A 57,671-nucleotide genomic window follows, 5' to 3' on the forward strand; every position below is an offset into this window, starting at 1 on the left:
TGAACAGCAGGAACACGCCGCCGAACAGAAGGATCAGGTCGCGGCCGGAGATTTCGATGCCGAGAACGGTGAAAAGCGGCGCCGTCAGCGTCACGATCCAGGCGACGGAGGCGAGCAGGGCGAGGCGCATGACAAGCGCGAGGCTGAGGCCGATCAGGCGGGCTCTTTCGCGCTGATGTTCCGGCAGTTTGTCTGCCAGGATCGCGATGAAGACGAGATTGTCGATGCCGAGAACGATTTCGAGCACGATCAGGGTGGCGAGCCCGGCCCAGGCGGCCGGATCGGACATCCATTCAAATATCATGGTGATATGCGGCCAACCGTCGCCGGAGGCCATTCCTTCTGTGATTGAAAGGGAAAACAAAAAATGCCGCCCCAGGACGGGGACGGCAGCAGACGAAGCTCAAGTGCGATGGCGTGAACAGGCGTCCCTCGCTTGTCGCGGGGCGCGGTCATCTCTCGACCATGAAGGAAGAACGTCCGGTTCGAGATCGACGTCGAAAGCAACCGACGCGTCGAGCCGGACACACGCAATCGGGTGTCCATGGGCGCAGACTATAGTAATTGCGTTGTGAAATGCATCCTCTCCGGGTAAATTTTGGGGGAGGAAATATTCTGGCTGCCCGGACGCAGCCAGGAGTTGTGATTGATGCTCGATACGTCTCAGGCGCCGAAGCCGCCGTCGATCGTATGCATCGCACCAGTGATGAAGCCTGCTTCCGGGCCGGCGAGATAGGCCGCGAGACCAGCGATTTCCTCGGGCTTGCCGTGACGCTTCAGGGCCATGAAACCGTGCATGGTTTCCTTCATCGGGCCATCCTTCGGGTTCATGTCCGTATCGGTCGGACCGGGCTGGATGACGTTGACCGTGATGTTGCGGTCGCCGAAATCGCGGGCAAGGCCACGCGCCATGCCCTGCACGGCCGATTTCGTCAGCGCATAGGCGGCACCGCCGGCAAAGGGCATGCGGTCGCCATTGACCGAACCAACGATGATGATGCGTCCGCCTTCCGGCATGTTGCGGGCTGCCTCGATCGAGGCGTGGTAAGGCGCGCGGACGTTGATGTCGATCATCCGATCAATCGCGTTAGGCTCGATTTCAAGCGGATTTCCGAGGGCAAGCGTGCCGGCATTGGCGACGAGAACGTCGAGTGGCCCAGCCGCCTTGACGGTGGCGATCGTCTCTGTCCGGTCCGCAGCGTCGGACTTGACTGCCTTTGCGCCGGTCTCGGCGGCAAGCGCTTCGGCCGCATCCTTCGATCCGGCATAAGTGAACGTCACCATAGCGCCATCTGCGGCGAAGCGACGGACCAGCGAGGCGCCGATGCCGCGACTGCCGCCCAGAATCAACACGTTCTTTCCATGAAAGTCTGTCATTATCTTGGTTCCCGTATCTCGCGGTTGAGATTCAATGTAGTGATGATTACATAAATAACCGAGCCAAGGTCGTCAAGGGATTTTGTAATGAATGATACAAAAATAGTTGGGAAGCGCGGGCGCCCGCGCGCATTCGACCGTGACGAGGCGCTCGCAAAGGCGCAGACGCTGTTTCACGCAAGAGGATATGATGCGTTGAGCGTCGCCGATCTGACCGAGGCGATCGGCATCAATCCACCCAGTTTCTACGCCGCTTTCGGCAGCAAGGTACAGCTCTATGACGAGGCGCTCGGCCGCTATGTCGAAAATGACGGATTGGACCTGGTCTCGATATTGGCGCCCGGCACGCCGCTTGCCGTCGGCGTGGCAAACCTGCTGCGCTATGCGGCGGAGGCCTATACGAGCGGTGGACCTTGCGGCTGCATGGTGATCGAGGGCGCGCGCGGGATCGCAGACTCCGAAGCAAACAGCAGGGCTCGTGCCCGGCTCGATGAAAGCCGTGCCTCCATTCATAAGAGGATCGCGCTGTTGGACCCGGCGAATGCCGATCTCGCCACCGACTATGCGATGACATCGATGGCCGGCCTTTCTGCCAGTGCCCGCAATGGAATGCCGGCCGCCCGGCTGCAGCTGATGGCCTCAATTGCGGCCGACGGTTTTTCTGCCCGCCTCGAGCGAGGGATTTGATGCGGCGGAAGCTTTGGAAAAAGGAAATGGCAATGCAGACATGGACCACATTCGATCTTTCAGGCGTCGAGCCGGAAGAGGGGGCTCCCGCAGAAGACAGGCTGATCTCGGGCAATCCCACCTTTCGCAGCTGGAATGTGGAAGAGGCGGAAGGCGGCATCTATGCCGGCATATGGGAGGCGACGCCTGGCAAATGGCGGATCGTCTATGACGAGTGGGAATATTTCCACGTCCTGAGCGGCCGTTCGATCGTGACCGAGGATGGCGGCGATGCAAGGGAGCTTGTTGCCGGTGACCGCATGATTCTGCGACCCGGCTTCCGGGGCACATGGGAAGTCTTAGAGACGACGCGCAAGGACTATGTCATCCGCCTGCCCATAGGATGAAGCAGGCGGCGTAAAATCGGATGTTTCTAGCCAGAGACATTGCGGAAAGCCCGGCGAATTCCGGTGACGAGATGAAATCGAGCTTGCGTTGAAACTCCGACGCCCGCTCCTTGCCGAAGGTCTCGTCAAAACGGGCCTGCGCCACCCGCCAGCGGGCGGTATGCTCGGCCTACGCGGGGAGATCGATCTCCTGATCACTGCCATCGAGCGCGACGATTTCACTGGAGAGGTCGCTCAAGGTGACCGTCTCGCCCTTGCTGCGGCAGCTGGCCCAGGTCTCAAAACGTGTTTTTTCCTGAGTTCTGTCAGGCGAATCGATGGTCAAGGACATGAGCCCATGGTGAGCCGACCCTCTCGGGTTGCTGCATCGGAAAAGAGGGTACGAGGCCCTGGCTGCCACCGGCTGTTGCGAACGCAACGACGACCCCTCATTCATTCTGCATTGACGACTGGGCTACGCCTACATCTCGGGCAGTCCATCTGCATCTGCGGGCCGGTCGCGTTGTAAACCGATGGGAAGTCAAAAGGTTCGACGAACTTCATCTTCGCTTCTATACGTTCTTGTAATAGCGATTTCCGATCGGTGAGCGAAGGTCCAGGTAGGCTCGGTAGTGTTGGCTTCACCTAAAAGAGCGCGAGGGTGAGAGGCTGAACCACAGAGCCTAATTTGTGGCTAGTCTTTGCGTCGGAAGGGACGGCGGTCGGTTTACAATGCCGGTGCCGCTGATGCCGTATTAGCGAGAGGGAATTCCTCTTTCGTGGGAATGTTCGCACTCGGCAGATAGAGAGGGAGGGGGCAGGGGAAATGTGGGGATCATTGCGACACGGACAATCCGGATCGGGTGAAAGTCGAAAATTCTTAATCGGCCTAGGCCGAGGTGCTGCCGGTGCATTGCTCTTCGGCGTTCCAATGCTGATGACAATGGAGCTATGGGAACTCGGATTTTATATGGAGCGATACCGCCTACTGCTTCTTCTGCTTGTCAATATCCCGCTCCTTGTTTTCCTTGCTGACCGCGTCGGGTTCGAGCGGACTACCACACTGACCGAAGCTTGCCGGGATGCGAATATCGCCTTCGGCTTGGCGATCCTTATGAGCGCGGGCATCCTTTCCCTGTTCGGTAATATTAAGTTTGGGATGCCCGTCTCCGAAATTGCAGGAAAAATTGCGATACAAGCGGTTCCAGCAAGTATTGGAGCGCTTCTCGGTCGATCTCAGCTTGGGGGCTCTTCTGACGATCAAGGTGATGATGGAAAGAGCCGTTCTGATGACGGCAAGCAATCTGCGCAGAGCGAGAACGGTGACGCGGTTCCGGATAGGCTCTCGACGAGCTACAGCCAAGAGTTGCTACTTATGGCCGTAGGCGCGCTGTTTTTAAACCTCAACGTCGCGCCGACCGAAGAAATCGTGCTGATTTCCTTTAAAATGACCGCCTGGCATACGCTCATCGCGATCATGATCACCATTGGGATCATGCACGCGTTCGTTTACGTTGTCGCGTTCAAAGGCACCCATGAACTGCCAGCTGGCACGCCGTGGTGGCATGCGTTCTTCCGCTTCACCTTGCCCGGCTACCTCGTCGCACTAGCGGTAAGCCTTTTTGTGCTATGGACCTTCGGTAGGGTGGACGCTGTCGCTCCGACACAAGCGTTAATGTTCGTGATTGTCTTGTCCTTTCCTGGAGCGATCGGTGCAGCGGCCGCTCGCCTTATTCTCTAAGGGTTCCCATGACTGACATCTCCCGTCGACCACATTCCGAGAAAGAGGTTCCGCATTGGGTGGAATGGGCTGTGGGCATCGTTTCCGCTATACTAATCGCCCTAATTATCGGATGGGTTGGGTTTGACGCCCTCACGGAAAAGGATCAGTCGCCGGCATTCAAAACAGTCATCACCAGGCAAGAACCAATCGAAGGCGGGTTTCGGGTCGAGTTCGATATTGAAAATTCATCCAACCGCACTGCGGCGGCGGTCGTGGTTCGTGGAGAGGTACGTGACGGAGATCGCGTGATCGAAGCCGCAGAAGCCACCATCGATTATGTTCCGCGCCAATCCAAGGCTTCAGGGGCGATCATCTTCTTTTCTAATCCTGATCAGAGACAGGTTCGCATTCGCAGCGTCGCGTATAGCGATCCGTAACCTGCACGGTGGCTAGTCGGACGCGGCGTTAGTTTTCGGAAAGGTGGAGCCAGATCTCTCTAGTCAGCGTCGTCCCGGAAGACGCGGGCGAATTCCGGTGACGAGATCAACGCAAGTGTGCGGCGAAGCTCTGCCGCCTTCTCCTTGCCGAAAGCCTTGTCGAACCGGGCCTGCGCCACCTGCCAGCGAGCGGTAAGCTCAGCCTGCTTGACGAAACCCTTGTCCGTGAGCCTGACCCGCTTGACCCGCCGGTCGTTCTCGTCCGGCACGATCTCAATCCAGCCGTCGCGCTGCAGCGGCTTAAGTGTGTGCCCAAGCGCCGAGAGATCCATCACCATCAACTCTGCGAGATTCTTCAACGTCGGCTCGACCGAAAAGCGGATCTGCGACAGGAGTGAAAACTGGGTACCTTTGAGCCCGGTATCGCCCATCGCGTCATCATAGAGCTGGCCAAGCTGCCGCGCGGCGCGGCGCATTGCGCTGCTGTTGCAGTAAGCCCAGATGCTGGTCTTATCGTCCTTTGTCATTGTTTTCATCTCCGAGCCGCTGACTGCGCGCGCAACAAATAATCCTGGCCGGGGCTCTTGTATCGGAAAATCGTGTCCAGCATATTTAGTGGCATATGCCAGTAAATTCTAGCCGCGACGGAGGTGGCGCCTGGCATCTGACACATCGATCCAATGCAAGGAGAGCTACGATGACGACGAATGAAGAACTTGGTACGGCCCTGGTGACAGGCGCATCCTCGGGTATCGGAGCAACCTATGCCGAGCGATTGGCCGCCCGCGGCTATGATCTTGTTCTCGTTGCGCGCGATGCCGCACGCCTGACGGCCCTGGCCGAGAAACTTGCCGCCGCCTACGGGATCAAGGCAAGCATCCTCACCGCCGACCTCTCGCTGAAGGAGGATACGGCCAAGGTGGAGGAACGCCTGCGCGGTGACGCGACGATCACTCTCCTCGTCAACAATGCAGGCATTGGGCCGGCCGGTCCATTGCTCACCGCCGATCCGGACTATCTGGAGCGGATGGTCGAAATCAATGTCGGCGCGGCCAATCGCCTGGCGGTTGCCGCGGCGCAGGCCTTTGCGGCCAGGGGACGGGGAGCGATCGTCAACATCGCCTCCGCCGTTGCGATGGCGGCTCAGTATTTTCATGGCACCTATGCGGGCAGCAAGGCATTTGTGCTGGCCCTGACGGAATCGCTCGCAACCGAACTCAAGGATAGCGGCGTGAGGATGCAGGCGGTGCTTCCCGGCTATACCCGCACCGAGATCTTCGATCGTGTCGGCGGTTCGATGGACAAGCTTGATCCGAACTCCGTTATGGAAGTCGGCGATCTTGTCGACGCAGCGCTGGTGGGGTTCGATCGCGGAGAGCTTGTGACAATGCCATCGCTGGCCGACGTCACGCTCTATCAGAACTTTGATCTGGCGCGGAATGCGCTGCGTCCGAACCTGTCGCTCAGCAAGCCTGCTCCGCGATACGGGGTCTGATGATTGCCCCTCATCAACGCAGGGTGATTTGCGCCTTATCGCAGGGCTGCGGCCAGCAACGGTGCCGCAAGCACGTTGACGAGGCCGACAAGAACCATCACTAGGCCGGCGACCGAACCTTCCTCGGCGCCGATCTGGTTGGCCTTGGCGACGCCCGCGCCATGGGCGCCCATGCCGAACAATGCGCCGCGGGCGAGCGAGGATTTGAGCGGCAGGACGCGCAGGAGGTTTTCACCCATGACCGCGCCGAGCACGCCCGTCACGACGACGAAGAGGGCCGTCAGGTCCGGCACGCCGCCGATATGTTCCGAAATCGCCATGGCAAAGGGAGAGCTGACCGAACGGGGCAGCAGGCTGAGGCGAAGCGTGCCGTCGATGGAGAGCAGGCTCGCCAACGCCCAGGCGGTGACGATCGCCGTACCGCTGCCAACGACCATGCCGAACGCCAGCACCGGCCAGTAGCGCAGGATCATCGCCCGCTGCTCGTAGATCGGGATGGCGAAGGCGACGGTGACGGGGCCGAGGACCGCCATCAGCCAGCGGGTAGCGCCGATATATTCGCTATAGGTGGTGTGCAGAGAGAGTGCGATGACAGCGAGCAAGACCGGTGTCAGCACCAGCGGCGATGTCCAGAGCGACGGCCAGCGCCTGTAGAGGCGCTTGGAGAGGAAGTAGATTGCGATCGTTGCGGCTGACCAGAAGACGGTGATCAGAACCGTCTCAAGCGAGGGCACGGCGGGTCTCCAGCCGGAGCATGACCCGGTAGCCGAAATCGACGGCAAGCGCCGTCACGCACATCACCATGAAGGTTCCGGCCAGGATGACGGCAAGCACCTTGAGCCCGGTCGGGCCGAGAAATTCACCATGGTCAAGGACCGCGAGCACGGCAGGAACGAAGAACAGAAGCATGTCGGCAAGAAGCACATAGGCGCCGCGACGCATGGTCTGCAGGCGGATCGTGCCGGTCATGAGCAGGCAGAGCAGGCCGAAAAGACCAAGCACGCTGCCGGGGATCGGCAGGCCGGTACTGCGGGAGACGGCCTCGCCAGCGAGCCACAGCAGCACGATCAGCGCCACCTGGGCGAGGCGGCTGCGATGCAGGCTCTTGTGCAGGAGAATGGAGGCCTTGCGCTTGGTCACGGACGGATCGATCCTTAGCTCGACGATCCTCCCTGTCACGAACTATACGATACTCTTACGCCCAAGCAATTGATCTTGCTGCATGAGAGCCATGTGTTTTCAATGTAACACAGCGCTGAACGAGCATCCCGGCGAGGGCCCGAACGGCCTCACCAGCCAAGGTCCAGACGCTCCAGCCCGTGGAAATGATAGACGTCCTTGACCCGCGGCGTCTCCATCATTCGCAGGCCCGGAAGGCGGCGAAAGAGCATCGGCAGCACGATATTGAGTTCCAGCCGAGCAAGCGGCGCGCCGATGCAGAAATGGATGCCGGCGCCGAAGGAAAGGTTTGCTCCCTCCTGCCGGTCGGGCCTGAATGTCAGCGGATCGGAAAACTTTTTCGGATCTAGGTTAGCGGCGGCAAGAATGAGGCTCACCTTGTCGCCCCGTTCTAGCGCGACGCCGTCAATCTCCACATCTTCCAGCGCCCAGCGCTGGAAGATGTGGACCGGCGCGCAGATGCGCAGCGTCTCTTCCAAGGTTCGTTCGGTCGCCGCCTCGTCGCAGAAAAGATTGGCCGGATCGACACCGCTTTCCAGGATCACCCGCACCGAATTACCTATCTGGTGGACGGTCGCCTCATGGCCGGCATTGAGCAGCACGATCGTGGTGGAAACCAACTCGTCATCGGTGAGATATTGGCCCTTATGCTCCGTATGGATCATGTGGGTCAGAAGATCTTCGGTCGGGTTCTGCCGACGCTCGGCGATCAGCGTCTTCACGTAGTCGGCGAACTCCTTCGCCGCACGCTCGGCGGCGTATTCGTCTTCCTTTGAACGTTTGAACATGTACATGCCGACATAGACGTGAGACCACTTCAAAAGCTGCGGCCCCATCTCGTCGGGAATGCCGATCATCCGCGCGATCATCGTCACCGGGATGATATCGGCGAAGGCCGACAGAAGCTCGACCTTGCCTTCCTTCTCGAAACCGTCGATCAGCCGCTCGGCCAGATCCGCGATCTCCGGCCGCATCCGTTCGATGTGGCGGGACACGAAGGCGCGGTTGACGAGGGTCCTCAACCGCGTGTGTTCCGGCGGCTCTATCTCCAGGAGCGAATGGCGCTCGGCACGATCGAAATTCACAAGATGCGCTTCCGGCTCCGGCAGGGCGAGTTCGTCGCGGCTCGCCACATGCAGGATCTGGCGCCCAAACCGTCGGTCTCGCAAAAGGGCGTTCACATGGTCATAGCCGGTAAAGAACCACTGCCGCTGCTCTTCCCAGTAGAAGGTGGGACAATGCTGATGCAGGGCCGCATAGACCCGGTTCGGATCCCCATAGAACGCCGGATTGCGTCCGTCGAGCGATACGCGGCGGGTTTCGGGATCGATGCGAAGGAAGTTCGGAAGCGCTGTCATGGACCGATGCGTAGCGCGATTTCCAGGCGCTGCGCAATCGGCTTCGACAACTGTCTCACTCTCCCACGGCGATACCTTCACGGCGCGGATCGGCACTGCCCACAAGCCCGCTTTCGGTGATCTCGATCGCATGCAGACCGGAATTCATTTCGCCCGGCTTCACCGCATAGCCGAGTGCCTTCAGTGGCTCGGCGAATTTTTCCGCGGTCGTTCCCTTCTCGATGTCATAGGTGCCGAAGCGGTTGATCAGATGCGGCTGGGCGACGACCTGTTCGACCGGCATGCCCCAGTCGATATAGGCGATCAGAGCCTGAGCCACATAGCCGATGATCTGGCTGCCGCCCGGCGAGCCGATGGCGAGAAGCGGCTTGCCGTCCTTCATAACGATCGTCGGCGCCATGGAAGAGCGTGGCCTTTTGCCCGGCTCGACGCGGTTGGCGATCGGCAGGCCCTTGTCATGGGTCTTGAAGGAGAAATCGGTCAGCTCGTTGTTGAGCAGAAAGCCGTTCGCCATCAGCTGCGACCCAAAGCCGTTTTCGATCGTCGTCGTCATTGAGACGACATTGCCTTCTCTGTCGACAATCACGAAATGGCTGGTCGAAGGCAGTTCGATCGCTGCATCGCGGCCGAGCAGCATCGCATGATCCCATTCCGGCTCGCCGGCCGTCGCGGCATCCTTGGCAAGCGCCTTGCCGCCATCGAGCAGCTTTGCGCGCTCACCGAGATAGGATTTGTCGAGTAGCCCCTTGATCGGCAGTGGCTGGAAGTCGGTGTCGGCGACGTAGCGCTCACGGTCTGCAAAAGCGAGACGCTGCGCATCGCCGATGATCCGCCAGCTTTCGACCTTGTCGGGGCCGAGGCTCTTGAGGTCGAAATTCTCCGTTACGCCAAGCATCTGGCCGATCGCGATGCCGCCGGAGGAGGGAGGTCCCATGCCGCAGACGTCAAGCGCCCGGTAGGAGAAGCAGACGGGCTCGCGCTGCTCAATATTGTAGGTCGCAAGATCGACCATCGAAAGCACGCCGGGATTATCGCGCGCGCCGCGCACGGTCCTGACGATATTTTCCCCGATCGGGCCGCGATAGAAGGCGTCCGAGCCGCCCGTGGCGATTGCCGTCAGCGTCTCGGCATAATCCGGGTTCTTGAGCACCGTTCCCGCCTTCAAGGGTGCGCCGGACTGGTCGTAGAAATAGGCCCGCGGTCCCTCATGCTTTTTCAGGCTGTCGCCCGCCGCTGCGATCAGGGAGGCGAGGCGGGGTGAAACCTCGAAACCGTCCGTCGCCAGTTTTTTCGCGGGACGAAACAGGTCGGCCCACTCCGCCTTGCCAAAGCGCCGGTGGACTTCCTCCATCAGGCGGACCGTCCCCGGTGTGCCGACCGAGCGGCCGCCGACCACGGCATCCATGAATTTCAGCGGCTGGCCCTGCGCGTCGAGGAAAAGCTTCGGCGTCGCCGCCATCGGCGCCTTTTCGCGCCCGTCGAATGTGGTCAGTCGCTTGGAAGCCGCATCATAGTAGACGAGGAACGCGCCGCCGCCGAGACCGGAGCTTTGCGGTTCGACGAGGCCGAGAACGGTCTGGATCGCGACCATGGCATCTATCGCATTACCGCCCTTGGCGATCACGTCACGCCCGGCCTCGGCTGCCAGCGGATTAGCCGCCGCCACCATGAAATCCTTGGCCTCGACGCGCTTTGCCGTCGTCGTACCGGTTGCCCGTTCGGGCGCGTTCGTGTCGGATGCCTGCTGCGACCAGCTCGCGGGGGCAACGCTCGCCGCTAAGCCGGTGCCGATGATCGCCGAGGCGATGATCCTGCCGAATGTCTTGGTCCGCATGGTCTTCCCTCCAATTTCCTCGAGAGAATTTGGGCCCTGGACGCCGACAGGCAATGGCGATGCTACAAATTGAACCGATGTGTCACCGCTGGCCTATCGCCGCGATGCGCCGAAGGGCCGCGACCTGCTGGGTCATGCCGACGTCATAGGCGGGCTCGCCGGGATGGGCATTGTCGACGGCCGGAATGACATAGACATCGCGTTCGGTGCCGATAGCCGTCCGGTCGCGGCCGCTCGTCTTGGCTTTGTAAAGCGCGCGGTCGGCTGCACTCAGCAGAGCATCCAGATCAGCGGCCTTTGCATCGGCAACGGCGATGCCGATGCTGACCGTGACTGCAATGCGGTGCTCTCCAACCAAGATTGGCTGGCGTTTCAGCGTGGTGCGCACGGCCTCCGCGACGCTCGCCGCTTCGATCGTATCGCCCACATGCATGATCGAGGCGAATTCCTCGCCCCCCATGCGGCCGAAGGACCCGCGCCCGCGCTGGGCTGCCGTGCCGATCCGACCGAACGCGACCAGAACCTCGTCACCGGCCTGGTGACCGTAGATATCGTTGATCTGCTTGAACCCGTCGAGATCGAGATGGATCAGGGCGAGCATGCCGCCCGTATGCGAGGTGGAACGCTTGAGCCGGTGAAACTCCTCGATCAGGCCGCGCCGGTTTAGGATGCCGGTCAGAGGGTCGGTGACCGCGAGAAGCTTGAGCTTTGCCTCGGAGCGTTCGTTGATGAGCTTGGCGCCGCTCATGACGGCGGCGACGAAGCAGAGCGCGGCGGTGAACAGCAGCCAGATCGACTTGGTATCGGCCGAAAACGAGCTCGGCTCGCTGACCAGAACGAGTGTTGCGACAAGCACGCTCGAGAGAACCTGGACGCCAATGCAGCCGGCGAAGAGGCGTCGCGTCGAAGAGCGATGGTTTTCACCCCAGAGGATTGCGCCGATCAGAATCAGATAACCGACGGAAGCTGCGCCGTGATAGAGCGCGACACGGTAGGAAAAGGTTTCGCGCACCGGATCGAGGAACATGCCCGCCACCCATATCAGCGCGGGAATGGCGGCAAACGGGTCTAGGCGCCTGTTGTCGAACTGCATCATCCCCACGATCCACAGCCCGATGCCGGCGAGTGCGACGGTATTGGCGATCTCGATCGAGAGGAATTCCGGCAGGCTACCGCGCAGTGCGACCATGCCGACGCCGATGCCGTGAAAGACGAAACCGAAACCCCAGCTCAAATAAAATGGCTGACGCTCGTAAAACCAACGGGACCAGAGGAGCACGCCAAGCGTCGTCGCTTCGGCGGCCCAGATCATGAAACCGGTTACAATATCCACCACAATACTCCCCGCCGAACCCCCGGCTTGACTTGGGTATAGCGATAAAAGCTTAAAGTGTTTTCAACGCTTCACAGTCAGTGAAGGGCGCGATCTGGCGCTATCGCGGCGGGACAAGGGGTTATGTGGATTGCTCTCCCCTTATTCTTTACCGCTGCTTTACCCTAAGCCGGAAATTGGCCGTGGGAACCGCCCGAATGAGATTGAGCCCGCCTCAATTATTCGCAAAGCCGCAGGCTAGGTCTTTGGGTAAGGCTTACGAGTTAAGGATATCGGGTGCTGCGTCTTGAAGTACCGGGCATTGACACTCTATGTAGGGACTGACCCATTCCAATGATTCCGGAGCGCCACGCTGCCTTCGGCAAGGCATTTGACAAAGGACGGACATGACAAATCCAGTTGATACCGCAATGGCCCTGGTGCCGATGGTCGTCGAACAGACCAATCGCGGTGAGCGTTCCTACGACATCTACTCGCGTCTTCTGAAGGAACGCATCATCTTCCTCACCGGTCCGGTGGAAGATCACATGGCGTCGCTCGTCTGCGCACAGCTTCTGTTCCTCGAAGCCGAGAACCCGAAGAAGGAAATCGCCCTCTACATCAATTCGCCGGGTGGCGTCGTCACCGCTGGCATGGCGATCTACGACACGATGCAGTTCATCAAGCCGGCCGTTTCGACGCTCTGCGTCGGTCAGGCAGCCTCGATGGGCTCGCTGCTTCTGGCCGCCGGCGCGAAGGGCATGCGGTTTGCAACGCCGAACGCGCGCATCATGGTTCACCAGCCGTCCGGCGGCTTCCAGGGCCAGGCCTCGGATATCGAGCGTCACGCCCGCGACATCATCAAGATGAAGCGTCGCCTGAACGAGGTTTACGTCAAGCATACCGGCCGCACGCTGGACGAAGTCGAGAAGACCCTCGACCGTGACCATTTCATGACGTCGGACGAAGCCCAGGAATGGGGTGTGATCGACAGGATCCTGACGTCGCGCCTTGAAATGGAAGGCGGCGCGGAAGCGTAGGTGTGCCAAGGGCTTTCGTCGACTGTAACCCCTATGTGAGTGAAAAGGGGTTTCAAGTCGGCAGGAAAGCGCTATTAGTAACTATTAATGCTGTGTTGAACTTTTGTGACATAGCATTCGTCTCTGAGGGGTTTCGTTGCCGCCGGTCCCTATATGGGTCGGTAGAGTACCCCTGAAGCAGGGCAGGCACGTGAGCCGGTCGGTGTCGCGTGCCGGCAGCGGTAGAGTGGACTGCGCCCGTTTCTTTGGACGTGAGCGCAGAGTGCTGGAAGGAAAGTGATATGAGCAAAGTCAGCAGCGGCAACGGCGGCGACTCCAAGAATACGTTGTACTGCTCGTTCTGCGGAAAGAGCCAGCACGAGGTCCGCAAGCTTATCGCGGGCCCGACGGTGTTCATCTGCGATGAATGCGTCGAATTGTGCATGGACATCATTCGCGAAGAGAACAAGACCTCGATGGTCAAGTCCCGCGACGGCGTTCCCACGCCCCAGGACATCATCAAGGTCCTCGACGAATATGTCATCGGCCAGAAACAGGCCAAGCGCATTCTTTCGGTCGCCGTACACAACCATTACAAGCGTCTCGCACATGCCTCCAAGGGCGGCGAAGTCGAGCTTGCGAAGTCGAACATCATGCTGGTCGGCCCGACCGGCTGCGGCAAGACCTATCTTGCCCAGACGCTCGCCCGCATCATCGACGTTCCCTTCACAATGGCTGATGCGACGACGCTTACCGAAGCCGGCTATGTCGGTGAGGATGTCGAGAACATCATCCTGAAGCTCCTGCAGGCCGCCGACTACAATGTCGAACGCGCCCAGCGCGGCATCGTCTATATCGACGAAGTCGACAAGATATCGCGCAAGTCCGACAATCCGTCGATCACGCGCGACGTCTCGGGCGAGGGCGTGCAGCAGGCGCTGCTCAAGATCATGGAAGGCACTGTTGCCTCGGTACCGCCGCAGGGCGGCCGCAAGCATCCGCAGCAGGAATTCCTGCAGGTCGACACGACGAACATCCTGTTCATCTGCGGCGGTGCCTTCGCCGGTCTCGACAAGATCATCTCCGCTCGCGGCGAGAAGACCTCGATCGGCTTCGGCGCCAGCGTCGCAGCTCCGGACGACCGTCGCGTCGGCGAAGTGCTGCGCGAGCTGGAGCCGGAAGACCTGGTCAAGTTCGGCCTGATCCCGGAATTCATCGGTCGTCTGCCGGTTCTGGCGACGCTCGAAGACCTGGATGAGGATGCCCTGATCCAGATCCTGTCGGAGCCCAAGAACGCGCTCGTCAAGCAGTATCAGCGCCTGTTCGAGATGGAAGACGTGGAACTGACCTTCCACGAGGACGCCCTGCGCGAAATCGCCAAGCGTGCGATCATCCGCAAGACCGGCGCCCGCGGCCTTCGCTCGATCATGGAGAAGATCCTGCTCGACACGATGTTCGAACTTCCCGAGATGGAAGGCGTCCGCGAGGTCGTGATCTCCGACGATGTGGTCAAGGGCAATGCACGCCCGCTCTACATCTACGCCGATCGCCAGGACGAGAAGGCCAACGTTTCGGCCTGAGCCCGGCGCGGTCAAGTATAGAGACAAGTTCAGGAGGCCCCACATTGGGGCCTCTTTTTGTTGGTAACTAGCGTTTCAAGCGGCGTTTAAGCAGAATTTCCATCGCAGGCAGTTGCACGATATTCGGCTTGCATTAGACAAGAACGACGAAAATCTTCGATGTTTGGGCTGCTTCGCGTTGGGTGCTCCTGTCGGGCAAACAACTTGCTGTACGTAGTCCCCCTAGTGGGCGTGTTGTATTTGCGTGGGCGCTTTGTAATATCCCTGCCATACTTTCAGTGACAGGGCCTCGTGCAAGGCTTGAAAACGATAAGTGAAAACTCCACCTTGGGCGGGAGTGAAGTGCCTGGGTAATTGCTCAGGCCATCCCGGAAACGGGACGATGGAAAGGAAACAAGATGACAAATTCAACGTCTGCGGCATCCGGCGCTGAGACCTATCCGGTCCTGCCCTTGCGCGACATTGTGGTCTTCCCGCATATGATCGTTCCCCTGTTCGTCGGACGTGAGAAATCCATCCGCGCGCTCGAGGAAGTGATGGGTTCCGACAAGCAGATCATGCTCGTCACACAGATCAATGCGAGCGACGATGATCCGGAGCCGGACGCCATCTACAAGATCGGCACTGTCGCCAACGTCCTGCAGCTCCTGAAGCTGCCTGACGGCACCGTGAAGGTGCTTGTCGAAGGCCGCGCACGCGCCAAGATCGACACCTATACCGACCGCGAGGAATTCTACGAGGCGAAAGCCGGAGTTCTCGATGAGCCGGAAGAGGATGCCGTCGAGGTCGAGGCCCTGTCGCGTTCCGTGGTTTCCGAGTTTGAGAACTATGTGAAGCTCAACAAGAAGATCTCGCCGGAAGTCGTCGGCGCCGCCAGCCAGATCGAGGATTACTCGAAGCTCGCTGATACGGTTGCTTCGCACCTGTCGATCAAGATCACCGAAAAGCAGGAAATGCTGGAAACGGTTTCCGTCAAGCTGCGTCTGGAAAAGGCGCTCGGCTTCATGGAAGGCGAGATCTCTGTCCTGCAGGTCGAAAAGCGCATCCGCTCGCGCGTCAAGCGCCAGATGGAAAAGACCCAGCGCGAATACTACCTGAATGAGCAGATGAAGGCGATCCAGAAGGAGCTCGGCGACGGCGAGGAAGGCCGCGACGAGATGGCCGAACTGGAAGAGCGCATCTCCAAGATCAAGCTCTCCAAGGAGGCCCGCGAAAAGGCGGATGCCGAATTGAAGAAGCTGCGCCAGATGAGCCCGATGTCGGCGGAAGCTACCGTGGTGCGCAACTATCTCGACTGGCTGCTCGGGATTCCGTGGGGCAAGAAGTCCAAGATCAAGGCCGATCTCAACAACGCCGAAAAGATCCTCGAGCAGGATCACTTCGGTCTGGACAAGGTCAAGGAGCGCATCGTCGAGTATCTGGCGGTTCAGGCGCGTGCCACCAAGATCAAGGGCCCGATCCTTTGCCTCGTTGGACCTCCGGGCGTCGGCAAGACCTCGCTCGCCCAGTCGATCGCCAAGGCGACCGGCCGCGAATACGTCCGTATGGCCTTGGGTGGCGTTCGTGATGAAGCCGAAATCCGCGGTCACCGCCGCACTTATATCGGTTCGATGCCAGGCAAGATCATTCAGTCGATGAAGAAGGCGAAGAAGTCCAATCCGCTCTTCCTGCTCGACGAGATCGACAAGATGGGCTCGGATTTTCGTGGTGATCCGTCTTCGGCCCTGCTTGAAGTGCTCGACCCGGCGCAGAACTCGACCTTCATGGACCACTACCTGGAAGTTGAATATGATCTGTCCGACGTGATGTTCATCACCACGGCGAACACGCTCAACATTCCGGGTCCTCTGATGGACCGCATGGAGATCATTCGTATCGCCGGTTACACGGAAGATGAGAAGCGCGAGATCGCCAAGCGTCACCTTCTGCCGAAGGCCATCAAGGAACATGCCCTACAGCCGAACGAATTCTCGGTCACGGACGATGCCCTGATGGCTATCAGCCAGCAGTATACCCGTGAAGCCGGTGTTCGTTCATTCGAGCGCGAGTTGATGAAACTCGCCCGCAAGGCGGTGACCGAGATCATCAAGGGCAAGACGAAGTCGGTTGCCGTCACGGCTGCCAACATTTCGGATTACCTCGGTGTTCCGCGCTTCCGCCACGGTGAAGCCGAGGGCGAGGACCAGGTCGGTGTCGTCACTGGTCTGGCCTGGACCGAAGTTGGCGGCGAACTGTTGACCATTGAAGGTGTCATGATGCCGGGCAAAGGTCGCATGACCGTGACCGGTAACCTGAAGGACGTGATGAAGGAATCGATCTCGGCAGCGGCATCCTATGTCCGTTCGCGCGCTGTCGATTTCGGCATCGAGCCGCCGCGTTTCGACAAGTCGGACATCCACGTCCACGTGCCGGAAGGTGCTACCCCGAAGGACGGTCCGTCCGCCGGTGTCGCCATGGCAACAGCGATCGTCTCGATCATGACAGGCATCCCGGTTTCCAAGGATGTCGCCATGACCGGTGAAATCACGCTGCGTGGTCGCGTCCTGCCGATCGGTGGCCTGAAAGAAAAGCTGCTCGCAGCCCTGCGCGGTGGCATCAAGAAGGTGCTAATCCCGGAAGAAAACGCCAAGGATCTGGCGGAGATTCCGGACAACGTGAAGAACAACATGGAGATCGTCCCCGTGTCGCGCATGGGCGAGGTGATCAAGCATGCTCTGGTGCGTCGTCCGGAACCGATCGAATGGGACGGAACCGTTGAAACGCCGGTCATTGCGACCGTCGAAGGTGCCGAAGACGGGGCGACGACCATCGCTCACTGAGCGTCGCAGCTTCGTCAAAATGAAACGAAATGTGGAGAAAGCCGGCTCAAAGCCGGCTTTTTTTGTGAAAATTGCACGAAGGCCCTTGTTTTTAGGGCTTTTCCAGAGCTTTTGGGTTGCCAAGGTCCGACGCAAAACTATTGTCGGCACCGACCAATTGAGTCGTTCCAAAACCGTTGAAAGGGTGGAAACATGAACAAGACCGAACTGGTATCCGCAGTGGCCGAAAACGCCGGCCTCTCCAAGGCTGATGCCGCCTCTGCAGTCGATGCCGTTTTCGAGACTGTCCAGGCTGAGCTGAAGAAGGGTGGCGACATCCGTCTCGCCGGCTTCGGCAGCTTCTCGGTTTCGCGTCGCGAAGCTTCCAAGGGCCGTAACCCGTCCACGGGCGCGGAAGTCGATATCCCGGCTCGCAACGTGCCGAAGTTCTCGGCCGGCAAGGGCCTGAAGGACGCCGTTAACGGCAAGTAATATTTACCCGGCGGCTCGTCCGCCATGGTTCGAAAGGCCCGGCTCACGCCGGGCCTTTTGCGTTGCCCCTTATGTTGTGGAATGCAACCATGGATAACCGGAATTGTCATGCGGTTGTCATGACACTGGACCAAAAGCCCATCTGTGGTTTCACGGAGGGCTTCCCAATGACATTCTCTATACGCATCGCGCTCACGGCGACGCTTTTGGCTTCGGTCGCCGTTCCGGCCGGCGCCGAACAGGTTTTCAACCGTATCGCTTCATTCCCGGTCGCCAGCAATCTGCCGGCCGATGGCAAGGATAAGCCGACATCGTCGGAAATCATCACGGCGACCAAGGACGGCAATACGCTGATCTATTCCGACGCCCCGGGCGGCACGATCGGATTCATCGACATCACAGACGCCAAGGCCCCGAAGGCCGGCGGTTCGCTTGCCATCGACGGCGAGCCGAATTCGGTTGCAGCGGCAGGTACGAGGGTCCTCGTCACCATTGATGACACCAAGGACCTCACGAAGCCCGCCGGCCGGATCGGCGTGGTCGATATCGCCTCGAAGAAGATGGAAATGACCTGCGATCTCGCCGGTCAGCCTGACTCGGTCGTCGTGGCGCCGGACGGCAGCTTTGCCGCCATCGCCATCGAGAACCAGCGCGACGAAGACCTTAACGACGGCGCCCTGCCGCAGCTTCCCGCCGGCGAACTGCTGATCATGGCGCTCCATGATGGTGTGCCCGCCTGTGAAAGCATCAAGCGCGTCGACGTCACCGGCCTCGCTACCGTCGCGCCTGAAGATCCGGAACCGGAATTCGTCAACATCAACGCCAATGGCGAAATCGCCCTGACGCTGCAGGAAAACAATCACGTCATCATCATCGACTCAAAGAACGCCAAGGTCACCGGCCACTTCACGGCCGGCACGGTCGATCTGGAAGGCGTCGATGCCAAGACCGATAGCTCGATGAATTTCACCGGCAAGCTGACTGCCGTCCCGCGTGAGCCCGACGCCGTCAAGTGGCTCGGGACCGACCGCCTCGTCATCGCCAACGAAGGCGATTACAAGGGCGGTTCGCGCGGCTTCACCATCTTCGATCGCTCCGGCAAGGTTCTCTATGATGCCGGCATGACGCTCGAACACGAGATAGCCCGCCATGGCCATTTCCCGGAGAAGCGCGCCAAGAACAAGGGCATCGAGCCCGAAGGCATGGAAGCCGCGATCTTTAACGGCCAGCAGTATTTCTTCGTGCTCTCCGAACGGGGTTCGATGATCGCGGTCTACAAGGACACCGGCGCCGAGCCTGAACTCGTGCAGCTTCTGCCGTCTGGTGTTTCGCCGGAAGGCGCCGTCGCCATTCCCGGCCGCAACCTGCTCGCCTCCGCCAACGAAGCCGATCTCGGCGAAGACGGCGGTCCCCGCTCGCATGTGATGCTCTACGAACTGGCGGAAGGCGAAAAGGCCTATCCGACGCTCGTTTCCAAGGATGTCGACGGAAAGGTGATCGGTTGGGGCGCGCTGTCGGGCCTCGTCGGTGACGCCGAGAAGGATGGCATTGTCTATGCCGTCAGCGATAGCGTCTACGCCATGCAGCCGTCGATCTTCACCATCGATGCGGCGAAGAAGCCGGCCGAGATCACCAGTGTCCTTCGCGTCACGCGCAACGGCCAGCCGGCCCAGAAGCTCGACATCGAAGGCATCGCGCTCGACGGAAAGGGCGGCTTCTGGCTGGTCTCGGAAGGTGACAGTGCCAAGCTCGTCGGCCACGGCCTCTACAACGTCAATGCCAAGGGCGAGATCAAGACCGAGGTCGGCCTTCCCGCCGAGCTTCTCGCCGGTGAGAGCCGCTACGGCCTAGAAGGCGTGACCGCCGTCGGTTCGGGCGACGAGCTGACGCTGTGGATGGCGATCCAGCGCGAGTGGAAGGACGACCCGAAGGGCCAGGTAAAGCTCCTGTCCTACAAGCCGAAGTCGAAGGAATGGGCAGCCGTCCGCTATCCGCTCGAAAAGGCTGACAAGGGCTGGGTCGGCCTGTCCGAGATCACCGCCAACGGTGATTACCTCTACATCGTCGAGCGCGACAATCTGATTGGCGACGCCGCCAAGCTGAAAAAGCTGTATCGCGTCGCCCTTAAGGATCTGAAGCCTGCCACACTCGGGGGCGAACTGCCTGTCGTCACCAAGGAAGAGGTCCATGACTTTCTCCCCGAGCTGAAGAATGCCACCAACGGCTATGTTCTCGACAAGCTGGAAGGCTTTGCCTTCGACAAGTCCGGAAAGGCCTTCATGGTGACCGACAACGACGGCGTGGACGATAGCTCCGGCGAGACGCTGTTCCTGCCTGTCGAGATGAAGGCCACCAACTGATCGCGGTGTCTTAAGCACGCGCATCAACAGGAAAAGGCCAGGCATTTCCATGCCTGGCCTTTTTTATTGCTCGGTCCTGTCCTAAGTCTTGCGTTCCCGATGTGTTCGCATGAGACGATTCGATGACCGCCTTCCGCTTCATCCATGCCGCAGACTTGCATCTCGGCAGTCCCTTCCAGGGGCTGGCGCTGAAGGATGCGGGCCTTGCTGAGCTGTTCGTCGAAGCAAGCCGCAAGTCCTTTTCCATGCTGATTGACGAGGCCGTGGCGAGAAAGGTCGATTTCTTTATCGTCGCTGGCGACGTTTATGACGGCGACTGGAAAGACAACAAGATCGGGCTGTTCTTCAATCGCGAGATCGCGCGGCTGGAACGCGCCGGCATCCCGGTTTTCCTCTTGAAGGGTAATCATGATGCGGAGAGCGTCATCACCAGGACGATCACACTGCCGAAGAATGTCAGCGAATTTCCAACCAACAAGCCGGGCACGTTCAAGTTGGATCACCTGAAGGTGGCACTGCATGGCCAAGGCTTTGCCGACCGGTCGGCGACCGAAAACCTTTCACTTGCCTATCCGAAGCCGGAGGCCGGCTGGTTCAACATCGGCGTGCTGCACACGTCGCTGACCGGCCGCGAACCGCATGCCACCTACGCACCGTGCTCGCTCGAGGACTTGCGCTCGCGCAGCTATGATTATTGGGCGCTAGGCCATGTCCATGATTTTGAGATCGTCTCGCGAGACCCGCTCGTCGTCTTCCCTGGCAACATTCAGGGCCGCTCGATCCGAGAACAGGGGGCAAAGGGCGCCGTGCTGGTAACGGTGGAGGATGGTCGTGTCAGCCATGAACGCTTGATTACCGACAGTGCCCGCTTTGCCGAGGTGTCGATCGATCTTGCAGCAGAAGAGGGCGTGCCCGCCATTCTCCGTCGGATCGAAGACGCTCTCGATACGATCGTCGAGAACATGGAGGAGCGTCCCTTGGCGCTTCGCGTCCGGCTTGGCGGAAAAAGCCGCTACCGCCGCGAGATCCTCGCGCGGGCAGGGGACTTTCGCGACGAGGTCCAAGCGGCCTGCCATCGCACGCACGCCGATATCTGGCTGGAAAAGCTCGACCTGCGGATGGTGCCGGACCAGGAAACGGTCGCCGATGGTGCTGCGGTGCTCGGCCTCGAAGGCTTGATCTCGATGGATGGCTTCTCTTCCGAAGTCGTCGATGAGGCAAGCACAAGGGTGGCTGAAATCGCAGCGCGCCTGCCGGGCGGGCTCGGCGCCGACGACCTTCCGCTGGGCGCCGATCTCGACACGCTTCTGGCCGAAGCCCGCGACCTTCTTCTGGCTAGAGCCGCGAGGGCCGGCTGAGCATGCGTTTCGAACGACTGGACATTCTTCGCTACGGCGCGCTCACCGACCGCCGCCTGACCTTCCGCCCGGATGCCAGGTTGCATATTGTCTACGGCCCGAACGAGGCCGGCAAATCCTCGGCACTGTCGGCCATCTCGGATCTGCTCTTCGGTTTTCCGGATCGATCGGAATACGGCTTCCTGCATGACAGCGCCTCGCTTCGCGTCGGTGCCCGGCTCGTCACCCGCGATGGACGTGAACTCGAGTTTCGTCGCCGCAAGGGACGCAAGAATACGTTGCTTGCGGATAGCGACGCGGAAAGTGCTCTTTTGGATGATGCGCTGGTGCCATTCCTCGGCACGCTCTCGCGCGATGTCTTCGAGCGTGCATTCGGTCTGAATTCTGGTTCCCTGCGCGACGGCGGCGACATGATGCTGAAAAGCGGCGGCGAGATCGGCAGCCTGCTTTTCTCTGCTGCATCGGGACTCACGGGGCTTTCGGGGCTGCGCAAATCCCTAGAGGCTGAGGCAGACGGTATCTATGCCCAACGCAAGTCCAAGGACCGGCTCTTCTATCAGGCGCTTGATGCGCATGACGAGGCGCGCAGGGCCGAGCGCGAGAGTGAGCTGAAGGCAAGCGACTGGAAAGGGCTGCTGAAGGAGCAGGCCGAGGCAGAAGAAGCGGTAAAGGCCATTCGCATCGAGCGAGAGGCGACGAAACGCGAATTGGAAAGCCTGCGGCAACTGATGCAGCTTGAGCCGGTCCTGGCCGAAATCGATCGCGAGCGCGAGCGTCTTGGAGGTTACGATCATCTAGCAGACCTGCCGGCAGGATTTGCCGGCGAGCTTGCCGACGCGATCGAGCATGCCCGCCAGAATGCCGAGATGCTCCGCACGGCTGACGTCGAGATGGGGCGATTGAAGGACGATCTCGCCGCATTGCATGTCGATGGAGCACTGCTTGCCGCAGCGCCACGCATCATCGCCGCCCATGCCCGCACCGGCGTCTACGTCAATGCCCGCGAGGATATCGCCCGCGTGCGCCACGAAGTGGACGGCTTCGACCAGAAACTTCTGCAGGCCGCCAAGCGGTTGGGTTTCTCCGGCCTTGCCGAACTCGAACGCGCCCAGCCGACCGACGCAGATCTCGTTCGACTGCGGGAGATGGTGGAGGAGGGCACGACGCTTGATCGCAGCCTGAAACAGCAGCGCCAGCGGATCGCGGAGGAGCGTGATGCTCTGCGCCGTCTTAACGCAGATGCGGGGCGCGTGAGGGTTGTCGACCCAAGACCCTGGGCCGACCAGCTTGCGGCGTTGCGGCCGGATATCGCGGCTCTTTCCGAGAAAGAAGCGTTGACGGTCCGGGTCACCCGAGCCGAAACCGATCTCGCGGCCGCTGCCGGTCGCCTCGATCCGCCGGTCAGGGACGTGGAACGTCTCCTGGCGACACCGCTGCCGGACATCGTTACACTGAACAAGCATAAGGGACTTATCGAGGCAGCCAGGGCGGAAAACCGCAATCGGCAGCAGGAGTTGTCGGCGCGTGTCGAGGATGCCGGCAAGTTAGCTTCTCAGCTCGAAACGCTGGAAGCAGAGAGTGGCTTCGTCTCGCGGGCCGATGTCGAAGCGGCGCGAGCCGAACGCGACGCCATTTTCGACCGGATCACCACCGACCCGAACGTCGCTGATATTGAGGCTCTGCGAACAGCCACGGCAAAGACAGACAGGCTATCCGACACCGCGCTTGCAGATGCCGAGCGGGTTTCCCGGCACGCCGAACTGACGTTGCGCCGAAATGATCTCGATCGATCGATCGTCATGTTGGAGAAGCAGGCGAAAGAAGCCGATATCGCGGCAGCCGATGCGCTGACGGAATTCGAGGATCTGTTCGAAGACGTGCCCGTTGCCCCGGCCGCGCCTGACAAGATGATCGAATGGCGCAGGGCGGTCGACGGGCTTGGCGCCCGGCAAGCTGCTCTGGATGAGGTGCGCGATGCTGCCGAAGCTCTTAGGTTGAAAGATGAGGCGCTGAGACCGGCGCTCGCCGCATTGGCTGAAGGTCTTGGCGTCATGGCCGCCGGCATGCCGCCCGCTGCGCTGGCAAGAGATATCGAGCGCCGGATCGAGGAGGCTAGCAGGCTTTGGACCGAGGGGCGCTCGCTGGAACGACTGGGGGCGGCGGCGCAAGAAACGCTCGGGCGGCTCGAGGAGACCGAAGCGGATCTGGTGGGCAGGATCAAGCTTTGGCGAATGAATTTCGCCTCGTCAGCAAGTGCGGTCGGATTGCCGGAGCATGCCACGACGGAGATGGCGCTCGCCAGCCTCGACGTCTGGCGCCTGATTCCGGATCTTCTCTCGGAACGGGAGAACCGCAATCGCCGAGTGCGGGGCATGGCGCGTGATATGGAAGAGTTCGAGACGGCCGTGGAGGCGCTCTGCAAGGAGGTTTCCGTCGATCTCGCTGCGCTGCCCGCGGATGTCGCCGTTGGAATGCTGAACACCAGGGCTGCGGACGCGCGCACGTCGGATAGCCAGCGGCAGGTCCTGGTGGCGACCCTGGAACGGGTGGAGCTTTCCCACTCAAGGGCCGCTTCGGATGCCACGAGTATTGGAGAGCTGCTCGCTTCCCTGGCTGATCGTGTCGGCCGCAGTCAGGCGGAACTAGCCACCGTGATGGAAGAACTGACGGCACGGGCGGAGGCGCAGCGTGACCTTCGCCAATCCCGTGCCCGCTTCGCTGATCAGGCAGATGGCTTGCAGGAAGAGCAGGTTCGTCTCGCGCTTGACGGCTTCGATCGCGTCGCAACCAGCGTCAGGATCGAGGAACTCGCCGCAGAAGAGGAGCGGCAGATCGAGAGACTGCGCGCCCTCGGCGTAGCTCAAGCGGATGTCGAGCGTCGCCGCTCGGCACTCGAAACGGGAATCGGCGCCGAAAGGGCAGTCTTCCACAGACGGGCCGCTGAAGAGGATGCGCGTGAACTGGGCCGGCGCTGGGTCGTGCTCAAGCTCGCAAGTGCGCTACTTGCAGGATCGATGGAGAGCTATCGCGAGCGTCAGGCCGATCCGGTGATGAAGCAGGCAGGCCACATCTTTTCACAACTGACCGGCGGCCGGTTTGCCCGGCTCCTGCAAATCTACGACGACAATGACGAATTGCAGCTGGCTGTCGAGCGTCGCACCGGCGAGCAGGTGCCGTTGGGCGGCCTGAGCGAGGGGACAGGCGATCAGCTCTATCTGGCCCTACGCCTGGCATTCCTCGAAGATTATTGTGCACGCAACGAACCGGCGCCTCTGGTGCTCGACGACATCTTCCAGACATTTGACGACGAACGAACGGCCGCTGGCCTGCGCACGCTCGCAGGCGGCGAAGCCATGTCGCAGACAATCCTCTTCACCCACCAGACGAGCCTTGTCGAGACGGCGCGGCGAGAGCTTGGGGAGACTTTCGACTTAGTCCGGTTGGATGGCTTGTCCTGACGTCTTGTCGGGGAATGATAAGCAGCCAAGCCTGGCGCTGACGATAGTCGCGCGCATCAGCATTCCTTCGCTCTTTGGGCGGGGAGACATGCAGGTCGTCGAGGATGAAAGCGGGACGATCAGCAGGTTGAAACGCTTCTCGTCGTCTCTCTCCCGCTCAAAGACGATCCGGTAATTTTCCAGCAGCGAGGAGAAATTTCTTCGCGCTGCAATCCGCTCCTCGATGTAACGGCGGCTATCGGGCGAGAGCGCCAGGCCGAAGCGATCGATCGAATCAAGCGCAAGGCGAAGAAGATTGTCGTCCTGCGATGGGTCGAGCAGGCTGAGCTTGATCCGGAAGCTGCGAAACGAATCAGGGGAAAGTCCCCTTGCCTGGACAAAAAGAACCGCCGGCTCCGGCGTTGAACCCAATTCCTGGGAAAGAATGCACTCCCATTCGTTCCCGGACGCCTGGAATGACGGTGCAGCATCGCCGCCTACACCCAGTTGACGGCATCGGTCATAGGCGGCTTGGCTCGGGGATCGGATAAGCCGCACCAGTTCTTCAGCATGCTTTGCCACGAGCCGGGCTGGGAACGCTGCAGTAGGGCCAAGTCGACGAGTGCGCTTTGGAGCCACGCTGGCAGGTGGTTGAACCATGATCAAATACTCATCGAGCCCAAGCCACTCGACAAGGCGAGAATAATTTCGACCGTGATTGACCGAAAGAACCGTCCCGGCCAGAAGGAAAATTGCCAAGGCCATAAGCGCTCCGAATATTCGAAACGCTCGTCGCCGACGCCGCAGGCGCATCAAGGGCGTCAATGCTTCTGCTTTGTCCACTGGGGACATCTGTACGGTTCCAGCTCCAGATTTGTTGAACCTGCTTTGCCACAGGAAACATGTACCTGTCCAAAACTGATTCGCCGATTGGCGGGGAGTTTTTGTGTGCCTCGGACTGCCGTTAACCACGTTGGTTAGCAGGCATTTAAATCAACCTTTATAGGTTCGCCTATTGATATCGGTTTGCTACAGACTATGGCCATAAAACCGCACCCTCGCTTATTTTGGGTATGGCCAAAGTCATGGTGCTTGTTGTTCGTCGTCCGGTGTGCTTTCAAGGGCGTCGAATTCTAGGTTGAAGAAGCAGAGAAAATTGCTTGTTTAGCCTTGCCTTGGAGTGTCGAGATTTGGTTCGAGTGACTGCGATTGTGATCTGCGCCGCCCTGGCTGGTTGTCAGGCCGTGCCTGGAGAGGGCCCCCTGGCGTCTGCAATCAACAAGGAGGCGGGGCAGTCCCCGGCCGAAGTTGGTCGCCTCAATGCGGCTGTTTTCGATATCATGGATGTCGACGCACGTTCGGCGCGTCTCGTTTCCGACTATGCTTCCACAGCATTCAAGCGTCGATTCGGCATGGGCGGCGGCGGCCCTGGCCGCGCCGTGATCGGTGTCGGCGACGAGCTCAAGGTGACGATTTTCGAAGCCGGTTCCGATGGCTTGTTTTCCACCAGCGAACAGAAGCAGACGCCGATCGGCGTAGTCGTTCAGCCGGATGGAACGGCCGCAATCCCTTACGTCGGAACCGTCCGATTCGCAGGTAAAACGCTTGAAGAGGCGCGACAGGGTATTCTCACCGCTTTGAGGAGCAAGGCTGTCGAACCGGATGTCATCGTCACCAGTATGAGTACGCCGTCCCGCTCGGTAAGCGTCTCTGGTGCTGTTGGGAAGTCTGCAGAAATTCCGCTCAATCTAACCGGTGAGCAGATCACAGATGTCATTGCCAAGGCGGGTGGCCCCCAGGCACAAGCTTACGAAAGCTATGTCACGCTTGTCCGCAACAAGCGTACCGGCACCGCTCTGTTGAAGTCGATCATCGAAAACCCGAGCGAAAACATCTACGTTCAACCGGGCGACCAGATCTTCGTATCGCGCGATCCGCGCACCTTCACCATTCTCGGTTCGGTAAACGCAAACAATCGTATCGAGTTTGGTGCAAATGACCTCAATCTGCTTGAGGCTGTTGCGCTTGGCCGCGGAGGTAATGATAACTCCGCCGATCCCGCTGGCTACTTCTTGTTCCGTTACGAAGATCCGGAAATCGTCCTTGGTTTGATGGGACAGCAACGGTTCGACCAGATGGTGCGCAAGGGCATGCAGCCGGACAAGGAAGGCCGTTATCCGATCGTCTATCGATTTGACATGACGCGCGGCGACAGCCTGCTTGTCGGTCAGACTTTCCCAGTGAAGAGCCGCGACGTGATTTACGCCTCGCGCCATCCGTCGGTCGATATCTCGAAGTTCCTGCGCGTGGTAGGGGCGCCAGTCGGCATCGCGTCCCAGGGTGCCGGCATAGCCAGGAACCTCAATTACTGATCGTTATAATTGATCGGTATATTGCTTTGTCGCGCCGTGATTGTGCCTGTTGAAAACTTCTGACAGGCACCCTGCGGCGCTTTTCTCGTGACAACTGGGTCCAACTATGTTGTTAAAGTTTATTAAGAGTGGCCTAATCCGCCTACGCCATTAATGCTGTAAGCAGCACCGAGTGACGATGACGATAGAAGTAATTGGCAGAGCCTGTGTAGCCCCAGGCGCAAACTCTATTCAGGAACTTCAGCAAGTCCTCAGAAAAGGGCGCTGTACCGTCACGCAAATTCCCTCGGACCGATGGGATCTGGCGCGGTTCTGGCACCCCGTTCAGGGCACGCCTGGCAAGACCTATACTTACGCCGCGGGCGTGATCGACTCCGTCTATGATTTCGACCCGGCTGTCTTCGGTCTTTCACAGCGAGAGGCCATGCAGATGGACCCGCAGCAGCGCGTGCTGCTGCGTCTGGTTTGGAGAGCACTGGAAGATGCCAATCTTCCAGCCAGCGCACTCGCCAACGAAAAGGTTGGCGTCTATATCGGCGCGTCCAGCCTCGAATCGGGCAATCTCTCTGCAGAAGATCCGGCCTCCGGCAGCCCGTATTTCATGACCGGCAATACGCTGTCGATCGTCTCTAACCGTGTCTCCCACGTCTTTGGCCTCAACGGGCCGAGCATGACGATCGATACGGCCTGTTCGTCCTCGCTGGTCGCTCTCGACCAGGCGGCCCGCGCGCTTGAGCGTGGCGATATCGATACGGCAATCGTCGGTGGCGTGAACATCCTGATCTATCCACTCTCCTTCGTCGGCTTTGCGCAGGCGCGCATGCTGTCGCCGGAAGGTCTTTGCCGCGCCTATGACACCAATGGCCATGGCTATGTGCGCGCCGAAGGCGGCGCCGCAATCGTGCTTCGCCGCAGCGATCGGGCAAAGCAGCAAAAAGACCGGAGCTACGCGCGCATTCATGCGACAGGCGTGAACTCCTCTGGTCGCACGAACGGCATCAGCCTGCCGTCGCGTGAGGCGCAGGCCGATCTGCTGCGTTCAATCTATAAAGGCAACAACATCGACGTGAACCGCGTCGCCTTCATCGAAGGACACGGTACCGGCACGCGCGTAGGCGATCCGGCTGAAGTCTGGGCGATCGGCAGTGTCATCGCCCAAAACCGTCGCGCGCCGCTGCCTATCGGCTCGATCAAGTCGAATATCGGTCATACCGAACCGGTCTCAGGCCTCTTTGGCCTGCTGAAGGCGATGATCTCGCTCGAGAACGACTATCTTCCGGCGACCCTGCATATCGAAAAGACCAACGAGGACATCGATTTCGACGCGCTCAATGTGCGGGTGAATACCTCAGCGCTGAAGCTTCTCCCCGCCAAGGGAGCACGGCTTGCCGGCGTTAATTCGTTCGGCTTCGGCGGCACCAATGCGCATGTCGTTATCGGTGATCCCGAGCCTTCAAATGAGGCCGATGCGGCTGCCAAGGGCGACAACGTGCTCTTTCTGGCCAGCGCCCACAGCGCGACGGCGCTCCAGACCCTGCTCGAGGACTACCGGAAGCGGCTGTCGACGGCAGAACCCGCGGCAGCCCGTCGTATCGTTGCTGCGACGACGACCAACAGGGACGCGCTTAAACATCGGTTTGCCGTCGACGCTCGCAGCGAAGAGACAGTCCTGCAAGCCATCGAAGCTCATCTGGAAGGTGAGGCATCCGATGGCGAGCGCGGTGAAGCGCCTTCCCATGTCGGCAAGCTCGCCTTCGTATTTTCCGGCAATGGCGCGCAATGGGCCGGGATGGGCGTCGACGCCTATCGCGAAAACAGCCATTTCCGCCAGTATTTCCAGTCCTTCAGCGCGCTGTTCGAATATCATCTCGGCGAGAAGCTGACGGACCTCATCGTCGCAGACGACATCAACGCGCGGCTCGCCGACGCGACCATCGCCCAGCCGCTGCTGTTTGCGGTCCAAGCGGCGCTGTCCGACTGCCTTGCCGCCCACGGCATACGCCCGGATGTCGTGTTTGGTCATTCCGTCGGTGAAATCGCCGCCGCCTATGCATCAAAGGCGCTGACTGCCGCTGAATCGGTCGCAATCGTTGCCAAGCGCTCGCGTTCGCAGCATCTCTTTGCCGGCCAGGGCAAGATGGCAGCCGTCGTGATGGGCGAAGAAGCCGCCGCCGCCTTTGCCAAAGCCCATGGTCTTCACGGCATCTGCGTTGCTGCGATCAACGCTCCGAACTCGGTTACTATTTCTGGACCGGTCGAAGAAATTCAGGCTTTCCGCGATGCTGCCCGTAAGGTCCAGGTCGTCGCCCACATTCTTGACATCAACTATCCGTTCCACCATCCGATCATCGATAGCGCGCGCGCCGGCTTCCTGGCCGACCTGCCGGCCATCGAGCCGCAGAGTGCTGCCTGTACTTTCGTATCCACCGTGACCGGCGGCATCTACGACGGGCGCGGCCTCGATGCCGATTACTGGTGGCGCAATGTCCGGGAGCCGGTGCTGTTCCGCTCGGCGGCCGAGACGGCGCTCGACCTCGGCTGCAATCTGTTCATAGAGATTTCGCCGCGCACGATCCTGTCCAACTACGTCTCCGAAATCGCTAAAAGCAACGCGCAGCCAGCGACTGTCATCGGCACGCTGCAGCGGGAAGCCTCGATGGAAGGCCGCGATCCGGTCGCGCGCTCCTTTGCCCGTGCGGTTGCCCATGGCGCCGTACCCGCCCCGTCCCGCCACAGCGGCAAGCGCAATGCGCTGGCAGATCTGCCGCCGCTGCCTTTCGAGCCTGTCTCGCTCAAGATGCCGGGAACGACGGACGAGATCGACGTCTTCGGCCGCGACCTGAAGAACCAGTATACGCTGCTCGGCTGGCGCAGCGACCCGAATGGTTCTCACTGGAAGAACCATGTCGACGCTTTGCTTTTCCCTGACCTTGCCGAACATGTGGTCGATGGCCGTGCCATCCTGCCGGGAAGTGGCTTCCTCGATATCGCGGTAACGGCGGCCCAGGCGCATTTCGGTAGCGATGACATCGAAATCTCCAACATGGAGATCGTTCGTCCGCTGGAACTGCGTCCCGATCGGATGCTCGAGCTTTCGACGATCCTGTCGCCGGAGACAGGCAATATCGAGATCCGCTCGCGTGAGCGTCTGAGCAGCGACGACTGGACGATTCATGCTGTCGGCCGTTGTCGGCGTCCGGTGGATGACGAGACCCCTCGTTTCGAGAGCGTGGCGCGCTCGGGAGACAGTTCCGCTCTTTCGTCGGCGGAAGTCTACGAGACGGCCGAGCGCTTCGGCCTGCAATACGGTCCGCGCTTCCAGCTCCTTTCGAAAGCTGTTTCCTTTGGCAACAATATCGTTGACGTGGATCTGAAGCAGGCTGCCGATCCGGCCCATCCCTATGTCCGTTACAATCTCAACCCGTTCTCGGTGGATGCCGTCTTCCATGGGCTTGTCGCGCTCTTTGATCGCCTGTCCGGGAGCGATGCAGGCTCGCCCTACATTCCGGTCCGTTTCGGCTCTGTCCGCGTAACGGGCAAGGGCGAGACGATCGCAAAGGCCACGATCGAGATCGAGCGCTTCAGCAGCTTCTCGATCAAGGTCAATTTCCGCCTGTTCAACAGTGCGGGTGAGCAGATCGCTTCTCTAGCCGATTGTCGCTTCCGCCGCACCTCGCTGCGCCGCCATCACACGCTGGATTCCGTCGCCTTCCACTTCGAGGCCGTTCCAAGCGCGATCATGCCAAGCTCGATCACGGTTGGCCGGTCGGTCGTGGAGATCACGCTGCCGGCTTTGGCCGAAGGCGTATCGGTGACTGCCAAGGACAATGCATCCTTGATGATCGATGCTGCGATTTATCGTGCCTGTCACGAGTTTGCGCTGTCGCTCGCCGATCGAGACGGCAATGTCCTGTCGGCAACATTGCCGGGTGACAAGGAGCTTCGCAGTTTCTTGACCTCCTGCCTCTTCACGCTGGAGGATGCCGGGGTCGCGGCACCGTTCGACGCGGGCTGGAAGGTTCCGCGGGAATTTGCTTTCCCGCAGGTCGACGAGTTGATCCAGGAGATTTACCGGGAAAATTCCGCTCGCGTTGCCGAGGCGGTTCTGGCCAACGACGTTTATCGCGACATGCTGGAGCGGCTGTCTCTCGTCAACCTGCATGGCGACGGTGAAACTGCGGTGCCGCGCAATGTCAGCGAAGCCACGTTGGATCATGTCCTCGTTCACTCGCCGCTTGGGCGCAGCAGGGCAGAAAGCGCCGTCGATCTGGCCGAACGCTTTTGCAAGGCGAACCCTTCCTGGACGCGCTTCATCGTCGAGCTCGGTTCCACCAGCGAGTCGATCAGCACACGCCTTGCCCACATGGCGGCTACCATCGGCGCAAGCCTCGTCATCGTCGAGCCGCGCGAAAACGCGCGACGTATGCTGGAACTGGCTTTCGAGCAGAACGTCCATGTATCCGTGATCGAGCCCAAGCTCCTTGGCAGTCTCTCGCAGGTCGATCTCATCGTCGCAGGCGGGCTGTATAGTCAGACGCTGCTTGCCGGTGACGACGATATGCGTCAGGCCGTCCGTGCTCTTGCCTCCAAGGGAACGGCGATCGTGTTCGCCGATCGCGCCCCCTCCGCATTCAACGACTTTGCCTTCGGACTGTCGGATGACTGGTTCGCGGCAAGCCAGTCCGCGGATTTCCCGGTTGGTCAGCTCGGCACGCCGGCGCAGATCGAGAGCCTGCTTTCGGATCTCGGCTTCGCCTCGCCGTCGATCGAGGAAGTACAGACACAGCAGGGCGCACTCATCCTGGCCTCGGCCCAATCAACGGCATCGACTGAAAAAGCTTTGGCCGGCACGCGCGGCCATATGGTCGTGGTCGCCGAACCGTCCGCAGAGAAGTCGATCGCCCCATCCTTCGCCAATGCGACGCTCGTAACTGCAGACGCGGTGCTGGAACAGGCATTCGAGGCGAACGGGGAAGGGGTCATCTGCGTCGCCTACCTTGCGGATCGCGGTGCCCATGAGAGCGTGTCGGCGCTTCAGGTGGCTCGCTTGTCCCGCTTCAAGCATCTCGCCGAAACGCTGACGCGCCAGTCCGTTGGGCTTTCGAGCCGCCCGAGGATTGTGATCGTCGCGCCCGGCGGCTCGCCACTTGCTGGCCTGAAAAGCGACGAAGGCAATGCAGGCCTCTGGACCTTCGCTCGCGTCCTCCAGAACGAATATGACGCCGTCGATATCCATCTCGTCGACGTAGAAGACACGGCGGCTGCAGCGCTCGTCGATCGCATAGCCACCGTTCGTGGCGGCAACCGCGAATGGCTGGCAACCGCCGAAGGGCTTGCCGAAATTCGTGCGGCTTCCGGTCCTTTCGCCGGAACGGATACGACGACCGTCGATTTCGAGGCCGCCACCATCCGTCAGCTGGTCAGCGGCCGCGTCGACAGCATCATCTGGGAAACCTGCCAGACGGCTGAGCCTGCCGGTGACGAGGTCATTATCGCGGTTGAGGCTGCAGGCCTCAATTTCCGTGACGTTATGTGGTCCATGGGTCTTCTGCCGGAAGAAGCGCTGGAAGACGGTTTTGCTGGCGCGACGATCGGCATGGAAATGTCGGGTCGCGTCGAACGTGTCGGTTCCGCCGTCACCGATCTTGTGCCGGGTGATCGCGTCATGGGCATCGGCCCGGCGGCGTTCTCGACCCATGTCCGCGTCCGCCGCGATGGCGTGACGAAGTTCCCCGACAGGCTGGATTTTGCCGCTGCCGCAACCGTACCGGTAGCCTTCCTCACCGCCTATTACGCGATGGTCCAGCTCGGCCATATTGAGCCGGGCGAGACGATCCTCATCCACGGCGCAGCCGGCGGCGTCGGCCTTGCCGCGCTTCAGATCGCCAAGCTGAAGGGCGCGACCGTGATCGCTACGGCCGGCACCGTCGAGAAGCGCCGCTTCCTCGAAACGGTCGGCGCTGACCACATCTTCGATTCCCGTTCGCTTGATTTCGTCTCTCGCGTCCGTGCGGTGACGAATGGCGAAGGTGTCGATCTGGTACTCAACTCGCTCTTCTCCGAGGCGATGGAGCGAAGCCTGGAACTGGTAAAACCCTTCGGCCGCTTCCTCGAACTGGGCAAGCGCGACTACTATTCCGACCGCAAGATCGGCCTGCGCCCGTTCCGCCGCAATATCAGCTATTTCGGCATCGATGCCGACCAGTTGCTTGTCAACCTGCCGGCCGTGACGAAGAAGATTTTCACGGAGATCGGCGACCTGTTCCAGAAGGGTGACCTTTCGCCTCTGCCTTATCGCGCCTTCGGCTTTGACGAGATCGGCAGCGCCTTCCGCCTGATGCAGAATGCCGGCCAGATCGGCAAGATCGTCATCCAGCCGCCAGTGCGCGGCAAGGATCGCGTTGTCGTGGCAACTGATCGCGCCGTCCGTTTCGACGGCGAGGGCACATTCCTCGTCGCCGGTGGTATCGGCGGCTTCGGCCTCGTTGCCGCAGACTGGCTGGTTTCCAGGGGCGCGCGGCGCATCGCACTCTGCTCGCGTCGCGGTATTGCCGACGAGGCGACGATCCGGGCTCTGGAAAAGTGGGCGCGCCTCGGTGTCGCCGCCACGCTGCATGCCTGCGACATCACCGACGAAAAATCGCTCTCGGGCCTTCTCACCGAACTGCGCGGCGCAGCACCCATCAAGGGCGTCATCCACGCAGCCATGGTGCTCGACGATGCGCTGCTGACCAACCTGACCGATGAACGCAACCGTCCGGTCGTCGACGTCAAGGTTCGCGGTGCCGAACTTCTCGACAAGCTGACCCGCGGCGACGATCTCGAGCTCTTCCTGCTCTTTTCCTCGGCAACGACGATGCTGGGCAATCCGGGGCAGGCCAACTACGTCATTGCCAACGGCTATCTCGAAGGTCTTGCCCGCGCCCGCCGCGCAGCCGGCCTCTCGGCACTTGCCGTCGGCTTCGGCGCGATCGCCGATACCGGCTTCCTGGCGCGCAATGCCGAGATCAACGAACTCCTGTCCAAGCGCATCGGCAAGACGGCGTTGAAGGCGCGCGACGCGCTGGAGCAGGTCGAGAACTACATGGCGGCCGACACGGGCTCCATCGACGCTGCGGCGGTGATGATCGCCGAAGTCGACTGGAGTGCGGTCCGCATGCTGCCGATCGCGACGTCTTCCCTGTTCGAGACGGCGATGCGCGCGGCCGGAAGCCAGCAGGCTGCAGCCGATGGCGACCGGATCGACCTGGAAGAGCTCATCCGCGGCAAGTCGGTCGACGAAGCCCAGGTTCTGTTGCATCAGATCGTTGCTGCGGAAATCGCCACCATCCTGCGTGTTACCGAAGACAGCATCACGCCGGAAAAGATCCTCAAGGATGTCGGCCTCGACAGTCTGATGGCGATGGAGCTCGGCATGAGCTTCCAGCAGAAGACCGGATTTGATATTCCTCTGAGCGGCGTTGGCGAAGACACGACCGTCAGCGATGTTGTCACCCGTCTGCGCGAAAGGGTTTCCAAGCGCAATGATGAAGACGACTCTGGTCCGCAGGACGCCGTCCTGGATCGCCTGGTGAAGAGCCATTCGACACAGCAGAAAGCAGCCGCACAGTGACTGACAAAAACAAGCGAGGAACCACGGCGTCTTCCGGCGGAGACGCCAAGAAGGGGTTTCTCGAACAGATGCGGCAGACGAACGAGACATCCGGGCGCAATCGCGAAGCGCGGTTGAACCGCCAGCCGCAGGCAGCTGTCCGCCAGGCATTGAAGTTCGATCAGCTGCCGGAATATCAGCGCGTACAGACGCAGCGGAAGATCGGCGAGATGATCGGTGTGGGCAATCCCTTCTATCGTTCCCATGATGCCGCGGCCGGCGCCACGACCGTGATGGGTGGCGAGGTCTTCGCCAATTTCGCGTCCTATGACTATCTTGGCACGAACACCGACCCGCTGGTGACGAGCCGCGCGAAGGAAGCGATCGACCGTTACGGCATCTCTGCTTCCGCCAGCCGCGTCGTCGCCGGTGAAAGACCCGTCCACACGGAGTTGGAAGCGGCACTGGCCGAGGTCTATGGCGTCGAGGCTGCCGTCTGCTTCGTCAGCGGCTATCTGACCAATGTCGCGGCGATCAGCTGTCTTGTCGGTTCGCAGGACCTCGTCATACATGACGAGTTCATCCACAACAGCGCGCTTGCCGGTATCAAGCAGTCCGGGGCGACCCGAAGGCTCTTCCGTCATAACGACGTTGAGAACCTCGAAACTGTCCTAAAGACGCTCTCCTCCGATTTCCGCCGCGTGCTGGTGATTGTCGAAGGCGTCTATTCAATGGACGGCGATATCGCCGACCTGCCGAAACTTCTCGAGCTTCGCAACCGCTACGGTTTCTGGCTGATGGTCGACGAGGCTCATGCGCTCGGCGTTCTCGGCAAGACGGGCAGGGGTACCTTCGAACACTATGGTCTCGATCCGAGAGAGGTTGATCTGTGGATGGGCACCCTGTCCAAGACCACGTCCAGCTGCGGCGGTTACATCGCCGGCTCGCAGGCATTGGCGGATATCCTGAAGGCGGAGGCCGGCGGCTTCGTTTACAGCGTCGGTCTGGCGCCGGTGCTGGCGATGGCGGCAAAGGCGGGTCTCGAAATCCTGCGCAGCGAGCCGAAGCGGACCGAACGTTTGCATCGCAACGGTGCACTGTTCCTGGAATTTGCCCAGAAGGCCGGGCTCGATACGGGCTTGAGCGTCGGCTTCTCGGTCGTGCCGGTCTTGGTCGGCGATTCCCTTCGTGCCGTGCAGCTCTCTAACGAACTGCTCGAGGACGGCGTTAATGCACTGCCGATCATCCACCCGGCCGTTCCTGAAGGCATGGCGCGCCTGCGCTTCTTCATCACCTGCAATCACACCGAGGAGCAGATCCGCCATGCGGTGGACGCCACGGCACGCAGGCTGGCGGCCCTTAAGGAACGGAATTTCGGCCTGGCATCGCTCGACATGGAAAAGATGATGCAGCTTTCTCCGCTGCTCCAGACACCCAACAATTAGGGTGAGGGGCGGCGCCATGCATGTCGTCGTGACGGGGGGATCGAGCGGCATCGGCCTTGAGGTCGCAAAGATCTACGCGGCGAAAGGTGTGTCCGTTTCGATCGTCGCCCGCAATCCGGAAAAACTACAATCCGCGCATGAACGGATTGAAAAGGCTGCGGCGACCGGCGCCACAGTTTATTCGGCTGCGGCTGATGTGGCCGATGCGACAGCGCTTTCCGCTGCGATCTCTGCCTGTGAAGCCGCCCAGGGGCCATGCGATACCCTCGTCGTATCGGCGGGTATTGTTGATCCGGCATGGTTCTACGAGCAGAGCGATGAAGCCTTCCGGGCCATGTGGGAGACGAACTTCCATGGTGCGGTCAATGCCGTAAGGACGGTTTATCAGGGCATGCGGAAGCGGCGGGAGGGGCGCATCATGATTGTCTCCTCCGCGGCCGCTCTTATCGGCATTCCCGCCTATGCGGGCTATTGCGGGTCGAAGTCCGCGCTTGTTGGCTTCGTCGATGCGTTGCGGCTTGAGGCGATGCCGGATGGGATATCCGTCGGAATATGCTTTCCCCCCGATACCGACACGCCGCAACTTGCCTGGGAGATTCACTGTCGCCCGCGCGAAGCGCAAATGCTAATGGGTAAGGTAAAGGCGCGCCCCGCTGATAGCATTGCAGCAGATATCGTGAACGGCATTACCAAGCGCAGGGCGCGGGTCTATTTCAGCCTGTCGATCGCAGCACTTTCGATCTTTGGACCGGCTATCAAGCCGCTGGTCGAGGTATGGTATCGGTTTCGAACGCGCCGGCCAGGCGGCTTGCTTTAGCAGACATCGCGTCACGCGCGGATCTCTGGTGTAGACGCGCCAGTCGCTGCATGCTGACCACACCGCAATGACCACTCACGATGCGACCAGCGGAGAGAGAGTTGATGGCCAAATTTTATTTTGATCTTGCCGTGGATGGGAACATGGTGCGCGATTTTACAGGTATAGACCTGTCTTTGGATCAAATTCCAAAATATGCCCAACAACTCATGATGGAGACACTTTTGATGGAAGGTCCAGGTACAGGCATATTCAGCCTCGAATTATCCGTCCGGAGCCAACCCGGCAAACGCGTATTCTCGGCAAGCTTGAAATATGACGGGCAGCGCGGCGGTTAAATCCCGTTTTCAGTCGCGGTGGCAGGACGCGGCCGGCGCTCTGGGGCCGATGAGATCATGAAATCTGTCTCGTTCCCGGATCGGAAGGTCAGCTACTCATCGCTTGTGGTGAACCACTCAGGCTTGATCAGCATGGCGACGACGATGACCGGGAGAAAGACAATGGCGATCAACCATTGCTGCGCGAGCTTTGCCCATGATTGCGACCCGTCGATATCGGCGCGTCGACCTCTTTTCGGACCGCCTGCAGCGGAGCCACCCGTTTCCATCAGCATGCTTGATCCCTTTTTTCTTGTGCGTCCTGTGGGCGACGGCCACAACACCGGAGAACGATGAGGCACAGCGGCGCGTCGTTGTCCGGCTAAATCCAGTCCCCGATCTTCTCCTCATCGGGGAGGGCGTCGTCGATAAACCCGATAATTTCAAAAAGGATGATTACCGCGCCAACGGTCATCAAACCCAGCACCAATCGTCCTGGCGCGAGGATGAAACGGGCCACGTGATGAAGTAACCCATCCGAGTGACTGTCAGGCCTGGTCAACATCTTGAACCTCGCAACGAGAGAGCTTTGATAGGACGGACGTGACGGAAATCTCACCTCTAGGTTGAGATCTCGGCGGTATCAGCGGGTAATTCAAGTACAAGCATCTGTGGCGTCAAAATCGTTGGCTATGCGTGAATTTAGTCGATTGGCCACACAGCACGCGCATCTAAAACTAGAGATAAACCCAGTATATGCCCCGTGTCACCAACTATAAAGATGCAGACATCGTGTGAGTAATAGACCTTTGGGCTGTGATGCAAAGGTGGCTGTTTTTTCGGCGGGGGAAACCTTGGTCGCCTGAAAGATTAGGATCCGCTTATAAGCGGTTCTGTAAGGTCTAACAACGACTTGTTTACGGCTAACACGTAATAAGATTTTGCTGATGGAGCATCTTTGCATGTCGAAAATGAAGTCGAGCATACGGACCATTCGTCCATAAAAAGCCATCCTACGAGGGTGGAGGCGCCGGTACTACTCTTGTGCCTTATCCTTCTGCGTTTCGATCGACTAACCAGGGCTCGCTGCGAACACGTAACAGCACTTCCAGTCGGTTGGCAGCGTTGAATTTAGCCAATAGTGAGGACACCTGGTGTTCGACCGTCCTGAGCGACCGCGATAGCGCCCGGGCAATCTCTTTGTTGCTTAGCCCTTCAACAAGAGAACCGAGCACAATCTGTTCTGATTGGGTCAAGCCAAGTGGATGCTGACGGGATGACGAATAGGGGCCACGACGCTTCTTCGGCATCACGTCTTCCAGACCTAGGCGCATGCCAAGCCTTCGGGCGAAACTGGCTGTTCCCTGCGCTTCCAGATCATCCAGAAGTTTCACAGCGCGGGGGAGGGCTTGGCGAACATCTTCAGCTCTCGCCTGAAGCAGGCAAAGCGCCGCTTCGTAGGGCTGATCCAGTGCCAACCATAGGTCCGCCGCCCGCTCGATGTCTCCGGCGAGCTCGGCGGCACGGGGCGCCGCAATTTCCGCTGTCGATATCGGGGATGCCGCAAGCGAAAAACGATGCTGCCAGACAAGGACTTCCCCGAGATCCCACATGTTCATCGTCTCAGAGCCGAGCAGCAGAAGTTCTGCCACATGCGTCTTGGCGGCGTCGCTATCGTCTGAGAGCCAAGCTGCTTCAAGCAACGCTAATCTGACCGGGATGATCCTTTGTGGCTCGCCCGTGTAAAGCCCCTCGGCCAGCGCCCGCTGCAAAAGCTCGAGCGCCTTTTCCCTTTGCCCGAGCCGCAGCTTGACACGAGCGAGAACGGAAAGCGCAGGCAAATGCATAACGCGAGGAAAGCCGTCCATTGTAACGACACCTTCAGCAATCGTTTCAGCCTCGTGCAGACGCCCCTGTTCCATCCGAAGTTGCGCGTGCCGACCCAGGAGATAGTGGGCCGCACCATCGAGATCGAACTGAACACACAGGGCAGTGCCCTCCACAATCAGCTTTTCGGCTTTGGCAAAATCTCTCAAGAGCATGCAGCATTCGGAAAAATTGGTATAGGCGCGCGACGCGTGATCGTGAAAGCCGTGCAGGAGCGACAGAGATAGACTTTCCTCGAGCAATCGCGCCCCTTCGGTCATTCCGAGCATCATAAGCGATGTCCCAACATTGTTGAGCGAGTGTATTCGTGTCTCAACCTGGTCCAATCGTTCAGACAGCTCGATCGCCTGCCTGCCCATTCAATCGATTCCTCGAACCTGTCCTGCAGCATCAACAGCTGCGAGCGCGTGCTGTAGGCGAGCGCGAGCTCACCACTGACTGGGTGGGCCTCAAGCTCGACTATGGCCTTCTCCGTGCGGTCGACCGCTTGATGCGTTTCTCCCCGACGCCAATGAAGCCGGGCCAGACGGCATAGGTTGAGGCCGACCTTGTAGATATTGTCCTGCGAGCGCCAGAGAGAGATCGCTGTTTCATAGGCCTCCATCGTCTGGTCGCTTGACGTTGTCCCCGCCAGAAACGTCTCATGTGCCCAGTCCTCGTAGATCTGCGCGGCAGTCGGCAAGGGAGCAAGCGCAACATGTTCAAGGGCCGCGGTCAGATGCGTTGCCGCCTGCTGGTGAGCTCCAAGCTTGGCTGCCCGGGCGGCCGCCTTCGGCGCCAGTTCCAGAACGTGCACGGGATTCCCCGACAAGCCGGCGTGATGGAGGCGCTGAGCTAAAATGGAAGGATCGCTGTCGCCACCAGGCAAGGATGCCAAAATACTCTCCATTCTCGCATGCAGATTGCGCCTTGCGACCGGCGACAATCTCTCAATCGTCGCCTGCCGCGCGAGCTCGTGGCGGAACACGAGGGATCCTTTTTCGTCCCAGCGCAAAAAGCCCCGCTCGATACACTGGTCGGCAACATATTCCGCCTCATCGCCGATCAGGTGCGGGATCATCGAAGACGCGATGCCACTCGGCAGAACGCTGATCGCATCGAGAAACTCGCGCAATCCTGCCGGCAAACGCGAGAGGCGAGCCCATACCGCATCGCGGACAGAAATTGGCAGATGCCCATCAGCCCGACTTTGATCTGCAAGAAGCTCCATGACAAAGAATGGGTTGCCCCCGGTGGCGCGGTGCAGGTTTCCTCCACGCACCGCATCGCCCGCAAGCTCTGTGACGGCAGCAAGCGACAGCGGCTCCATCGAAAGCCGCGTCATAGCTGCGGCCGGAAGATCACCGAGAACCTGCGTCATGGGGTGATCTCGGCCGATATCGACATCGCGCACAGTCAAAACAATCATTGCTTTGAGAAGAGAGACACGACGCCCCAGAAAACGAATGAGGTCGAAGGTCGCACGATCTGCCCAGTGCAGATCTTCGAATACGAGGATCATTGTTTTCGGTGACGTGACAATCGTACTGAGCAATTCGGAAAAGATGAGATCCGGCGCCTCTGCTCGCCGCAAGAGGCTGCTCAGCTCGGGGGAAATCGTGATCGCCATGTCCTGCAGCGGGCCGAGGGGCCGGGGCGTCGTAAACGGGTCGTTCCAACCCCAATGGACTATGTAATCGCTTTCCACCAATTCGGAGAATTGCTGAAGAAGAGCGGTCTTTCCAATCCCCGCGTCGCCCTCCAAAACGACGATGCGCCCTCGGCCCAAGGCAGCATCCTTCAACGTCGAAAGCAGCTTCTCCGTAACGGCTTCTCTTTCCAGCAGCATCGGGGGTCCCATGCGCAAGGTGATCGTCAGTCAAATCAGTGAAGCATTATGGCTTTTGCGGCCGTGCCAGTGGCTGTGCTTCAAGAATTATGGATCAATACGAGAGCGCTAAGATAGCAACTTATAATTATTGAGCAATTCCCATCTCTACACAGGTCTGTCTTTGCTGCGACGGGTCCGGGTCGGCCACAGATCAACGGATCTTGCAGACAAAGGGCGCTCAGACCGCAGGAACGAGAGAAGGCAGCTCAGGGAAGACGGCCAGCCGCACGCCCATCCCAATCAGAACTACGCCGCCTATGATATTGAGCATTCGCAGCGCCAGTGGCGGCAATCTGCCGCGCAAAGCATGGGCGGAGCCGCTGACGATTGCATACCACGTGATGCTGCCCAACACGACACCAGCAACTGTTGCCACGAACTCGGTGACGCCAGCTCGCCCAATCATCGAGCCCGAAGATGCAATAGCGAGATAGGAAACGACAGTGACCGGATTGGACAAAGCAGTCATCAGCCCAGCGCCATAGTCGGCAAGAAAACCCGGCACGGCGACGCTCCCCTTGGTCGTGGTGACGAGTTTGAGGAGAAGTTTGCATCCGATCGCTATCAGGGCTGCGCCAGAGAAGACTTGGATCAACGGCTGCCAGCCCGTGAGCACGCTCGCCATCGTGCCCGTCGCGATCAATGCTAGGCTTGCAAACAGGCCGTGAGCGGTCGAAGCCCCGGCACCACAAACAAGCCCGCGACGGGCGCCTGCGACGATACTTCGTTGCATGCACATGAAAGAAACTGGGCCGAAGGGAAGGGCAATAGAGAAGGCAAGGAAAGCACTTGCAAAAATAATCGACATCGCCGCTCGGACCTCCGCTTTGTCGTGCAATCGATTTCTGCTCGAGCGAAGCCGGTATTATTCCAGCATGGATCGTTGACCCCATGCGGGTCATTTTTTGTCCAACCGCTTGCTCCTTTCCTATGCGTCAGAGATCCGAGGAGCATCGGCGGAACTACCCAAATTTAAGGGATCGTTCCCCCAAATTTTGTCGAGTTATAACGGCTGAAAGAAGCGTGTCTTGCGGTGCGTGCTGCGTCGAACGATCGAACCCTGCGCTCGTCAGACGTGATCCGCGCTCACGCAATCAAGGATTTTGCAGCCGGTATGAGCGACTGCAGAGATGGCGCCCTGTAGCGATCAAACTGCAACCCGTTCCAGCCACGGGGGGCACAGTATTCTCGAACGGCGTAACACCGAACAGGGCAGGGCTCAACGAACGATCGGAGCGGGTCGCCCAGCACGCCGCCAAGCACCACGACTGGCAGAAGTTGAGTTGGATAATAGAGCGGACACCCATTTGCGCACTCGCTTTTACAGTCATTCCGCATATCCTCCAGCGACTGGAGATTCGCATGACGCAGGAACGACGCCGGGCAGTGTTCGAGACGATCTTGAAAAAGACCGAAGAACGCGGTGACAAGTTCGAGGACGACCCCGGTTTCCGGGCATCTGTCGAAGAATGGATCACGGGAACGATCGAGATCTCGGACCTTTGGGAGCGCTATCGCGCGCTTTGCAGAATGCGGCAAAGCGCCAAGGCCGTGATCAGGTCCAAGCTGAAATAACGGGACCAGGTTAGGAGAACCGTTCTCCTGTCTGGTCCGGTTAAATTTCGCAGCTGTAGCACTAGCCGCAGCACGTGAAGATGGTACTAGCGCTGCGACGTTTGAGCTTCGCGGAAAGCCGAAGCTTTACTCGAGGTCGAGCGCCTGCTTCAGTTCGTCAATGCGTTTTGACGCGTCCGCCTTTGTCAGATCCTCGGCGTAAACATCGGGCTGATGTGCTTGCTCTGACAGAGTTTTGAGATAGGACCGCTGCGCGCCCGTCATTGGCTCATCCCCGCTGACCCAATCGTCCGGGTTTTTCTGCGTGTTAGAAGAGGCATCAGCTTTTGGGTTGTGACTCATAACGATCTCCTGAATTTGTTCTCTAAACGTTCACGTAGCGGGTTGGTTCCGGCTCGCGCTCGGTCGCCCACGGAACCATGCGACTGTCCCTTCGTTGTGCTGGCAGCTGCAAGCAGGAGAACCCCATTGCAAATCGTCGCTACCGCCGCTTGGTCGATTCCAAAAACGGTTGCTAACCGGTTTGCTACGGAGGGAAGCAGCTTAACGCGGTATGCATCGGTGTTCGGTCGTGTTGAAGTCAATTCGACCTTTTACCGTCGGCACAGGACGTCAACTTTCGCGCGGTGGGCGGAATCGGTGCCGGACAGCTTTCGCTTCTCGTTAAAATTTCCCAAAGAGATTACCCACACCCGTTTGATGAAGGACATAGCTCAGCCTTTGGAGACCTTTCTTTCGGATATATCAGCGCTTGGAAATAAACGAGGGCCACTGGTCTGCCAGCTGCCGCCATCATTGGTGTTTGATTTAAAAGTGTTCGATACCGCGTTCCATGTGATCCGGAGCATGGATGACGGACCAATAGCCATCGAGCCAAGGCACAAGAGCTGGAGATGTAACGAGGCCCTGGACCTGATGGAGAGCTATTCGATAGACCGGGCTTACGCCGATCCTGTGCTGGTGTGGCAGCCTGAAGATTTCGCTGATGCGCCACGATACATGCGTTTGCACGGCAAGCCTAGGATCTACTATTCGAGCTACACCGAACGGGACATCAAGTCATTCCTGAGCCTTTTGGCGCCGGGCGGCTGGTGCGTTTTCGATAACACCGCCTCTGGAGCAGCGACCGAAAACGCTCTTACGATGCTGGGTCCACATCGAAAGCCATAGCGGACAGCTTTCGAGTGTCCAAGTTAGCTTTAAGGGAAGAGGCGGCCAAATCGGCGAACGTGAGTTGCCGGGAGTATCGGGATAAATGAGACGCGAAGGAACCGTACACTGCTGAGCGAGTTACGGCGAGATGAACCAGACCATCACCGATATCGAAACGATCGCCGCGGAAGCCAAGCTCGCATCTGGCTTGGTCTACGTCCCCGGACTAGAGACCGGCATCACACGGAAGATGGGCGCCAAAGGGTTTCTGTATTATCGGCCGGATGGGCGGCGGATTACGGAAGCGGCCGAGATCTCGCGGCTGAACGCCTTGGCGATACCACCTGCTTACACCGATGTTGTCATCTCAACGAACCCCTTCTCTCATCTCCAGGCAATAGGCAGGGACGCACGGGGGCGGCGCCAGTATCGTTATCATTCCGACTGGCATGCCGAGCGTGGAAAAGCCAAGTTCGAGCGGCTTGTCAGCTTCGCCGATCGCCTGCCAGATCTACGTGAGCGGGTCGAAATCGATCTGCGCTCCCGAGGCTTGACGATGGATAAGGCTTTGGCAACCGTCGTTTGGATGCTCGACAATCTGTACATCCGCGTTGGCAACGCCGCTTATGCTGAAGAAAACAAATCCTATGGACTGACGACCCTTCGCAGTCGCCATGTCAAGGTCGAAGGGGGGAGCCTTAAGTTTCGCTTCAAAGGGAAGTCCGGCAAAGAATGGAACCTTGCTCACAGTGACCGTCGAATTGCCAACGTCGTCCGCAAGCTTCAGGAACTGCCCGGCCAACACTTGTTTCAGTATGTTTGCGACGAGGGCGGATGTAGAGCTATCTCTTCGCATGACGTAAATTCTTACATCCGTGAAATCACCGGCGAGGATTTTAGTTCTAAGCAGTTTCGAACATGGGGTGCGACCTGCATGGCAGTCGAAGCCCTTGCGTCACTCGAAGTCGCAACCACAAAACGCGAACTTACGCGCCAGCTCAATGAGGCGATCGATGCAGTGGCTGCCAAACTCGTAAACACACGCTCCGTCTGTCGATCCTCTTACATCCATCCGGCGGTATTTGAGGATTTTCAAGCGGGGATGCTTCGCGACGTGCTAAAGCTGAAGACGAAAAGCGCGCGCCTTCAACAGTGGCTGGACGACGAGGAAATCCGTGTTCTACGCTGGCTAAAAACGCGCGCTCCCGCTTAGAGCCCTTACCAGTACCCGCAGCGCGCAATTACGAAGGGAGCGTTTGTGGGACTTGATTGACGTTCAGGCACCGGTTGAACCATTGAGCTATAAAGCTCTGGTTTGGAACCTTGCTTTCCACCTTACAATGTTTCAGGGACTTCATCGATGGCGGTGAATCCGTACGGCTAGTCGAAGAAGATATCCTGGGTAAAATTCTCAGGAAGCCTTGATGGGACGGGATGGTTCAATCGACATAGAGCTGCACAAAAATTCTACAATCCACCGAACTCTCATTGTGTATGTCAGTTCGCTCTTCTGAAGGGAGCGTGATTATGCAGGACATCAACAACTGGTTGCGAAATCAAATCGCGGACGTTTTGGCGCAAGGCGCGCGCGGCGATACTAAGGCTGACTTTGAGCAGCAAGCTCGGCTTATCTGGCAGGCAGGGATAGGGGCCGATTACAGCAATGAGCAGCTGAAGGCCGCATGCGGCGGTGATGTCGAAGCCTACCTGCTGCACGAGACCAATTCCTCGTTTGCTAACAAGCTCAACAAGGATATGGAACGCGATAAATACAGCGGATGAAGGCTTGGTGCGTCGCCTTGCCTCTGTTCATTTCATTTGCAGTCCCCAGCGCACCGCTTGATATGAGCTCAACAGGGTTGGACTTGCGGCATGAACGCCGCACGGCGTTGCAACATGACACATTGCCTTCCGAAACCGCCTTGCGGGTAGCAGCGCTGCTTCTTACGCGTGCACACCGTTGCTCTCGTTCTGGCGGTGAATGCCAAGATTTAGATGGAGTAGCCGAAAAATCAATCAGCTCGACCAGTGTCAGGGGAGGCGCCAGGACGCTTCAGATTACTCTGGAGGCTGTTGAGCAACGTGGACAGCGCTTTATAAGCCTGTTTAGTCCCTGTTTGCTGAATTTTCCGCTTATCGGCAATATGAGCTTGAACCGCACCGTACAAGATATCGCGGATCGCCCATAGACGCTCTTCCACTGCTTTACTGCATGAAAGTTCCTCGCTCATGGCCATTCCTTTCTGACGTTTGGTCGATACTCTTGAGGCTATGAAGGCAATCCTTCCGTTTCACCTGGTGATCGGTCAGCATTTGCTGCGCCAACGTCTTTATCTTGGGATCGATCGCGGTGGCTGCAACTAGCCCATCAATGTCGCCGCAGGGTCGGATCGCGGCGCTCGCCCCCTCCGTCCTGACTTTTGTCGGAGGACCATTGCCGACTGCGTAGAGTAAACATCAGGTAGCTTTCTCTCCAAGGCCACCGATCTCGTCACAGCCGTTTCCGCCGTGGGTGCTTTTTGCGTCGGGGTACTCAATGTTGCGTTGAAGCTTGCTTTCTCAAGTCCGTTGTCCGGCTGATCTCGTCTCGAATGAGCTTGAGCGACTGCCGACCGATCCCAGGGACCATTAAAAGCTGCTCGTCAGAAAGAGCGGCGATCACGCTCATTCTCTTGATGCCACTTTGTCTCAGGACGCGGACAACCCACTGCGGCAGACTACTCTTTAGCACCAGATCGGTTGGTCGCGTCGCCGCCTTCTTCTCCAGTTGGAATGGTCGCTTCGGCATAAAAGCCTCTTTGTCATTCGCCGAACGAAAAACTACATAATGGGCTGACAGTTCCGCAGCGCCAGACAGCCTACATATTTTTCTTTGCGCCGGCTTTCATGGCTTGTTGAGCGTTGTGATAGATCCGATCGATCACTTCGGCGACACAAACAAGGTGCTCGGCTTCGGGATCATATTTTCCGTTCTCGACAAGCTGCCGCGCCCAGGCTGTTGCCGCACGTCCACCCCATTCGTCCGGTTGATCTGCAAGCGGCTCCGCAACGGTCCCGACGAAGCGTTGGGCAGTAAACTCGTAAAACGACCCTTCAACGTTACGCATAGCCGCTCCGCCAGCCGTGCCGTAAAAACTCGCGTCGATGATGCAGTCTTGCCCGGCGTTCAAACGCCAGGAGCAGGCCAGTCGAACGACAGCTCCGGTTGCCAAAACGAGTGTCGCAACGGCGTAATCCTCAACCTCTTCCGGTGCGTGGGACAACGGCCGTCCCTGTGCAAACAGGTTGCTCGTGACGCTGATCACCTCGGGGAAATCGAGTGCCCAAAGAGCAAGATCGATCAGGTGTACACCGAGATCGATAACACATCCGCCCCCGGAGAGCTTCTTGTCATAGAACCAAGGCTTGTCCGGTCCGTAGGCATTGTGGAACGTTAGGTCGATAGCGCTGACCTGACCCAGATTCTGCTCGTGTAGCAATGCCTTGATCCGTCGCATCGCTTCGGTATGCCGGTAAGAGAGGTCCACCCCAATGAGGAGGTCTGCCTTTCTTGCGGCCTCGACCACAGCGTTAACCTCCCAAGCTGCGCGGCCCAATGGCTTTTGACAAAAAACCGCTACTCCGGCATCGAGCGCTCGAATGGTCTGCTCTGCATGCTGAGCGCTCGGCGTAGCAATGACGAGGCCATCAAGGTCGTATGCCAGGAGCTCGTCCAGATCTGACACCAGCTTGGCATGCGGCGCAGCCCTTGCTGCTACATTCAGCATTTCAGGGGAGGGGTCGGCAATAGCGACGGCTTCCACGAGCCCAGTTGCAAGCATGGCCTCCATGCGATGGCGGCCGATCCAGCCAACTCCCAAGAAACCAACGCGTGCCGGCCGGGAGAGTGCCTCCACGTTCTTCTGCATTACGTTACTATTCATGGGTTCACCACCAGTGCCTTGATGAAGTTGCCGGGACGGTCGCGCGTATCGTTCAGGGCTTGGTCGAGCTGAACCAGAGGATAGCGGTGCGTGTAGAGGGATGAGGGGTCAAGACGCCCTTCAACCACGGCGTCGATCGCATCGCGGATACCCTGAATGTAGATGGCGGGATCGCGCTCATGAGCATTGACCACGTCAAGGCCGCGCCAATTCCAAAGCTGCATGTTGACCTGCCGAGGTCCGTCCTGATGATATCCAGCAATGGTAAGGCGGCCGCGCTCCCTGGTCAGTTCGCCAGCCAGGTCGAGCGGCCATTGGTGACCGACCGCCTCGATGACCCGGTCGCAGAAGCGACCATCCGTGAGCGCTTTGACTTCTTCAATAATGCGCCAATGATCGTCCATCACGATCGTTTCGGCCGCACCCATCCGTTTAGCTGCTTTGAGCGAGGCTTCACGTCGGGAGATAGCGATGACGTGGGCCCCAGCCTTGGTGCAGAGCTGGGTCAACAATGCGCCGAGAAACCCAATGCCGATAATGGCCACCGTCTCCCCGGCGCGAATGTCTGAGCGCTTGAAGATGTTCATCGCGCAGCCAAGTGGTTCCCCAGGAAACGGCTTGTCGTCCATTGACGCCGGAAGCGGCACGACCATGTCCGCAGGAGCATAATCATGGCTCGCATATGCGTGGTAGCTCAAGACAGCAACCCGGTCGCCTATTTTCAAACCGTCGACCCCGCTGCCTAACGCATCCACCCGTCCCCAACCCTCGTGTCCAAGGCCGCCGGGCTCCGTTGGGAATTGCATCCATTCCGGCCCTGCCCAAGGGGTCAAATTCGAGGCGCAGACGCCGCATCCCTCAAGACGCACCCGAACCTGGCCGGAAGCCGGTTCTTCAAGAGAGAGGTTTTGAACTCGGATTTCGCCTGCTTTCGGAATGACAACGGCGGAAAGCTTCCCGGACGCTAGATGATTAGACACATCCATTCGTTATCTCCTGATTGCTCGGTCGTATAACTTGTTCAAAATGGTGACGCTGCGATCTGCAGCAAGGTGGGGCCGGCGCCGCCATGGGCGCGGGCTTTCCGTTTTTCTGCTCTACCTACGGCACGGCCTAGACTATGGTAGACGAGCCCGTGGCGGGTCGCATCGTCCGGCTTGAAGAGGTTTCGAAAGTCAAAGAGGTGAGCGCCGCTCATCAGCTCCGCCAACCTGGACAAGTCCATCCGGCGATAGTCATCCCATTCCGTCAAGACGACGACTACATCGGTTCCGCTCATGGCTTCATAAAGGTCGTCGTGCCATTCAACATCAGTGCCCAGCAGTCTGCGGGCCCGCGCCTGAGCCTTGGGATCATGTGCGCGTACCTGGACACCTGCACGCTGGAGGATCGGGATGATCGATAGAGCAGCGGCTTCGCGAATGTCGTCAGTTTCCGCCTTGAATGCCACCCCTAGAATGGTGACCGATTTCGCTTCGCCAGTCGTGCCCAGCACCGCCAAGATCCGATCCGCCAGGTCGGCTTTCCGCTTCTCGTTACAATCGATCAGCGTTTCGATCAGTGACTGAGGTGCGTCGAACCGCTTGCCGGTGGCGGCGAAGGCGCGCGTGTCCTTAGGAAAGCAGGAGCCACCGAAGCCAGGGCCTGGATGCAGGAACGCCTCACCAATTCGCCGATCAAGGCCAATGCCTTGTGCGACGGCAGTCACATCACCCCCCGCGTTTTCACACATGTTCGCGACGTCGTTGATGAACCCAATCTTTAGCGCCAGAAAGGCATTGGCTGCATACTTGATCAGTTCCGCATCTATCGTACTGGTCGCGACGAAGGGAATGCCGCGCTCGGTGAGCGGGCGGTATAGTTCCTTCATGCAATTCGCAGTACCTTCGTCGTCCGCGCCAACGACAATCCTATCCGCGTTCCTGAAGTCGCTGATAGCTGAACCTTCGCGTAGGAACTCGGGATTTGAGGCAACAGGAATACGGTGGCCGTCTCGTTCAGATGAGATTATGTCTTCAACGGTCTTTGCTGTGCCCGCCACCACCGTAGACTTGATAACGACGATGGCGTTATCGCACAGAAACGGCGCGATCCCACGTGCAGCGGAAACCACAAAAGAAAGGTCTATATCGCCATCTGCTGTCGATGGGGTGCCTACAGCAAGGAAAACAAAATCGGCATCCGCAACCGATGTGCCGATGTCTGCGGAAAAGCGTAGTCGCGATGCGTTCCGGCTCTCGACCATCAGCTCCGCAAGACCGGGCTCATAGATCGGCATGATGCCTTTTTCGAGGTCAGCGATGCGTCCCTCATCAATGTCGACACAGCAAACATTGTAGCCAAGTGACGCGAAGCAGGCGCCCGTCGTGAGACCCACATAACCCGCGCCGATCATTGTTACATTCATTTTCTTCCACTCCGCCGTGCTGAACACATCGGGGCGCCGAACTCTAGAACCTTCCGAGAGTTCCGGACGACATTGAAGAAGATGACGTTGAAGATGAGATTGCATGCTTCAACGCGCCCAAGCCTATTGCGGCAACCGCATCAGTCGACGCTCGAAACCTTCATCGGTTTCCGGGAGACGATGTCATTGATGAAGTCACTGATGTCAAAGATGTCAAAGATGAAGGAACTTTCCCCGGCCCCCTAGGTTCGAGCACCAACTTTTAGCTGAGCTTGGCACCTGAGGAGACCCCATGGCAAAGATTCTACTCACTGGCGGATGCGGCTTTATTGGTCGACATGTCACGGAAGAACTTCTCGAACAGGGGTATGAGGTCCGTATCCTGGACGCCTTAATCGAGCAGGTGCATGGCGACGCGGAGGCAGCGGTCGCACAGGCGGCCGAAGTGATCCGTGGGGATGTGAGAGATAAGGTTGTCGTAGAGCAAGCTCTCGCTGGCGTGGATGGTGTAATACACCTTGCTGCTGAAGTCGGTGTTGGTCAGTCGATGTATGAGATCGCCCGCTATGTCGGCGGCAATGATCTGGGCACCGCGGTCCTCCTCGAAGCCATGATTGGCAAAAAGATCAAGCGCATCGTTGTCGCATCGTCCATGAGCGTCTATGGCGAAGGCCGCTACCAGACACGTGAGGGGCGCCCGCTCGATTTGGTGCGGCGGAAGGCTGAGCAGATTAAAGCGGGCCGGTGGGCTGCGACGGGTCCCGAGGGCGAAGAACTCGTTCCGGTTCCGACCGACGAGGAAAAGCCGGTCGATCTCGCCTCCATCTATGCCCTGACGAAATACGCGCAGGAAAAGCAGGTGTTGATCTTCGGTGAGGCGTACGGAGTTGAGGCCGTCGCACTTCGCCTCTTCAACGTCTTCGGCGCCGGCCAGGCGCTGTCTAATCCATACACGGGCGTCCTAGCTAACTTCGCGTCACGACTTTCCAATGGTCAGCCGCCGATGATTTTCGAAGACGGCCGGCAGCGCCGTGACTTCGTCCACGTGCGCGATGTCGCCCGCGGCTTCCGTCTCGCAATGGAAAAGCCGGCAGCAAGTGGCCACGTGATCAATATCGGCAGTGGCCAAGCCTATACGATTGCCGAGGTAGCGGCCTTTTTGGCGGAGGCCATGGGGGTCCCAGAGATTTCTCCCGACATCATGAACAAGGCGCGCTCGGGCGATATCCGCAACTGCTTTGCGGATATTTCGAAAGCGCGTGAGTTGTTGGGCTTTGAGCCCCAGCATCGACTTGAGAATTCGCTCGGGCCGTTTGCAGAATGGGTCCGCAGCACCGGCGCGATCGACCGCGGCGCGGAGATGAAGCGGCAACTGGAAGAGCGGGGGCTCGTATCATGAGGGAGCCTCAGTCCACCGCTCCCCGCGAGCCACGTAAGTATGGTTTTGTCGAATGGTTCCGGCCGGGCGAATATGAACGGACGGAGCGCCTGCTGCCGCAGATCATCGCCAGCGGTGCAAGCTATCTGCGCACGCATCTCTCATGGGCCGAGTATCTTGCTCCAGGCGGCGAGGAATGGTTTGACTGGCTGATGCCGCAGCTCGGCAGCCAGATCGACCTGCTGCCCTGCCTTCATTACACCCCACCGTCACTGTCCCGAACAGGTCGGGTCAACGGGCCGCCGCAGGACCTGAAGTCCTATGCAGACTTTCTCGATCATGTGCTCACCCGCTACGGCAAGCATTTTACCCATGTGGAGCTGTGGAACGAACCGAACAATCTGCTCGACTGGGATTGGCGCGAAGACACGGATTTCCTGCTGTTTTCCGAGATGGTCGGAGGCGCAGCCTATTGGGCGAAGCAGCGAGGCTTCAAGCCGGTACTCGGTGGACCTTGCCCGTTCGATCCATATTGGTTGAACATGATGGGTGAGCGCGGTGTCCTCAACGTCGTCGACGCCGTCGGCTTTCATGGCTTCCCAGGCACCTGGGACAGCGAAGAGGGCACGTGGGGCGGCTGGGACATGCATTTGGGGGAAATGCGCCGGATCATCGACCGCTTCAATCCCGCGTCCGAAATCTGGATCACCGAAACAGGTTACTCCACCTGGCGTAGCGACGACATGGAACAGGCGCGCCGCTTCATGAAGGCTCTGACCGTTCCGGCAGACCGCATGTACTGGTATTCCTGGCAGGATGTGGCCCCTGACGTTCCGGTCCAGGAAGGACTGTGGTTCGATCCGCGGCACTACCACCTGGGTGCGGTTACGTACGACAACCAGCCGAAGTTGCTGGCCCGGCTGCTGTTGGAAGGCGGCGTGTCTCGGGTTGAAAATGTTGCCAAGCTTGCTGCGCCGAACCTTTCCACCGGCGCTGCACCGATCTTGATCACCGGCGGTAGCGGCTTTATCGGCTCCAATCTGGCCGACAGCTTCCTGAACGACGGCGAAGACGTGGTCATCCTCGACAACCTCGGGCGCTCAGGCGTAGACCAGAACCTCGAATGGCTGACACAACGCCACGGCGGCCGGGTTCATCCCGTGCTGGCCGACGTTCGCGACCTGCGCAGTATAGAAGCGGCGTTCAGCGACGCAAAAGCCGTCTTCCACTTGGCAGCGCAGACGGCGGTGACAACCAGCCTCGTGCATCCGATCGACGATTTCGACGCAAACGCGCGCGGCACGATCAATGTGCTCGAATCGGTTCGAAAGGCGGGCAAGCGCGCGCCTGTTATCTTTGCTAGCACCAACAAGGTTTACGGCGCGTTGGAAGACGTGCAGATGCTTGAGCTGGACGACCGGTATATCCCGGCCGATGAGGCGATCCGTGCGCACGGGATCAGCGAAGCTCGTCCGATCAACTTCTGCACCCCCTATGGCTGCTCCAAGGGGGTCGCAGACCAATACGTTCTGGATTACGCAAAGTCCTATGACCTCCCAACAGCCGTACTGAGGATGAGCTGCATCTATGGGCCACGCCAATTCGGCACGGAAGACCAGGGCTGGGTGGCACATTTCCTCATTCGGGCGCTGGCCGGTGAAGAGATCTCGATTTATGGCGATGGCAAGCAGGTGCGCGATATCCTGCATGTAGGCGATGCGGTTTCGGCCTATCGCACGGTGCTCTCTGCCATTGATCAGGTCAAGGGAAAGGCCTTCAACCTCGGCGGCGGTCCGCGTAATTCAGTGAGCATCCTCAGTGTGCTGCGCGAGATCGAGAAGCTTACAGGCCGGCCCCTGAACACACAGTTCGGCGACTGGCGTGCTGGCGACCAATATTTCTTCGTGGCAGATACTAGATCACTGGAGAGGCAGCTCGGCTGGGAGGCCAAGGTCCATTGGCGCAAAGGCCTCCAGCACCTCGCAGAGTGGCTGGCCGATACCCGTTTCGGCGGACGCTCGGTGCTTCGGTCGGAAATGCGGAAGGTTTCTGCATGACGATGCCGAAGCGGTCGACCCCTATCCGCATTCTCATGACTATCGACGCAGTGGGCGGCGTCTGGCGGTATGCGATGGACTTGGCTGCGAGCCTGCGGCCAAGGGGCTATGAGTTCTTGTTTGTTGGGCTCGGACCACAACCGTCGGATTACCAAAAGAGGGAAGCTTCAGAGTTCGGGCGTTTGCGCTGGCTCGATGCGCCGCTGGATTGGATGGTGAAGAGCGAAGACGAGCTCTCGCGTGTCGGGCCGGAAATCGCTGACCTGGCGCGTGCGGAAGCGGTCGATCTGCTGCATCTCAACCTTCCTTCGCAGGCGGCTTCAATTGATACGGAGCTACCGGTGATCGCCATGTCGCATTCCTGTGTGGTTACCTGGTTTGCTGGCGTGCGTCGTGAAGCGGTACCGTTGGAGTGGCGTTGGCACCAAACGCTTAACCGCTGCGGGCTTATCCGCGCTGACCTCGCGCTTGTGCCGAGCCGCAGCCATGCCCGGATGCTGGAGAGCGCCTACGGCGCAATCGATAAGCTGCACGTGGTCTATAATGCCAGTCGGTCGAAAGAGACGTCCGAGGCCAAGAAGATGCTCGTCAGTGCAGCTGCCCGCTGGTGGGACGACGGCAAGAACGGACGCGTTCTCGACGAAGCTGCAGCGTCCACTGCCTGGCCGATCATGATGGCAGGACAGAACACCGGACCGGACGGCCAAGTGCTGCCGATCCGTCTTGCGCAACACCTCGGCCAGTTGTCGCATACGGATGTCATGGCGCTGATGCGTCGCTCGGCCATCTTCGTGTCGCCCTCCGTCTACGAACCGTTCGGGCTCGCCGCCCTTGAAGCAGCCCGTGCCCATAATGCACTGGTGCTGTCGGACATCGCTACCTACCGCGAACTTTGGGACGGTGCAGCCCTGTTCGCAGACCCCAGCGACGCCACGGCTCTGGCTGCAGCAATCAATCGCCTCTGCAGGGATGACGATCTACGGAATCAAATGGCGACCAAGGCTGCGGAGCGCTCCAGACGCTTTGACCTGTCGTCCCAAGCCGAAGCCATGGCGGGCCAGTATGCGCGCCTGCTCCACGACAACCCCACGCTTTTCGCTGCGGAGTGACCATGAAGCTCGTCTTTTACACCCACTCGCTGATGTCCGACTGGAACCACGGCAATGCGCATTTCCTGCGAGGGATCATGCGCGACCTCATCAGGCGCGGCCACGAGGCGATAGCCCTCGAGCCCCTTGATTCTTGGAGCCGCAGCAATCTTGTGCAGGACCAGGGCGAGACAGCACTCAAAGACTTCGCCGCGCATTTTCCAGAACTTCGCGCCGAATTGTATGATGCCGGCTTCAATCATGAAGCAGCCCTTGCCGATGCGGATGTGGTCGTGGTGCACGAGTGGACGGATCCAGAGCTCGTTGCCGAAATCGGGCGCTTACGTGCCACAGGTGGCACATTCACCCTGATGTTCCATGACACCCATCACAGGGCCGTTTCTTCGGCAGGCGACATCGCCGGACTGAGGCTCACCGACTACGATGGCATCCTTGCTTTCGGCGAAACCCTACGTGAGCGGTATCTCAAAGCCGGCTGGGGCAACACAGTGTTTACCTGGCATGAGGCGGCGGACGAAACGCTGTTCAGGCCGATGCCGCAGGTGGAAAAGACGGGCGATTTGATCTGGGTCGGCAACTGGGGCGACGATGAACGCTCCGCGGAGATCGTTGAGTATCTGGTGCAACCGGCAAAGTCACTCGGCCTCAAAACGCTGGTGCATGGGGTACGCTATCCCGACAACGCCAAGCAGGCTTTGGCAGACGCTAACATCATCTTCGGCGGCTGGATTGCCAACGCAAGGGTGCCCGATGCCTTCGCCCAGTATCGAGTGACGGTGCATATTCCACGGCGTCCATATGTGCAGAACCTCCCAGGAATTCCGACCATCCGTCCGTTCGAGGCACTTGCATGCGGCATCCCGCTGATCTCGGCACCCTGGGACGATGCGGAGCATCTGTTTCGCCCGGGGAAGGACTTTCTGATTGTGCGCGATGGCGAAGAGATGAAGGCACGGCTGCGGGAGGTCCTCTCTGACCGCGATCTCGCGCAATCGCTTACCGCCTCGGGCAGGGAAACGGTTTTGGCGCGCCACACTTGCCGCCACCGGGTCGACGAACTCCTCACCATCCTAGCTGACTGCGGTACCGATCGCGTCATCCGCAAGCTCGTTTCCCCGGAGGCCGCAGCATGAAGATCGCCTTTTATGGTTCTAGCCTCGTGTCCGCCTACTGGAATGGCGCTGCCACCTACTATCGTGGCCTGCTACGGGCACTCGCTGAGAAGGGTTACGACATCACCTTTTACGAGCCTGACGTCTACGACCGCCAGAAGAACCGCGATATCGACCCGCCGGAATGGTGCAAGGTCGTCGTCTACAAAGGCACGATCGAGGCGCTCAAGGACGTCGCGGCGCGGGCTGGCGAGGCGGATCTGGTCGTCAAGGCGAGCGGCGTTGGCTTCGAGGACGATTTGCTGCTGGACGAGGTTTTGCGGGCCGCAAAACCTAAGGCGCTGAAGATCTTTTGGGACGTGGATGCGCCAGCGACGCTCGGAGAGCTGCGTGCAGCGCCGGATCACCCGCTGCGCCGCGCCCTCTCGACGATCGATTTGGTATTGACCTATGGCGGTGGCGATCCGGTGGTCAATGCTTATAGGGCGATGGGAGCGCGCGACTGTATTCCCATCTACAACGCGCTCGATCCAATGACGCACCATCCTGTCGATCAAGATGCCCGCTTCACTGCCGATCTTGGCTTCCTCGGCAACCGGCTGCCGGACCGCGAAGCTCGTGTCGAACACTTCTTTCTGGAGCCGGCGGCGGAACTTCGCAATGCTAGCTTCATGCTCGGGGGCTCGGGCTGGCAGGACAAGCCGATGTCCGCCAACATCAACTATATCGGGCACGTTTCTACCCGTGACCATAACGCATTCAACGTGACGCCCAAGGCTGTACTCAACGTCTCGCGTGCCAGTATGGCGGAAACTGGCTTCTCGCCGGCGACGCGGGTGTTTGAGGCGGCTGGTGCCGGCGCCTGCCTTATCACCGACTTCTGGGAGGGCATCGAGCTGTTCTTGAAACCCAACGAGGAGGTTCTGGTGGCGCGTGACGGAAAGGACGTGAGCGACATCCTTGCCGGGCTCAGCAACGATCAAGCACAGCTGATCGGCAAGAACGCCCTCCACCGCGTGCTGGCGGACCACACCTACGCCAGCCGTGCCGTGACAGTCGATGCGATCTTCCGCGCCCATGCGGCCCGGCAAATGGAGGCTGCCGAATGACGCGCCCACTCGACATCGTCTTCGTCGGCCTTTCACTTTCGTCATCCTGGGGCAACGGCCATGCAACCACGTTCCGTGCGCTGATCCGTGGGCTTAGCGCGCAAGGCCACCGGGTGCTCTTCCTTGAGCGTGACGTCCCTTGGTATGCCAGCCAACGCGACCTGCCTGACCCTGATTTCTGCCGGCTGGCCTATTACTCCGGCGCCGATGAGTTGACCAACAGATTTGAAATGGCAATCACGTCTGCGGATGCCGTCATCATCGGCTCCTACGTGCCGGACGGGGTGGCCGTTATCAAAGCGGTGGCGGCCTTATCCCCCAGACGCCTGTGCTTTTACGACATCGACACGCCGGTGACGCTCGCCAAGCTCGACCGCGGCGACGAGGAGTATCTGGCGCTCGAACAGGTCCCGGTTTTCGACGCCTACTTTTCGTTCTCCGGCGGCGAGGTGCTGACCCGGCTGGAGCGGGACTACGGCGCACGCCAGGCAATCGACCTCTATTGTTCCGTCGACGCGGAGCGTTACGGCAATACGGGTGAAGGTTTCGAATGGGATCTTGGCTATCTGGGCACCTATAGCCCTGATCGCCAGCCAACGCTTGAGCGGTTGCTGATCGAGCCGGCGCGAGCCCTTCCGCATCTTCGCTTCGTCGTCGCCGGACCGCAATATCCCGACACAATCGACTGGCCTGCAAATGTAGAACGGATCGAACACCTGCCGCCGCAGGACCATCCGAG

General features: G+C 59.5%; 48 protein-coding genes (2 of these 48 only partly in view). 27 read left to right on the forward strand and 21 right to left on the reverse strand.

Annotated features, from left to right (window positions below; genetic code table 11):
• Both BM216_RS21970 and bdcA read right to left on the reverse strand, forming a co-directional pair.
• Nucleotides 1-304: the start of a TerC family protein gene (locus BM216_RS21970; protein WP_093001455.1), read on the reverse strand. The gene continues 1,280 nt to the left of window position 1, outside the view; the window shows 304 of its 1,584 coding nt (coding positions 1-304); it begins with the start codon at nucleotides 302-304; its stop codon lies off the left edge, out of view.
• A 359-nt stretch (nucleotides 305-663) separates the two neighbouring features.
• Nucleotides 664-1,377 (reverse strand): SDR family oxidoreductase, encoded by a 714-nt coding sequence (gene bdcA / locus BM216_RS21975; protein WP_093001359.1) that lies wholly within the window; start codon nucleotides 1,375-1,377, stop codon nucleotides 664-666.
• Nucleotides 1,378-1,464: 87 nt separating this feature from the next.
• Between bdcA and BM216_RS21980 the strand changes: the two genes are divergently transcribed.
• Together BM216_RS21980 and BM216_RS21985 are read left to right on the forward strand one after the other, a co-directional pair.
• A complete protein-coding gene (locus BM216_RS21980) occupies nucleotides 1,465-2,064 on the forward strand; it encodes a TetR/AcrR family transcriptional regulator (protein ID WP_093001360.1) in 600 nt (199 codons plus the stop codon).
• 32 nt (nucleotides 2,065-2,096) lie between these two features.
• Complete coding sequence (locus BM216_RS21985) at nucleotides 2,097-2,450, forward strand: cupin domain-containing protein (RefSeq protein ID WP_093001456.1); 354 nt, start codon at nucleotides 2,097-2,099, stop codon at nucleotides 2,448-2,450.
• A gap of 169 nt (nucleotides 2,451-2,619) precedes the next feature.
• On the opposite strand, the gene BM216_RS34085 is transcribed toward BM216_RS21985, so the two are convergent.
• Nucleotides 2,620-2,775 carry a hypothetical protein gene (locus BM216_RS34085; RefSeq protein ID WP_177230864.1) on the reverse strand — a complete coding sequence of 52 codons (156 nt, stop codon included), beginning with the start codon at nucleotides 2,773-2,775 and terminating at the stop codon, nucleotides 2,620-2,622.
• 480 nt (nucleotides 2,776-3,255) lie between these two features.
• Between BM216_RS34085 and BM216_RS21990 the strand changes: the two genes are divergently transcribed.
• Together BM216_RS21990 and BM216_RS21995 are read left to right on the forward strand one after the other, a co-directional pair.
• Nucleotides 3,256-4,170 (forward strand): TIGR02587 family membrane protein, encoded by a 915-nt coding sequence (locus BM216_RS21990; RefSeq protein ID WP_093001361.1) that lies wholly within the window; start codon nucleotides 3,256-3,258, stop codon nucleotides 4,168-4,170.
• Between the two features lie 8 nt (nucleotides 4,171-4,178).
• Nucleotides 4,179-4,589, forward strand: a complete 411-nt coding sequence (locus BM216_RS21995) for a TIGR02588 family protein (protein WP_093001362.1) — start codon at nucleotides 4,179-4,181, stop codon at nucleotides 4,587-4,589.
• A gap of 59 nt (nucleotides 4,590-4,648) precedes the next feature.
• On the opposite strand, the gene BM216_RS22000 is transcribed toward BM216_RS21995, so the two are convergent.
• The gene (locus BM216_RS22000; RefSeq protein WP_093001363.1) at nucleotides 4,649-5,116 is read right to left on the reverse strand and encodes a MarR family winged helix-turn-helix transcriptional regulator; all 468 of its coding nucleotides are present in this window, start codon (nucleotides 5,114-5,116) and stop codon (nucleotides 4,649-4,651) included.
• Nucleotides 5,117-5,286: 170 nt separating this feature from the next.
• On the opposite strand from BM216_RS22000, the gene BM216_RS22005 reads away from it, so the two are divergent.
• Complete coding sequence (locus tag BM216_RS22005) at nucleotides 5,287-6,084, forward strand: SDR family NAD(P)-dependent oxidoreductase (protein ID WP_093001364.1); 798 nt, start codon at nucleotides 5,287-5,289, stop codon at nucleotides 6,082-6,084.
• 35 nt (nucleotides 6,085-6,119) lie between these two features.
• Here BM216_RS22005 and BM216_RS22010 read toward each other — a convergent pair whose 3' ends face one another.
• From BM216_RS22010 to BM216_RS22030, 5 genes are all read right to left on the reverse strand, one after another.
• Entirely contained in the window at nucleotides 6,120-6,818 is a 699-nt protein-coding gene (locus tag BM216_RS22010; RefSeq protein WP_093001365.1) for an LrgB family protein, read from the reverse strand.
• Nucleotides 6,805-7,224: a CidA/LrgA family protein gene (locus BM216_RS22015; protein ID WP_093001366.1), complete on the reverse strand. Its 420-nt coding sequence runs from the start codon at nucleotides 7,222-7,224 to the stop codon at nucleotides 6,805-6,807. The genes BM216_RS22010 and BM216_RS22015 overlap by 14 nt, the downstream gene beginning before the upstream one ends.
• 149 nt (nucleotides 7,225-7,373) lie before the next feature.
• Nucleotides 7,374-8,621 (reverse strand): cytochrome P450, encoded by a 1,248-nt coding sequence (locus BM216_RS22020; protein ID WP_093001367.1) that lies wholly within the window; start codon nucleotides 8,619-8,621, stop codon nucleotides 7,374-7,376.
• Between the two features lie 55 nt (nucleotides 8,622-8,676).
• Nucleotides 8,677-10,455: a gamma-glutamyltransferase gene (ggt, locus tag BM216_RS22025; RefSeq protein ID WP_093001368.1), complete on the reverse strand. Its 1,779-nt coding sequence runs from the start codon at nucleotides 10,453-10,455 to the stop codon at nucleotides 8,677-8,679.
• An 82-nt stretch (nucleotides 10,456-10,537) separates the two neighbouring features.
• Nucleotides 10,538-11,788 (reverse strand): GGDEF domain-containing protein, encoded by a 1,251-nt coding sequence (locus BM216_RS22030; protein WP_093001369.1) that lies wholly within the window; start codon nucleotides 11,786-11,788, stop codon nucleotides 10,538-10,540.
• 386 nt (nucleotides 11,789-12,174) lie between these two features.
• Between BM216_RS22030 and clpP the strand changes: the two genes are divergently transcribed.
• The 7 genes from clpP (at nucleotide 12,175) to BM216_RS22065 (ending at nucleotide 24,832) form a co-directional block, all read left to right on the forward strand.
• Nucleotides 12,175-12,807 (forward strand): ATP-dependent Clp endopeptidase proteolytic subunit ClpP, encoded by a 633-nt coding sequence (clpP, locus tag BM216_RS22035; protein ID WP_093001370.1) that lies wholly within the window; start codon nucleotides 12,175-12,177, stop codon nucleotides 12,805-12,807.
• Nucleotides 12,808-13,088: 281 nt separating this feature from the next.
• Nucleotides 13,089-14,366 (forward strand): ATP-dependent Clp protease ATP-binding subunit ClpX, encoded by a 1,278-nt coding sequence (clpX, locus tag BM216_RS22040; RefSeq protein ID WP_093001371.1) that lies wholly within the window; start codon nucleotides 13,089-13,091, stop codon nucleotides 14,364-14,366.
• Between the two features lie 398 nt (nucleotides 14,367-14,764).
• Nucleotides 14,765-17,185, forward strand: coding sequence for an endopeptidase La (gene lon / locus BM216_RS22045; protein ID WP_093001372.1), 2,421 nt, complete (start codon nucleotides 14,765-14,767; stop codon nucleotides 17,183-17,185).
• Nucleotides 17,186-17,377: 192 nt separating this feature from the next.
• A complete protein-coding gene (gene hupB / locus BM216_RS22050) occupies nucleotides 17,378-17,656 on the forward strand; it encodes a DNA-binding protein HupB (protein WP_093001373.1) in 279 nt (92 codons plus the stop codon).
• A gap of 167 nt (nucleotides 17,657-17,823) precedes the next feature.
• Nucleotides 17,824-20,016, forward strand: a complete 2,193-nt coding sequence (locus tag BM216_RS22055; protein WP_093001374.1) for an esterase-like activity of phytase family protein — start codon at nucleotides 17,824-17,826, stop codon at nucleotides 20,014-20,016.
• Between the two features lie 122 nt (nucleotides 20,017-20,138).
• Nucleotides 20,139-21,374 (forward strand): metallophosphoesterase family protein, encoded by a 1,236-nt coding sequence (locus BM216_RS22060; protein WP_093001375.1) that lies wholly within the window; start codon nucleotides 20,139-20,141, stop codon nucleotides 21,372-21,374.
• A 2-nt stretch (nucleotides 21,375-21,376) separates the two neighbouring features.
• Complete coding sequence (locus BM216_RS22065) at nucleotides 21,377-24,832, forward strand: YhaN family protein (protein ID WP_093001376.1); 3,456 nt, start codon at nucleotides 21,377-21,379, stop codon at nucleotides 24,830-24,832.
• Here BM216_RS22065 and BM216_RS33595 read toward each other — a convergent pair.
• Entirely contained in the window at nucleotides 24,806-25,576 is a 771-nt protein-coding gene (locus BM216_RS33595; RefSeq protein WP_143102821.1) for a DUF6030 family protein, read from the reverse strand. The genes BM216_RS22065 and BM216_RS33595 overlap by 27 nt on opposite strands.
• A 425-nt stretch (nucleotides 25,577-26,001) precedes the next feature.
• Between BM216_RS33595 and BM216_RS22075 the strand changes: the two genes are divergently transcribed.
• The 5 genes from BM216_RS22075 (at nucleotide 26,002) to BM216_RS22095 (ending at nucleotide 37,374) form a co-directional block, all read left to right on the forward strand.
• Nucleotides 26,002-27,183: a polysaccharide biosynthesis/export family protein gene (locus tag BM216_RS22075; RefSeq protein ID WP_093001378.1), complete on the forward strand. Its 1,182-nt coding sequence runs from the start codon at nucleotides 26,002-26,004 to the stop codon at nucleotides 27,181-27,183.
• Between the two features lie 178 nt (nucleotides 27,184-27,361).
• On the forward strand, nucleotides 27,362-34,795 hold the full coding sequence (locus BM216_RS22080; RefSeq protein ID WP_093001379.1) for a type I polyketide synthase: 7,434 nt from the start codon (nucleotides 27,362-27,364) through the stop codon (nucleotides 34,793-34,795).
• 68 nt (nucleotides 34,796-34,863) lie between these two features.
• Nucleotides 34,864-36,219 carry an aminotransferase class I/II-fold pyridoxal phosphate-dependent enzyme gene (locus tag BM216_RS22085; protein ID WP_093001457.1) on the forward strand — a complete coding sequence of 452 codons (1,356 nt, stop codon included), beginning with the start codon at nucleotides 34,864-34,866 and terminating at the stop codon, nucleotides 36,217-36,219.
• 16 nt (nucleotides 36,220-36,235) lie between these two features.
• Nucleotides 36,236-37,036 (forward strand): SDR family NAD(P)-dependent oxidoreductase, encoded by an 801-nt coding sequence (locus tag BM216_RS22090; RefSeq protein ID WP_093001380.1) that lies wholly within the window; start codon nucleotides 36,236-36,238, stop codon nucleotides 37,034-37,036.
• A 104-nt stretch (nucleotides 37,037-37,140) separates the two neighbouring features.
• Nucleotides 37,141-37,374: a hypothetical protein gene (locus BM216_RS22095; protein ID WP_093001381.1), complete on the forward strand. Its 234-nt coding sequence runs from the start codon at nucleotides 37,141-37,143 to the stop codon at nucleotides 37,372-37,374.
• Nucleotides 37,375-37,466: 92 nt separating this feature from the next.
• Here BM216_RS22095 and BM216_RS22100 read toward each other — a convergent pair whose 3' ends face one another.
• The 5 genes from BM216_RS22100 to BM216_RS22115 form a co-directional block, all read right to left on the reverse strand.
• A complete protein-coding gene (locus BM216_RS22100) occupies nucleotides 37,467-37,649 on the reverse strand; it encodes a hypothetical protein (protein WP_093001382.1) in 183 nt (60 codons plus the stop codon).
• A gap of 86 nt (nucleotides 37,650-37,735) precedes the next feature.
• Nucleotides 37,736-37,873, reverse strand: a complete 138-nt coding sequence (locus BM216_RS34090; RefSeq protein WP_177230865.1) for a hypothetical protein — start codon at nucleotides 37,871-37,873, stop codon at nucleotides 37,736-37,738.
• A 529-nt stretch (nucleotides 37,874-38,402) separates the two neighbouring features.
• Complete coding sequence (locus BM216_RS34670; RefSeq protein WP_244530263.1) at nucleotides 38,403-39,512, reverse strand: helix-turn-helix transcriptional regulator; 1,110 nt, start codon at nucleotides 39,510-39,512, stop codon at nucleotides 38,403-38,405.
• Nucleotides 39,509-41,068 carry an ATP-binding protein gene (locus BM216_RS34675; protein WP_244530264.1) on the reverse strand — a complete coding sequence of 520 codons (1,560 nt, stop codon included), beginning with the start codon at nucleotides 41,066-41,068 and terminating at the stop codon, nucleotides 39,509-39,511. Before BM216_RS34675 ends, BM216_RS34670 begins: the two co-directional genes overlap by 4 nt.
• Before the next feature lie 220 nt (nucleotides 41,069-41,288).
• Nucleotides 41,289-41,948 (reverse strand): LysE family translocator, encoded by a 660-nt coding sequence (locus BM216_RS22115; RefSeq protein WP_093001384.1) that lies wholly within the window; start codon nucleotides 41,946-41,948, stop codon nucleotides 41,289-41,291.
• A gap of 524 nt (nucleotides 41,949-42,472) precedes the next feature.
• Here BM216_RS22115 and BM216_RS22120 point away from each other — a divergent pair.
• Nucleotides 42,473-42,685 (forward strand): hypothetical protein, encoded by a 213-nt coding sequence (locus BM216_RS22120; RefSeq protein ID WP_093001385.1) that lies wholly within the window; start codon nucleotides 42,473-42,475, stop codon nucleotides 42,683-42,685.
• Between the two features lie 126 nt (nucleotides 42,686-42,811).
• Here the strand turns inward: BM216_RS22120 and BM216_RS22125 are convergent, their stop codons facing one another.
• The gene (locus BM216_RS22125) at nucleotides 42,812-43,027 is read right to left on the reverse strand and encodes a DUF3072 domain-containing protein (protein ID WP_093001386.1); all 216 of its coding nucleotides are present in this window, start codon (nucleotides 43,025-43,027) and stop codon (nucleotides 42,812-42,814) included.
• 126 nt (nucleotides 43,028-43,153) lie between these two features.
• Here BM216_RS22125 and BM216_RS22130 point away from each other — a divergent pair, with 126 nt between their 5' ends.
• From BM216_RS22130 to BM216_RS22140, 3 genes are all read left to right on the forward strand, one after another.
• Complete coding sequence (locus tag BM216_RS22130; protein WP_093001387.1) at nucleotides 43,154-43,855, forward strand: DUF72 domain-containing protein; 702 nt, start codon at nucleotides 43,154-43,156, stop codon at nucleotides 43,853-43,855.
• A gap of 130 nt (nucleotides 43,856-43,985) precedes the next feature.
• Nucleotides 43,986-45,050: a DNA topoisomerase IB gene (locus BM216_RS22135; RefSeq protein WP_093001388.1), complete on the forward strand. Its 1,065-nt coding sequence runs from the start codon at nucleotides 43,986-43,988 to the stop codon at nucleotides 45,048-45,050.
• Between the two features lie 314 nt (nucleotides 45,051-45,364).
• Nucleotides 45,365-45,619 (forward strand): hypothetical protein, encoded by a 255-nt coding sequence (locus BM216_RS22140; protein WP_093001389.1) that lies wholly within the window; start codon nucleotides 45,365-45,367, stop codon nucleotides 45,617-45,619.
• 230 nt (nucleotides 45,620-45,849) lie between these two features.
• Here BM216_RS22140 and BM216_RS33600 read toward each other — a convergent pair whose 3' ends face one another.
• The 5 genes from BM216_RS33600 to BM216_RS22160 form a co-directional block, all read right to left on the reverse strand.
• Nucleotides 45,850-46,068: a hypothetical protein gene (locus tag BM216_RS33600; RefSeq protein ID WP_143102822.1), complete on the reverse strand. Its 219-nt coding sequence runs from the start codon at nucleotides 46,066-46,068 to the stop codon at nucleotides 45,850-45,852.
• A gap of 302 nt (nucleotides 46,069-46,370) precedes the next feature.
• Entirely contained in the window at nucleotides 46,371-46,625 is a 255-nt protein-coding gene (locus tag BM216_RS22145) for a hypothetical protein (protein ID WP_093001390.1), read from the reverse strand.
• A 70-nt stretch (nucleotides 46,626-46,695) separates the two neighbouring features.
• Entirely contained in the window at nucleotides 46,696-47,745 is a 1,050-nt protein-coding gene (locus tag BM216_RS22150) for a Gfo/Idh/MocA family protein (protein ID WP_244530265.1), read from the reverse strand.
• A gap of 11 nt (nucleotides 47,746-47,756) precedes the next feature.
• Nucleotides 47,757-48,746 carry an MDR/zinc-dependent alcohol dehydrogenase-like family protein gene (locus BM216_RS22155; RefSeq protein WP_093001392.1) on the reverse strand — a complete coding sequence of 330 codons (990 nt, stop codon included), beginning with the start codon at nucleotides 48,744-48,746 and terminating at the stop codon, nucleotides 47,757-47,759.
• A gap of 35 nt (nucleotides 48,747-48,781) precedes the next feature.
• The gene (locus BM216_RS22160) at nucleotides 48,782-50,167 is read right to left on the reverse strand and encodes a UDP-glucose dehydrogenase family protein (protein WP_093001393.1); all 1,386 of its coding nucleotides are present in this window, start codon (nucleotides 50,165-50,167) and stop codon (nucleotides 48,782-48,784) included.
• Nucleotides 50,168-50,459: 292 nt separating this feature from the next.
• Here BM216_RS22160 and BM216_RS22165 point away from each other — a divergent pair, with 292 nt between their 5' ends.
• The 6 genes in view from BM216_RS22165 to BM216_RS22190 are tightly spaced (at most 2 nt apart) and all read left to right on the forward strand, a layout consistent with a single transcriptional unit that may run on beyond the window.
• The gene (locus BM216_RS22165) at nucleotides 50,460-51,566 is read left to right on the forward strand and encodes an NAD-dependent epimerase/dehydratase family protein (protein ID WP_093001394.1); all 1,107 of its coding nucleotides are present in this window, start codon (nucleotides 50,460-50,462) and stop codon (nucleotides 51,564-51,566) included.
• The gene (locus tag BM216_RS22170) at nucleotides 51,563-53,602 is read left to right on the forward strand and encodes an NAD-dependent epimerase/dehydratase family protein (RefSeq protein WP_093001395.1); all 2,040 of its coding nucleotides are present in this window, start codon (nucleotides 51,563-51,565) and stop codon (nucleotides 53,600-53,602) included. The genes BM216_RS22165 and BM216_RS22170 overlap by 4 nt, the downstream gene beginning before the upstream one ends.
• A complete protein-coding gene (locus tag BM216_RS22175) occupies nucleotides 53,599-54,711 on the forward strand; it encodes a glycosyltransferase family 4 protein (RefSeq protein WP_348272009.1) in 1,113 nt (370 codons plus the stop codon). Before BM216_RS22170 ends, BM216_RS22175 begins: the two co-directional genes overlap by 4 nt.
• Nucleotides 54,712-54,713: 2 nt before the next feature.
• Entirely contained in the window at nucleotides 54,714-55,844 is a 1,131-nt protein-coding gene (locus BM216_RS22180; protein ID WP_093001396.1) for a CgeB family protein, read from the forward strand.
• The gene (locus BM216_RS22185; protein WP_093001397.1) at nucleotides 55,841-56,932 is read left to right on the forward strand and encodes a CgeB family protein; all 1,092 of its coding nucleotides are present in this window, start codon (nucleotides 55,841-55,843) and stop codon (nucleotides 56,930-56,932) included. The genes BM216_RS22180 and BM216_RS22185 overlap by 4 nt, the downstream gene beginning before the upstream one ends.
• Nucleotides 56,929-57,671 carry the 5' portion of a CgeB family protein gene (locus tag BM216_RS22190; RefSeq protein WP_093001398.1) on the forward strand. Its footprint extends 409 nt past the window's final position, so 743 of the gene's 1,152 nt are visible here — the first part of the coding sequence; it begins with the start codon at nucleotides 56,929-56,931; the stop codon falls past the right edge of the window. The genes BM216_RS22185 and BM216_RS22190 overlap by 4 nt, the downstream gene beginning before the upstream one ends.

This window comes from Rhizobium sp. NFR07 (assembly GCF_900111905.1).
Taxonomy (GTDB): Bacteria; Pseudomonadota; Alphaproteobacteria; order Rhizobiales; family Rhizobiaceae; genus Neorhizobium.

What these genes read in the sequence shown, in the direction of transcription:
- BM216_RS21995 (WP_093001362.1), top strand. Translation starts at nt 4,179, where the DNA reads ATGACTGACATCTCCCGTCGACCACATTCCGAGAAAGAGGTTCCGCAT.
- BM216_RS22125 (WP_093001386.1), bottom strand. Translation starts at nt 43,027, where the DNA reads ATGAGTCACAACCCAAAAGCTGATGCCTCTTCTAACACGCAGAAAAAC.
- BM216_RS22080 (WP_093001379.1), top strand. Translation starts at nt 27,362, where the DNA reads ATGACGATAGAAGTAATTGGCAGAGCCTGTGTAGCCCCAGGCGCAAAC.
- BM216_RS34675 (WP_244530264.1), bottom strand. Translation starts at nt 41,068, where the DNA reads ATGCTGCTGGAAAGAGAAGCCGTTACGGAGAAGCTGCTTTCGACGTTG.
- BM216_RS21990 (WP_093001361.1), top strand. Translation starts at nt 3,256, where the DNA reads ATGTGGGGATCATTGCGACACGGACAATCCGGATCGGGTGAAAGTCGA.
- BM216_RS22165 (WP_093001394.1), top strand. Translation starts at nt 50,460, where the DNA reads ATGGCAAAGATTCTACTCACTGGCGGATGCGGCTTTATTGGTCGACAT.
- BM216_RS33595 (WP_143102821.1), bottom strand. Translation starts at nt 25,576, where the DNA reads ATGGCCTTGGCAATTTTCCTTCTGGCCGGGACGGTTCTTTCGGTCAAT.
- lon (WP_093001372.1), top strand. Translation starts at nt 14,765, where the DNA reads ATGACAAATTCAACGTCTGCGGCATCCGGCGCTGAGACCTATCCGGTC.
- clpP (WP_093001370.1), top strand. Translation starts at nt 12,175, where the DNA reads ATGACAAATCCAGTTGATACCGCAATGGCCCTGGTGCCGATGGTCGTC.
- BM216_RS22145 (WP_093001390.1), bottom strand. Translation starts at nt 46,625, where the DNA reads ATGCCGAAGCGACCATTCCAACTGGAGAAGAAGGCGGCGACGCGACCA.
- BM216_RS21980 (WP_093001360.1), top strand. Translation starts at nt 1,465, where the DNA reads ATGAATGATACAAAAATAGTTGGGAAGCGCGGGCGCCCGCGCGCATTC.
- BM216_RS22155 (WP_093001392.1), bottom strand. Translation starts at nt 48,746, where the DNA reads ATGGATGTGTCTAATCATCTAGCGTCCGGGAAGCTTTCCGCCGTTGTC.
- BM216_RS22005 (WP_093001364.1), top strand. Translation starts at nt 5,287, where the DNA reads ATGACGACGAATGAAGAACTTGGTACGGCCCTGGTGACAGGCGCATCC.
- BM216_RS22065 (WP_093001376.1), top strand. Translation starts at nt 21,377, where the DNA reads ATGCGTTTCGAACGACTGGACATTCTTCGCTACGGCGCGCTCACCGAC.
- BM216_RS22100 (WP_093001382.1), bottom strand. Translation starts at nt 37,649, where the DNA reads ATGCTGATGGAAACGGGTGGCTCCGCTGCAGGCGGTCCGAAAAGAGGT.
- BM216_RS22120 (WP_093001385.1), top strand. Translation starts at nt 42,473, where the DNA reads ATGACGCAGGAACGACGCCGGGCAGTGTTCGAGACGATCTTGAAAAAG.
- BM216_RS22055 (WP_093001374.1), top strand. Translation starts at nt 17,824, where the DNA reads ATGACATTCTCTATACGCATCGCGCTCACGGCGACGCTTTTGGCTTCG.
- BM216_RS33600 (WP_143102822.1), bottom strand. Translation starts at nt 46,068, where the DNA reads ATGAGCGAGGAACTTTCATGCAGTAAAGCAGTGGAAGAGCGTCTATGG.
- BM216_RS22060 (WP_093001375.1), top strand. Translation starts at nt 20,139, where the DNA reads ATGACCGCCTTCCGCTTCATCCATGCCGCAGACTTGCATCTCGGCAGT.
- BM216_RS34670 (WP_244530263.1), bottom strand. Translation starts at nt 39,512, where the DNA reads ATGATGCTCGGAATGACCGAAGGGGCGCGATTGCTCGAGGAAAGTCTA.
- BM216_RS22150 (WP_244530265.1), bottom strand. Translation starts at nt 47,745, where the DNA reads ATGCAGAAGAACGTGGAGGCACTCTCCCGGCCGGCACGCGTTGGTTTC.
- BM216_RS21985 (WP_093001456.1), top strand. Translation starts at nt 2,097, where the DNA reads ATGCAGACATGGACCACATTCGATCTTTCAGGCGTCGAGCCGGAAGAG.
- hupB (WP_093001373.1), top strand. Translation starts at nt 17,378, where the DNA reads ATGAACAAGACCGAACTGGTATCCGCAGTGGCCGAAAACGCCGGCCTC.
- BM216_RS22095 (WP_093001381.1), top strand. Translation starts at nt 37,141, where the DNA reads ATGGCCAAATTTTATTTTGATCTTGCCGTGGATGGGAACATGGTGCGC.
- BM216_RS22170 (WP_093001395.1), top strand. Translation starts at nt 51,563, where the DNA reads ATGAGGGAGCCTCAGTCCACCGCTCCCCGCGAGCCACGTAAGTATGGT.
- BM216_RS22180 (WP_093001396.1), top strand. Translation starts at nt 54,714, where the DNA reads ATGAAGCTCGTCTTTTACACCCACTCGCTGATGTCCGACTGGAACCAC.
- BM216_RS22140 (WP_093001389.1), top strand. Translation starts at nt 45,365, where the DNA reads ATGCAGGACATCAACAACTGGTTGCGAAATCAAATCGCGGACGTTTTG.
- BM216_RS22135 (WP_093001388.1), top strand. Translation starts at nt 43,986, where the DNA reads ATGAACCAGACCATCACCGATATCGAAACGATCGCCGCGGAAGCCAAG.
- ggt (WP_093001368.1), bottom strand. Translation starts at nt 10,455, where the DNA reads ATGCGGACCAAGACATTCGGCAGGATCATCGCCTCGGCGATCATCGGC.
- BM216_RS22185 (WP_093001397.1), top strand. Translation starts at nt 55,841, where the DNA reads ATGAAGATCGCCTTTTATGGTTCTAGCCTCGTGTCCGCCTACTGGAAT.
- BM216_RS22085 (WP_093001457.1), top strand. Translation starts at nt 34,864, where the DNA reads ATGCGGCAGACGAACGAGACATCCGGGCGCAATCGCGAAGCGCGGTTG.
- clpX (WP_093001371.1), top strand. Translation starts at nt 13,089, where the DNA reads ATGAGCAAAGTCAGCAGCGGCAACGGCGGCGACTCCAAGAATACGTTG.
- BM216_RS22160 (WP_093001393.1), bottom strand. Translation starts at nt 50,167, where the DNA reads ATGAATGTAACAATGATCGGCGCGGGTTATGTGGGTCTCACGACGGGC.
- BM216_RS22090 (WP_093001380.1), top strand. Translation starts at nt 36,236, where the DNA reads ATGCATGTCGTCGTGACGGGGGGATCGAGCGGCATCGGCCTTGAGGTC.
- bdcA (WP_093001359.1), bottom strand. Translation starts at nt 1,377, where the DNA reads ATGACAGACTTTCATGGAAAGAACGTGTTGATTCTGGGCGGCAGTCGC.
- BM216_RS22020 (WP_093001367.1), bottom strand. Translation starts at nt 8,621, where the DNA reads ATGACAGCGCTTCCGAACTTCCTTCGCATCGATCCCGAAACCCGCCGC.
- BM216_RS22175 (WP_348272009.1), top strand. Translation starts at nt 53,599, where the DNA reads ATGACGATGCCGAAGCGGTCGACCCCTATCCGCATTCTCATGACTATC.
- BM216_RS22000 (WP_093001363.1), bottom strand. Translation starts at nt 5,116, where the DNA reads ATGACAAAGGACGATAAGACCAGCATCTGGGCTTACTGCAACAGCAGC.